The sequence below is a fragment of the Aeribacillus composti genome, assembly GCF_007827555.1.
GTDB classification, from domain to species: Bacteria; Bacillota; Bacilli; order Bacillales; family Aeribacillaceae; genus Aeribacillus; species Aeribacillus composti.
The window spans coordinates 1-51,717 of the sequence record NZ_VISS01000005.1 but is presented as its reverse complement, the minus strand read 5'-3'; the positions used below and the strand labels follow the sequence as shown (position 1 = coordinate 51,717).

42 protein-coding genes, 16 tRNA genes, 1 rRNA gene and 3 pseudogenes are annotated in these 51,717 nt (G+C 39.0%); 20 read left to right on the top strand and 42 right to left on the bottom strand.

Annotated features, from left to right (window positions below; translation table 11 throughout):
• Positions 1–846: 846 nt before the first annotated feature.
• Complete coding sequence (trpB, locus tag FB379_RS04000; protein ID WP_063387240.1) at positions 847–2,010, bottom strand: tryptophan synthase subunit beta; 1,164 nt, start codon at positions 2,008–2,010, stop codon at positions 847–849.
• 84 nt (positions 2,011–2,094) lie between these two features.
• Positions 2,095–2,487, bottom strand: a complete 393-nt coding sequence (locus tag FB379_RS03995) for a VOC family protein (protein ID WP_063387239.1) — start codon at positions 2,485–2,487, stop codon at positions 2,095–2,097.
• A gap of 362 nt (positions 2,488–2,849) precedes the next feature.
• Between FB379_RS03995 and FB379_RS03990 the strand changes: the two genes are divergently transcribed.
• From FB379_RS03990 to ssuE, 3 genes are all read left to right on the top strand, one after another.
• A complete protein-coding gene (locus tag FB379_RS03990) occupies positions 2,850–3,158 on the top strand; it encodes a hypothetical protein (protein WP_063387238.1) in 309 nt (102 codons plus the stop codon).
• 76 nt (positions 3,159–3,234) lie between these two features.
• The gene (locus FB379_RS03985) at positions 3,235–3,996 is read left to right on the top strand and encodes a class I SAM-dependent methyltransferase (protein WP_144597049.1); all 762 of its coding nucleotides are present in this window, start codon (positions 3,235–3,237) and stop codon (positions 3,994–3,996) included.
• 278 nt (positions 3,997–4,274) lie between these two features.
• The gene (ssuE, locus tag FB379_RS03980; protein ID WP_117016930.1) at positions 4,275–4,814 is read left to right on the top strand and encodes an NADPH-dependent FMN reductase; all 540 of its coding nucleotides are present in this window, start codon (positions 4,275–4,277) and stop codon (positions 4,812–4,814) included.
• 163 nt (positions 4,815–4,977) lie between these two features.
• Here ssuE and FB379_RS03975 read toward each other — a convergent pair whose 3' ends face one another.
• The 3 genes from FB379_RS03975 to FB379_RS03965 all read right to left on the bottom strand — a co-directional run bounded on the left by FB379_RS03975 (position 4,978) and on the right by FB379_RS03965 (position 8,179).
• The gene (locus FB379_RS03975) at positions 4,978–5,742 is read right to left on the bottom strand and encodes a DeoR/GlpR family DNA-binding transcription regulator (RefSeq protein ID WP_066250948.1); all 765 of its coding nucleotides are present in this window, start codon (positions 5,740–5,742) and stop codon (positions 4,978–4,980) included.
• 90 nt (positions 5,743–5,832) lie between these two features.
• Complete coding sequence (locus FB379_RS03970; RefSeq protein ID WP_144597047.1) at positions 5,833–7,071, bottom strand: MFS transporter; 1,239 nt, start codon at positions 7,069–7,071, stop codon at positions 5,833–5,835.
• A 19-nt stretch (positions 7,072–7,090) separates the two neighbouring features.
• Positions 7,091–8,179: an alcohol dehydrogenase catalytic domain-containing protein gene (locus tag FB379_RS03965; protein ID WP_117016928.1), complete on the bottom strand. Its 1,089-nt coding sequence runs from the start codon at positions 8,177–8,179 to the stop codon at positions 7,091–7,093.
• 207 nt (positions 8,180–8,386) lie between these two features.
• Here FB379_RS03965 and FB379_RS03960 point away from each other — a divergent pair, with 207 nt between their 5' ends.
• From FB379_RS03960 to FB379_RS03935, 6 genes are all read left to right on the top strand, one after another.
• The gene (locus FB379_RS03960) at positions 8,387–10,036 is read left to right on the top strand and encodes a ribulokinase (protein ID WP_066250957.1); all 1,650 of its coding nucleotides are present in this window, start codon (positions 8,387–8,389) and stop codon (positions 10,034–10,036) included.
• 298 nt (positions 10,037–10,334) lie between these two features.
• Positions 10,335–11,354, top strand: coding sequence for an alcohol dehydrogenase AdhP (gene adhP, locus FB379_RS03955; protein WP_063387231.1), 1,020 nt, complete (start codon positions 10,335–10,337; stop codon positions 11,352–11,354).
• 2 nt (positions 11,355–11,356) lie between these two features.
• Positions 11,357–12,844, top strand: a complete 1,488-nt coding sequence (locus FB379_RS03950) for an aldehyde dehydrogenase family protein (protein ID WP_063387230.1) — start codon at positions 11,357–11,359, stop codon at positions 12,842–12,844.
• A 356-nt stretch (positions 12,845–13,200) separates the two neighbouring features.
• On the top strand, positions 13,201–14,349 hold the full coding sequence (locus FB379_RS03945) for an iron-containing alcohol dehydrogenase (protein ID WP_063387229.1): 1,149 nt from the start codon (positions 13,201–13,203) through the stop codon (positions 14,347–14,349).
• 2 nt (positions 14,350–14,351) lie between these two features.
• Positions 14,352–16,001: a GAF domain-containing sensor histidine kinase gene (locus FB379_RS03940; RefSeq protein ID WP_144597045.1), complete on the top strand. Its 1,650-nt coding sequence runs from the start codon at positions 14,352–14,354 to the stop codon at positions 15,999–16,001.
• An 18-nt stretch (positions 16,002–16,019) separates the two neighbouring features.
• A complete protein-coding gene (locus FB379_RS03935) occupies positions 16,020–17,462 on the top strand; it encodes a sigma-54-dependent transcriptional regulator (RefSeq protein WP_144597043.1) in 1,443 nt (480 codons plus the stop codon).
• A gap of 151 nt (positions 17,463–17,613) precedes the next feature.
• Here the strand turns inward: FB379_RS03935 and FB379_RS03930 are convergent, their stop codons facing one another.
• The 4 genes from FB379_RS03930 to FB379_RS03915 form a co-directional block, all read right to left on the bottom strand.
• Positions 17,614–18,831 carry a dihydrolipoamide acetyltransferase family protein gene (locus FB379_RS03930; protein ID WP_094244576.1) on the bottom strand — a complete coding sequence of 406 codons (1,218 nt, stop codon included), beginning with the start codon at positions 18,829–18,831 and terminating at the stop codon, positions 17,614–17,616.
• Positions 18,832–18,908: 77 nt separating this feature from the next.
• Entirely contained in the window at positions 18,909–19,943 is a 1,035-nt protein-coding gene (locus FB379_RS03925) for an alpha-ketoacid dehydrogenase subunit beta (RefSeq protein WP_063387225.1), read from the bottom strand.
• 26 nt (positions 19,944–19,969) lie between these two features.
• Positions 19,970–20,962, bottom strand: coding sequence for a thiamine pyrophosphate-dependent dehydrogenase E1 component subunit alpha (locus tag FB379_RS03920; protein WP_063387224.1), 993 nt, complete (start codon positions 20,960–20,962; stop codon positions 19,970–19,972).
• Positions 20,963–21,116: 154 nt separating this feature from the next.
• Positions 21,117–22,967, bottom strand: coding sequence for a sigma-54-dependent Fis family transcriptional regulator (locus tag FB379_RS03915; RefSeq protein WP_066250963.1), 1,851 nt, complete (start codon positions 22,965–22,967; stop codon positions 21,117–21,119).
• A gap of 535 nt (positions 22,968–23,502) precedes the next feature.
• Between FB379_RS03915 and efeO the strand changes: the two genes are divergently transcribed.
• The 3 genes from efeO (at position 23,503) to FB379_RS03900 (ending at position 27,510) form a co-directional block, all read left to right on the top strand.
• Positions 23,503–24,354 carry an iron uptake system protein EfeO gene (gene efeO / locus FB379_RS03910; RefSeq protein ID WP_063387222.1) on the top strand — a complete coding sequence of 284 codons (852 nt, stop codon included), beginning with the start codon at positions 23,503–23,505 and terminating at the stop codon, positions 24,352–24,354.
• Between the two features lie 3 nt (positions 24,355–24,357).
• On the top strand, positions 24,358–25,656 hold the full coding sequence (gene efeB, locus FB379_RS03905; RefSeq protein WP_144597041.1) for an iron uptake transporter deferrochelatase/peroxidase subunit: 1,299 nt from the start codon (positions 24,358–24,360) through the stop codon (positions 25,654–25,656).
• A gap of 96 nt (positions 25,657–25,752) precedes the next feature.
• Positions 25,753–27,510, top strand: coding sequence for an FTR1 family protein (locus tag FB379_RS03900; RefSeq protein ID WP_144597039.1), 1,758 nt, complete (start codon positions 25,753–25,755; stop codon positions 27,508–27,510).
• A gap of 119 nt (positions 27,511–27,629) precedes the next feature.
• Here FB379_RS03900 and FB379_RS03895 read toward each other — a convergent pair whose 3' ends face one another.
• The 6 genes and pseudogenes from FB379_RS03895 to FB379_RS03870 form a co-directional block, all read right to left on the bottom strand.
• Positions 27,630–28,478 carry a sugar phosphate isomerase/epimerase family protein gene (locus tag FB379_RS03895; protein WP_063387219.1) on the bottom strand — a complete coding sequence of 283 codons (849 nt, stop codon included), beginning with the start codon at positions 28,476–28,478 and terminating at the stop codon, positions 27,630–27,632.
• 38 nt (positions 28,479–28,516) lie between these two features.
• Positions 28,517–29,161, bottom strand: a complete 645-nt coding sequence (locus FB379_RS03890; RefSeq protein WP_144597037.1) for an SDR family oxidoreductase — start codon at positions 29,159–29,161, stop codon at positions 28,517–28,519.
• A 43-nt stretch (positions 29,162–29,204) separates the two neighbouring features.
• Positions 29,205–30,149 (bottom strand): annotated as a pseudogene (locus FB379_RS03885) (LLM class oxidoreductase).
• A 132-nt stretch (positions 30,150–30,281) separates the two neighbouring features.
• Positions 30,282–31,394 (bottom strand): tRNA 2-thiouridine(34) synthase MnmA, encoded by a 1,113-nt coding sequence (gene mnmA / locus FB379_RS03880; protein ID WP_277874791.1) that lies wholly within the window; start codon positions 31,392–31,394, stop codon positions 30,282–30,284.
• Positions 31,395–31,477: 83 nt separating this feature from the next.
• A complete protein-coding gene (locus FB379_RS03875) occupies positions 31,478–31,912 on the bottom strand; it encodes an RrF2 family transcriptional regulator (protein WP_063387215.1) in 435 nt (144 codons plus the stop codon).
• A gap of 893 nt (positions 31,913–32,805) precedes the next feature.
• Entirely contained in the window at positions 32,806–33,390 is a 585-nt protein-coding gene (locus FB379_RS03870; protein ID WP_063387214.1) for a DJ-1/PfpI family protein, read from the bottom strand.
• A gap of 411 nt (positions 33,391–33,801) precedes the next feature.
• Between FB379_RS03870 and FB379_RS18435 the strand changes: the two genes are divergently transcribed.
• The gene (locus FB379_RS18435) at positions 33,802–33,939 is read left to right on the top strand and encodes a hypothetical protein (RefSeq protein WP_158640159.1); all 138 of its coding nucleotides are present in this window, start codon (positions 33,802–33,804) and stop codon (positions 33,937–33,939) included.
• A gap of 493 nt (positions 33,940–34,432) precedes the next feature.
• On the opposite strand, the gene FB379_RS03865 is transcribed toward FB379_RS18435, so the two are convergent.
• From FB379_RS03865 to FB379_RS03820, 10 genes are all read right to left on the bottom strand, one after another.
• Positions 34,433–34,972, bottom strand: coding sequence for a dienelactone hydrolase family protein (locus FB379_RS03865; RefSeq protein WP_311066446.1), 540 nt, complete (start codon positions 34,970–34,972; stop codon positions 34,433–34,435).
• Positions 34,973–35,212: 240 nt separating this feature from the next.
• Positions 35,213–35,563 (bottom strand): avidin-fold protein, encoded by a 351-nt coding sequence (locus FB379_RS03860; protein ID WP_198318546.1) that lies wholly within the window; start codon positions 35,561–35,563, stop codon positions 35,213–35,215.
• Positions 35,564–35,902: 339 nt separating this feature from the next.
• Positions 35,903–36,343 (bottom strand): hypothetical protein, encoded by a 441-nt coding sequence (locus FB379_RS03855; protein ID WP_094244569.1) that lies wholly within the window; start codon positions 36,341–36,343, stop codon positions 35,903–35,905.
• A 278-nt stretch (positions 36,344–36,621) separates the two neighbouring features.
• The gene (glpK, locus tag FB379_RS03850; RefSeq protein WP_130157090.1) at positions 36,622–38,112 is read right to left on the bottom strand and encodes a glycerol kinase GlpK; all 1,491 of its coding nucleotides are present in this window, start codon (positions 38,110–38,112) and stop codon (positions 36,622–36,624) included.
• Between the two features lie 34 nt (positions 38,113–38,146).
• Entirely contained in the window at positions 38,147–38,974 is an 828-nt protein-coding gene (locus FB379_RS03845; protein ID WP_066250984.1) for an MIP/aquaporin family protein, read from the bottom strand.
• Positions 38,975–39,271: 297 nt separating this feature from the next.
• Positions 39,272–39,535, bottom strand: a complete 264-nt coding sequence (locus FB379_RS03840; RefSeq protein WP_066250986.1) for an HPr family phosphocarrier protein — start codon at positions 39,533–39,535, stop codon at positions 39,272–39,274.
• Positions 39,536–39,559: 24 nt separating this feature from the next.
• Positions 39,560–39,952: a dihydroxyacetone kinase phosphoryl donor subunit DhaM gene (gene dhaM, locus FB379_RS03835; protein WP_063387208.1), complete on the bottom strand. Its 393-nt coding sequence runs from the start codon at positions 39,950–39,952 to the stop codon at positions 39,560–39,562.
• Positions 39,949–40,578: a dihydroxyacetone kinase subunit DhaL gene (gene dhaL / locus FB379_RS03830; RefSeq protein ID WP_144597033.1), complete on the bottom strand. Its 630-nt coding sequence runs from the start codon at positions 40,576–40,578 to the stop codon at positions 39,949–39,951. The genes dhaM and dhaL overlap by 4 nt, the downstream gene beginning before the upstream one ends.
• Positions 40,579–40,632: 54 nt before the next feature.
• Positions 40,633–41,628: a dihydroxyacetone kinase subunit DhaK gene (gene dhaK / locus FB379_RS03825; protein WP_144597030.1), complete on the bottom strand. Its 996-nt coding sequence runs from the start codon at positions 41,626–41,628 to the stop codon at positions 40,633–40,635.
• 115 nt (positions 41,629–41,743) lie between these two features.
• A complete protein-coding gene (locus FB379_RS03820; RefSeq protein ID WP_066250993.1) occupies positions 41,744–43,789 on the bottom strand; it encodes a sigma 54-interacting transcriptional regulator in 2,046 nt (681 codons plus the stop codon).
• Positions 43,790–44,157: 368 nt separating this feature from the next.
• On the opposite strand from FB379_RS03820, the gene FB379_RS03815 reads away from it, so the two are divergent.
• The 7 genes and pseudogenes from FB379_RS03815 to FB379_RS03785 all read left to right on the top strand — a co-directional run.
• Positions 44,158–44,718, top strand: a complete 561-nt coding sequence (locus FB379_RS03815; RefSeq protein ID WP_063387204.1) for a glycerol-3-phosphate responsive antiterminator — start codon at positions 44,158–44,160, stop codon at positions 44,716–44,718.
• A gap of 398 nt (positions 44,719–45,116) precedes the next feature.
• Positions 45,117–46,787 carry a glycerol-3-phosphate dehydrogenase/oxidase gene (locus FB379_RS03810; protein ID WP_094244562.1) on the top strand — a complete coding sequence of 557 codons (1,671 nt, stop codon included), beginning with the start codon at positions 45,117–45,119 and terminating at the stop codon, positions 46,785–46,787.
• A gap of 382 nt (positions 46,788–47,169) precedes the next feature.
• Complete coding sequence (locus FB379_RS03805) at positions 47,170–47,586, top strand: hypothetical protein (protein WP_094244561.1); 417 nt, start codon at positions 47,170–47,172, stop codon at positions 47,584–47,586.
• A gap of 23 nt (positions 47,587–47,609) precedes the next feature.
• Complete coding sequence (locus FB379_RS03800) at positions 47,610–48,008, top strand: hypothetical protein (RefSeq protein ID WP_094244560.1); 399 nt, start codon at positions 47,610–47,612, stop codon at positions 48,006–48,008.
• A 79-nt stretch (positions 48,009–48,087) separates the two neighbouring features.
• Positions 48,088–49,192, top strand: a pseudogene (locus FB379_RS03795) (pre-toxin TG domain-containing protein).
• Between the two features lie 5 nt (positions 49,193–49,197).
• Complete coding sequence (locus tag FB379_RS03790) at positions 49,198–49,548, top strand: hypothetical protein (RefSeq protein WP_029761977.1); 351 nt, start codon at positions 49,198–49,200, stop codon at positions 49,546–49,548.
• A gap of 101 nt (positions 49,549–49,649) precedes the next feature.
• Positions 49,650–49,859: pseudogene (locus FB379_RS03785) on the top strand (tyrosine-type recombinase/integrase); the annotation flags it as partial.
• A 124-nt stretch (positions 49,860–49,983) separates the two neighbouring features.
• Here the strand turns inward: FB379_RS03785 and FB379_RS03780 are convergent.
• The 17 genes from FB379_RS03780 to rrf all read right to left on the bottom strand — a co-directional run bounded on the left by FB379_RS03780 (position 49,984) and on the right by rrf (position 51,706).
• A tRNA-Leu gene (locus FB379_RS03780) sits at positions 49,984–50,067 on the bottom strand.
• A 26-nt stretch (positions 50,068–50,093) separates the two neighbouring features.
• Positions 50,094–50,182, bottom strand: a tRNA-Leu gene (locus FB379_RS03775).
• A 9-nt stretch (positions 50,183–50,191) separates the two neighbouring features.
• Positions 50,192–50,265, bottom strand: a tRNA-Cys gene (locus tag FB379_RS03770).
• 5 nt (positions 50,266–50,270) lie between these two features.
• Positions 50,271–50,345: transfer RNA gene (locus FB379_RS03765), tRNA-Gly, on the bottom strand.
• A 16-nt stretch (positions 50,346–50,361) separates the two neighbouring features.
• Positions 50,362–50,436: transfer RNA gene (locus FB379_RS03760), tRNA-Gln, on the bottom strand.
• A 12-nt stretch (positions 50,437–50,448) separates the two neighbouring features.
• A tRNA-His gene (locus FB379_RS03755) sits at positions 50,449–50,524 on the bottom strand.
• 11 nt (positions 50,525–50,535) lie between these two features.
• Positions 50,536–50,609: transfer RNA gene (locus tag FB379_RS03750), tRNA-Trp, on the bottom strand.
• A 4-nt stretch (positions 50,610–50,613) separates the two neighbouring features.
• A tRNA-Tyr gene (locus FB379_RS03745) sits at positions 50,614–50,698 on the bottom strand.
• A 12-nt stretch (positions 50,699–50,710) separates the two neighbouring features.
• Positions 50,711–50,783, bottom strand: a tRNA-Thr gene (locus FB379_RS03740).
• Positions 50,784–50,799: 16 nt separating this feature from the next.
• Positions 50,800–50,875, bottom strand: a tRNA-Phe gene (locus tag FB379_RS03735).
• A 5-nt stretch (positions 50,876–50,880) separates the two neighbouring features.
• Positions 50,881–50,956 (bottom strand) — tRNA-Asp (locus FB379_RS03730).
• Between the two features lie 2 nt (positions 50,957–50,958).
• Positions 50,959–51,035: transfer RNA gene (locus tag FB379_RS03725), tRNA-Met, on the bottom strand.
• Between the two features lie 108 nt (positions 51,036–51,143).
• Positions 51,144–51,219 (bottom strand) — tRNA-Val (locus FB379_RS03720).
• A gap of 1 nt (position 51,220) precedes the next feature.
• Positions 51,221–51,295: transfer RNA gene (locus FB379_RS03715), tRNA-Glu, on the bottom strand.
• A 13-nt stretch (positions 51,296–51,308) separates the two neighbouring features.
• Positions 51,309–51,400 (bottom strand) — tRNA-Ser (locus FB379_RS03710).
• Positions 51,401–51,403: 3 nt separating this feature from the next.
• A tRNA-Asn gene (locus FB379_RS03705) sits at positions 51,404–51,478 on the bottom strand.
• 112 nt (positions 51,479–51,590) lie between these two features.
• Positions 51,591–51,706 (bottom strand): 5S ribosomal RNA (rrf, locus tag FB379_RS03700).
• Positions 51,707–51,717: the final 11 nt, after the last annotated feature.

Below are 51,717 nucleotides of genomic sequence, written 5' to 3'. Positions count from 1 at the left end.
ATGCTTATTCATTGAAGCATCGCTCGTGGCTGAGGTTTTACCACTAAACTACACCCGCATACATTATTTCTTTTCTATCAAGACGAAAAACACGCACTTGCCATGCCTCTTCCTCTTCCAGCTTATTCGAGGAAGGAGATGCGTCGAGGCAACTCGATGCTTATTCATCGAAGCATCGCTCGTGGTAGCCGTAATGCAATGACGGGTTTTATTATAGCAAAGCGAAAATGACGGTGCAACGGAAAAATGTAAAAAAAACGACATTTTTTTATGTTTTTGTCGAAATTGTGAACAAAATAGATACCAAGCTGTCCATTTAACACCCTATACCACTGAAAAAAGCATTAAATCAACAGTTTTTCTTATTTTGTTCATATATTTACAAAGCTGGTGGTAAATGTCCGGCGTTTAAATGTAAACTCCGAAATCATGGCAAGCTTAGATAACAGTTAGATTGAACCCCTCAGTCATTCCTTCGCAAACTAAATTTATCAACCAACATAAAATACTAAGAGCTGAGAAGATTCCTATAAAATCAGAGTAAAGTTAAGACCAAATGATAACTATACCTCAAAAACTACACCATTTTGATTCATTGAAAAAATGTGATGAGCGCACTTATCCCATATCTTTTAACTTTCTATAGCACTTTCGTGACTACAGCTCCCATACCTTGCCCATTTCAGAGCTGTCAAGAATTTTTTCAAAGATAAATATACACTTATCCGGTGGATCAAAAATCTGCCTTTTTTATATTACTATAAACAACTTGCTCTTCTAAAAATTCAGCTGATGAATCGTTAAAAGAAAGTAAAAAATCGACGTTCAAAAACGCCGATTTTCACCTTATTTTTTCAACATTTCAAACACTTGCTCGACATCCTTATCTCCTCTGCCAGAGAGATTAACGATCACAATATCCTCCTTGCTTAGCTGCGGGGCAAGTTTCATCGCATATGCTACAGCATGTGAACTTTCAAGGGCAGGGATGATTCCTTCCAACTTAGATAATTGCTGAAAAGCTTCCAAAGCCTCTTTTCCAGACACCGTAACATATTCTGCCCGTCCGGTTTCCTTCAAATAGCTGTGCTCTGGACCAATTCCAGGATAATCAAGCCCTGCTGCAATAGAGTAAGTCGGCATTGGATCATTATTTTCGTCAAGCAAAGTTAAGCATTTAAATCCGTGAATAACAGCTGGAACACCTTTCGTAAGCGTTGGTGCCTCTTCCGGCTCCACTCCTATTAATCTTACGTTTGGTTCGTCCAGATAATGCGCAAAAGCTCCGATTGCATTGCTTCCTCCTCCTGCACAAGCAATCACTGCTGTTGGAAGCTTCCCTTCTTTTTCAAGAATCTGCTTTTTCGACTCTTCACTAATAACCGATTGAAAATGCTTGACAATTGTTGGATACGGATGCGGGCCGACAGCAGATCCAAGCAAGTAAAACGTGTTTTGGTAATTTTCCACATAATCAGCTAAAGCTGCATCCACCGCATCCTTCAAACGTCCTTGTCCTTTTTCAACCGGTACTACCTTTGCACCAAGCAGCTCCATCCGAAACACATTTAATGCCTGCCGCTCTGTATCGAGCTTGCCCATATAGATGGTGCATTCCATTCCAAACATCGCACACGCGGTTGCTGTTGCAACACCGTGCTGTCCAGCACCTGTTTCTGCAATGATTCTAGTAGCCCCCATCCGTTTGGCAAGCAAGATCTGTCCAATTGCATTATTGATTTTATGTGCTCCGGTATGATTTAAATCTTCACGTTTTAAATAAACTTTCGCGCCCCCGAGCGCTTCTGTGAAATTTTTCGCATATGTCAGCGGATTTTCTCTACCAACATATTCTCTTAAATAATATGCCAATTCTTCATTAAACGTTGAATCGTTTTTAAATTTTTCGAAATTCTCTTCCAGTATGTCCAATGCTCTTTGCAAATCCTTTGGAACAAAGCTTCCTCCAAATTGGCCAAAATAACCCTTCTCAACTGTTTGCTGACTCATCTTACTCATCTCCTCTAAGCTTTTATTCAATTATAGCAAAACATGTTCAAATCAAACACTTATTTTTAGAATTTCTGCCGCTTATTATTTTGCATAGTTTAGCTCCCAAACTACACCGAATTTATCGATTACCACACCATATTTTGAATTCCAAAAAGTATCTTGCAATTCCATTTTGACCTGTCCGTCTTTCGCTAATGTTGTAAAAATTGAATTTATTTCATCTTCTGACTCCAAATCCAATGTCAGCCATATATTGTTCCCCTTCGTCACCGGTGAGAAAACATCGGCAAAATAAAGTACACAGGATTCGTTAATATGCAGCTCGGCATGAATATATTTTCCTTCGTGGCCTTTAAACATTTCTTTTCCATCGGATGTCTCTACATTTTTAAGTTCTCCTCCAAATACTTGCTGATAATATTGCAACGCTTCCTTACAGTTATGCAAATAAATATGAGGGATTATTTTTTTCATCTTTTTTACCCGCCTTTGCCAGATTGTAGGGATAAACATTCTTCTCGTCCATTTTACCATAAGGGAATGACACCTTGTTTTTAAGAAGAGGAGTGCCTCCTGTTTCTGTGTAATGATTCAACATCGCATTTTCCTAGGGCCAAGCTACAATCTTTTTTGAAATAGAGCATTACTAGAAACAATTGAAATATTCTAAAATATAAAATGGAGTTAAAAAGCGCAGCGTGATGCAGGTTACCTGCTCCGAAATTGCTCTTCAAATTGGTAAACAAGAAACATCTTGTTATATTGTGTAATCTTTCTTAACGAGATACTTAGTAAAAAATTCAAATTATGTAAAAATCAATTTGGAGGACACACTCATGAAGAAGAATGACTACTTTCATTCGAAAAATTACACCGGGAATCATTTACATGTAGACAACTTTAAAGATGAATTTTCCCCTTTCATCGAAGGAATTGCCTGGGAAAGAACTGATGGCACAATGGATTTATTTTTTGATGATTTAAAAGAGGAAGAATTTCAACAATTATTTGTAAATAAAGAGCATTATTATGATAAATTTAAAGGTGGATTTATAGAAAATGTTCAAACAAATGAGGAAGCGTATGAAAAATTTCGTCAATGGGTGGATGAAGTACTGGAACCGTTTAGAAATGGCCAAAAATAAGCGAATGTTCCATTGAAATGCATTTTGCAAAATTCCCCCATATTTTTACTACAAATGAAAGAAGGGATCCTATCACATGAAAAAAGACAGTTGGAATGCAGCTTTGTATGATGCAAAACATTCATTTGTTTCCAAATTTGGAGAGCATTTGCTTGATCTGTTGGAGCCAAAAAAAGGTGAACGTATTCTTGACCTCGGCTGCGGTACGGGAGATTTAGCCTGGAAGCTTTACGAATTAGGAGTTGACGTCGTCGGAATTGATAAATCAGAAAATATGATTAATCAGGCTAAAGCAAAATACCCCGGTTTAACCTTTGAGGTGAAGGATGTTCTAAATCTTGGATACCGCAACGAGTTTGATGCCGTTTTCTCCAATGCAGTTCTTCACTGGATCAAGCCGCCAAAACAGGCGTTAATCAATATATACCAGGCCTTAAAGGAGAACGGCCGTTTTGTAGCGGAATTCGGCGGCAAAGGCAATGTCAAAACGATTACCGATGCCATCCGAAATGAATTCAATAAATTGGGCATGGAGGAATTAGCAGACCAATTTCCTTGGTATTTCCCGAGCATTGGTGAATATTCATCGTTGATGGAAGAAGTGGGGTTCCGTGTCGTGTTCGCCCAGCATTTTGACCGCCCAACGCCATTACATGGGGAAAATGGGGTAAAAAATTGGATAGAGATGTTCGCTGGCAGCCTGTTTAACAGTTTGACAAACGAAACAAAAAATCTTATCTTCACAAACGTGGAAAACAACTTGAAAAACGTCATATATAAAAATGGCATCTGGTTTGCCGATTATAAGCGAATTCGTGTCATCGGGATTAAAGAATAGCACGTAAAGAGGCGTCTCATATCTTCGCGAATTGTTGAATCTAAAAGAAAGTGAACAATATGTAACTTTCTCAAAAAAATTTTGGAAAAAGCTAAATCTCCAAGAGCTTAAAGTTGCTTCTTATTTTCTCTTGATTTATGCTCAAATTAAAGGCTATTAGAATAACAGCTAAGAGCCTCCATATATTGACAGAATATAAAAATGATGATAGCATAAAGCGAACTATTTCAATAAGATTTATATGTTTTTTAGAATCGTAGAAAGGAGCATAGTAGTAAATGAGCAAAGTTGTAATTATCAATGGAAGTCCGTTTCCATCATCAAGATTAAATGGATTAATCCAATATGCTGAACAGCAATTGCAGCAAAAAGGAATTGAGATTGATTACATTCAAGTAGCACAGCTGCCTGCGGAAGATTTAATCAAAGCTAAATTCGACAGCGAGGCGATTCTGAACGCCAACCAAAAAGTAGAACAAGCTGACGGAATTATCATCGCAAGCCCAGTGTATAAAGCAGCTTATACAGGCGTATTGAAAACATACCTTGACCTACTTCCGCAAAAAGGGCTTTTGGGTAAAACAATACTTCCGTTGTTTATTGGTGGCACATTGGCTCACCTTCTATCTATAGATTATGCGCTAAAACCAGTGTTATCCACAATGGGAGGCAGATATATTCTAGGAGGCGTTTATGCCGTTGATGCCTGGGTAACCAGAGAAGAAAATGAACAATACAGCTTGTCAGAAGAGCTAGTGCAAAGATTGGACGCAGCAGTAGAGGAATTTGCGAATGCTTTAAATGGACAAAAAGCATGATCAGCTCCTAATCGAAACTCAGAGGTTTTTTTGTTCGTTCTTGATTTCGCAAAATTGCCGCTAGTAAATTAAAAGCAGACTGCCCGTACGGTGCAATCTGCTTTTTTCATTATTATTGTTAATGAAAAATGAAAGCATTTTGAGTAAAATATTGAATTTTCCTTTATACAAGATGAAGATTAACGCCACTATTTTCCCATTTTTTGATTTCAATCTCACTTAATTCAGAGCCTATAATTACCGCATCAATTTGATTTGGACTGGCAACAGTATGCAAAGCAATCCTTCCTACTTTCGTATGATCCGTTACAACATAGACGCTCTTCGCAGCTTTTATCATAGAACGCTTCGTTGCAGCAATCTGTTCATCAAAATGAGTAAGGCCAAATTTGTGATGAAGGGCTGGCGTTCCGATGAATGCTTTGTCCACATGGAGATTGCCTAACACTTCATCAGCAATGAGTCCATTTAACATATAGCTTTCCGGATATAGCGTACCACCTGTTACAATAACTTTAATCCCATTTGAAAAACGCAACTTTGCCGCAACATTTATATCGTTTGTAATCACTGTTATGTTTTTTCTATCTAATATCGCTTCAGCAATATGAACGGTCGTTGTTCCTGAGTCTAGTATAATATTTTCGCCATCTTGTATAAACTGTGCAGCACGCATGCCAATTCTTCGTTTTTCCTCGAACTGAACGGTTTCCCGATCCTGAAAAGACGGCTCCGATTTTACTTTATCTTCCTCAATGACAACGCCGCCATGGGTCCTTCTCAATTTTCCCTCTGATTCTAATAGCGACAAATCTCTTCGAATCGTTGCCTCATGGACATGAAAATATACAGCCAATTCAGCCACAGTAGCAAATTTCTTTTCCTTTACGTATTCTACTATTTTTTTTTGCCTTTCAAGAGCTAACATAGTCGAACTTCCTAACAATTTAAATTTTTCTATTCTTATATTATTCTCTTTTCTTTAGGAATTCAATCGACTATGTTTTTTCAGATCTTGTTATTTCGTTTCTTCAGGCAATGTAATAAATTTGGTTAATATAGCGCTTACAAAATAAAGTATTGCCAGCACCCAAATAACTCCTGCATTTCCTATTGAACCAATTAACAGGCCAACGATAGCAGGACCAACAAAAACAGGCAAACCAGCGCCTAAATTTAGAACAGACATTGCAGCTCCTTTGTCCTCTTTCACCAACGAAGGTACTAAAGCAGACAACGGAACATATCCCGCTAACAATCCGCCCCATAAAATGGCTACTAAGCCAACGATCCAAATATTACCATTAAACCACTCTGGAAAATAATATATAGCTAAAGTAGTAACTCCGCAGCCAATACCGCCAAAATACATGATGGTATTGCGCCAGCCAATTTTATCCCCTATATATCCAAAAAATAGATTAAATAAAATATTGCTTGTAAAAATTGTCCCCCAAATAGCCAACCATGTAGATGTTGGAATTCCGTGTCCAGCAAGATAAGTAGGCAAAAAAACAGGAAATGCAAACTGCGCAGTAGTATTAATGACACGAACAATGCCGCCTAATAATACTTTCGGCTCTTCCTTGACAATTGTGACACCTTTTATTAGCTCATATAATTTTTCTTTTGCAGAACTTCCTTGATTTGGTTCTAATTTGTCTTTATTAACTATTAATGCGATTATCGCCCCTAATACGACCCAAAAGATTGATGACCACAACGTAGTATAGTGCCCAAATAATTTGATTGCAACTACGGAATAATAAGCCCCTAAAACATTTAAACCTCCTGTAAATACAAACCAAAACCAGCCGACAGCTGTTCCGAGACGCTCCTGATCGGCACGGTAAGCAATCCATACTAGGAAAGAGTATGCAAACAGCGGGTATCCCAAGCCCCTTAATGCATAAAACGGAACCATCCACCAAATATTCAAATTCGGCAGCCCACAACTCAAAAATCCAATTGTTCCCAGTATATAAAATAACACCCCTAGCCACATCGTTCTTTTTGTACCAAGCGCTTCAACTAATACTCCGGACAGCCACGAAGAAACAGCGACTGTCACCCCATAAGCCGAAAACAATAGGCTAGTTTGCTGAACTGTAAATCCTTGATCAATTAACCAAGGACTTAGCCAGCCAATTTCCAGTCCATCTCCCATCATGAAAATTAAAATCCCTAAATAACCCCATGCAATCGAAGAAGGTATACCTAATTTTTCAGTCCATTTCACTCCAGTTACTTGTGTCATTATTTTACACCCCTTTTATTTAGTTCCATGAAAAAGATAAATATGTTTTTTTCCACCCTTTATGTTCAGCAGCTTCATCCATTGCCTTTTTTAAATCTTCTGCGTTTCGGATTGCTATGCTTTTTTCCGGTATCAACTTAGAGAGAGTTTTCTGATAATCTTCATTTAGAAATGCTTGCATCAAAGTTTTAAAATCTTCACTTGAACTTCTGGAACTTCCGTAAAGCTGCAACCCTTTTTCTAATACATCTCTTGTATTAATTGGTACACGCTGCTCTGTCACCCCCATTAAAATCAATTTGCCTTCAGGCTCCAATAAATCAATCGCTTGGTTGATAGCGCTTTCGCTAAACTTGCCACCTGTGCATTCAATTGCAACTGTCACCCCTTTAGCTTCTAAAAAAGGAAAATCGTTAACTAAGTGTACAGTGGCAAAATCAAACTGATTCAGTTTTTCTTCCACTGCTCCAAACACTAATAGCTGGCTTTTAGGAATATGAAAATAATGATATAGCATTGCGGCTGTTAAATATCCTACTGGTCCATCTCCGAACACAGCAATTTTCCCTTTATGAAAATCTTCTTCTTTCAAATGATTCAGTGCATGCAGTGAAACTGAGCATAACTCTGCTAATACAGCAATCTCATCTTTCAGCTTTTCTGGAATTGGTACAACATTTTCGCTTGGCAATACTAAAAACTCCTGACCAATGCCGTCATATCCGCTTCCTAAAAACACTCCAGTTTTACAATAGTTATCTGCGACATTTCTCCTGCAGGATTCACAACAATCTTCTTTTTTCTTTTGCTCTAATCTGTAACCAGGGATGCTTGGCACAATTGCAACCTTTTGTCCAACTTGTATAAACTCATCTTTTGAAATGACTACTTCTCCAATCCCTTCATGAAATAATGCCATCGGAAGCTTTTGGTTAAGAGCTTCTTTTCTTCTTTTGCCGGTATAGTATCTTAAGTCTGCATGACAAATACTGGCTAAAATAGGCTGGACGACAACTTCACCTTCCTTTACTTTATGTTCAATAATTGTTTCTTTAAATTTTCCAGGCTCTATTAACCTATAAGCCTTTGAATGAATCACATCTGTCATCCTTAATCCTCCATGTTCATTTATGTTCTTTCTTGCTTGTTTTTGATTGTTTATAATGAATATAATCCGATATTGTTTAAATTGTCAATATAAATGAACAAAAATATGTTTATTTTTGCTCGATTATATTAATTTTTTGCTTGTAAATTTTATTTTATTAGTTTAATATAATCAGTACAATGAAAGCATTTTCATGGAGTGGTTGGTATGGAAAAATATACTATTGGAATTGATTTCGGTACTGAATCTGGGAGAGTTTTAATAGTAAACATTGACGATGGGTCTATTAAAGGACAATGTGTCATTCCATATGCGCATGGAGTGATTACAGAGATGCTTCCGACGAACGATGGGACGAGATTACCCAGGGATTATGCTCTTCAGCATCCGGGCGACTATTTAGAAGTCATTATGAAAGGAATTCCTCATGCTATAAAAGATGCAAATATCAGCTCTTCACAAATTATTGGTATTGGCATTGATTTCACCTCATCTACTATGGTCGCAGTAGATGAAAAAGGAAAACCATTATGTTTTCACAAGGAATTTCAAAACAATCCCCATGCGTGGGTAAAATTATGGAAGCATCATGGACCGAAAAAAGAAACAGAAGAAATGTTCAAATTAGCTTCTTCACATAAAGAAAGCTGGCTAAAAAATTACGGCTACAACATTTCAACAGAATGGTTTATCCCAAAATGCTATGAAGTTTTTTGCAAAGATCGTGAAGTGTATGAAAAAGCTAGCTTATTTTTGGAAGCAGGAGATTGGATTGTTTCACAGTTAACAGGGAAAGTTGTCAGAAGCAATTGCTCGTTAGGCTTCAAAGCTTTTTGGAATGAAAACAGCGGTTTTCCCGTGCAATTTTTCGAAAAGCTCCATCCTGAATTTAAAAACATTGTTTCTTCAAAGTTAAAAGGTAAAATTGGATATATTGGTGAAAAAGCTGGGGTCCTCACTGATGAAATGTCAAGTCTTTTAGGATTGCCGAAAAATCTGCCTGTCGCCGTTGCCATTATCGATGCTCATTCCGCAGTATTAGGAGTCGGTTCATCCAAACCGCATCAATTGACAATGGTAATGGGGACGTCCACTTGCCATATTATGCTGAGCAAAAAAGAAATTCATATACCGGGTATTTCGGGAGTAGTAAAAAATTCTATTATCCCAAGATTATATGCATACGAAGCCGGACAATCCGCTGTAGGCGATTTATTTGGCTGGTTTGCAAAACAAGTTCCGGAATCATTGATGAAAGAAGCGAAAGAACAAGGAATTTCAGTATTTGATTTACTGGAAAAAAAGGCATCTCACCTAGAGCCTGGTCAATCTGGTCTCATTGCATTAGATTGGCATAATGGAAACCGATCTATACTTTCAGATGCAGATCTTTCAGGAATGATTGTAGGACTGACCCTCGCTTCCAAACCTGAGGATATCTATAGAGCATATATGGAAGCTACAGCATTTGGCGCAAAAATCATTATTTCAAATTATGAACAAGCAGGATTAAAAATTAATGAAATATTTGCTTGCGGTGGTTTGCCCCAAAAAAATGATTTACTCATGCAAATATATGCAGACGTTTTAAATAAAGAGATTATTGTTTCAGCCAGCGATTATACCCCTGCAGTTGGCGCTGCCATTCTTGGCTCTGTTGCAGCTGGCAAGGAAAATGGAGGATATGATAGCGTAGAAGAGGCTGTTGAAAAGATGAAACAGCCAATTTTGAAAACTTACAAACCAATTCTCAGCCATGTAGAAAAATATAAAAAATTATTTCAAATATATCAGCAATTACACAATTATTTCGGAATTACGAAAAAAAGTTGGATGAAGGATTTAAAATCTCTTTAATCCGAACATGTCGCCCCAAAAAATATCTGCATGGAAGCATATCGTCAGTGCCGAAAGCAATATGATCATTCATGCTTGAGCAAAAACTGAACACTATATTTTTAGCAGGTTTCTCATTGGAACAACCTGCTTTTTCTTTTCACGCAACAATTCTGCCAATATTTTGTTCAAGTCTGCCAAAAATTCGGCAAAAATCTATTTTGTATTTTTCTAATATTCCGCAAATTAAGCGCTTTCAATTTTGGTACGGTTCTTGCATGATATAAAGTCGAAAAAAAAATGAAAGGGGTTGTTTTGAGTGAAAGCAGCAGTAGTTAACGAATTTAAAAAAGCACTTGAAATTAAAGAGGTGGAAAGACCAAAACTAGAGGAAGGTGAAGTTTTAGTTAAGATCGAAGCATGCGGTGTGTGCCATACGGATTTACATGCAGCCCATGGTGACTGGCCGGTTAAACCCAAATTGCCGTTAATTCCGGGGCATGAAGGAGTCGGAATTGTTGTAGAAGTCGCAAAGGGAGTTAAATCAATAAAAGTGGGAGATCGCGTCGGCATCCCATGGTTATATTCTGCATGTGGTGAATGTGAATATTGTTTAACTGGTCAAGAAACACTTTGCCCGCATCAATTGAATGGCGGATATTCCGTTGATGGCGGATATGCGGAATACTGTAAAGCTCCCGCAGATTATGTGGCGAAAATTCCTGATAACTTAGATCCAGTTGAAGTAGCGCCAATTTTATGTGCAGGCGTAACGACATATAAAGCGTTGAAAGTATCAGGTGCTCGGCCAGGTGAATGGGTGGCCATTTACGGTATTGGAGGACTTGGTCATATTGCATTACAATACGCCAAAGCGATGGGACTTAATGTGGTAGCTGTTGATATCAGTGATGAAAAATCAAAATTAGCCAAAGATTTAGGTGCAGATATTGCAATCAACGGTTTAAAAGAAGATCCTGTCAAAGCGATACATGATCAAGTAGGCGGTGTTCATGCTGCTATTAGTGTAGCGGTGAATAAAAAAGCATTTGAACAGGCCTATCAGTCAGTGAAACGGGGAGGCACATTAGTTGTTGTTGGTCTGCCAAATGCTGATCTGCCTATTCCGATCTTCGATACAGTATTAAACGGCGTTTCCGTTAAAGGTTCCATCGTCGGTACAAGAAAGGACATGCAGGAAGCATTAGATTTTGCTGCTCGCGGAAAAGTCCGTCCAATTGTTGAAACCGCTGAATTAGAAGAAATAAATGAAGTATTTGAAAGAATGGAAAAAGGAAAAATCAACGGTCGTATTGTACTAAAATTGAAGGAGGATTGATGATGAGCTCAATTGCAGCCCCTAAATTAAAAGAAAAAGTTGAAAAGTTTTTATCCGGTAAGAAAAAAATGTATATAAACGGCAGCTTTGTTGAAAGCGCTTCAGGAAAAACATTTGACACTCCTAACCCTGCAACGGGAGAAAGATTGGCAACAGTTTATGAAGGAGATGCTGAAGATATCGACCGCGCTGTGAAGGCAGCCAGAGAAGCGTTTGACCGTGGACCGTGGTCAAGAATGAGCGCAGCAGAAAGAAGCAGGCTCATGTATAAACTGGCGGATTTAATGGAGGAAAATAAAGAAGAACTGGCTCAGCTAGAAACATTGGATAATGGGAAACCGATTCGTGAAACAATCAATGCCGACGTACCGTTGGCAATTGAACACATGCGTTATTATGCTGGATGGTCTACGAAAATTGTCGGACAAACAATTCCAGTCAATGGACCGTATTTTAACTATACACGTCATGAACCAGTTGGCGTCGTAGGGCAAATTATTCCTTGGAACTTTCCATTGCTCATGGCAATGTGGAAGCTTGGCGCCGCGCTTGCAACCGGTTGTACAGTTGTATTAAAGCCAGCTGAACAAACACCTCTTTCAGCTTTATATTTAGCTGAACTTATTGAAGAAGCCGGTTTTCCTGCCGGTGTTGTCAATATTGTTCCCGGATTTGGTGAAACAGCAGGTGATGCATTAGTCAAACATCCACAAGTTGATAAAATTGCCTTCACAGGTTCAACTGAAGTCGGAAAATTAATTATGGCAAACGCTTCGAAATCTCTTAAACGCGTTACGTTAGAACTAGGCGGTAAATCACCGAACATCATTTTGCCTGATGCTGATTTTTCAAAAGCAATTCCGGGTGCTTTAAATGGCGTCATGTTCAACCAAGGACAAGTTTGTTGTGCAGGCAGCCGCGTCTTCATTCAGAAGAAACAGTATGACAATGTTGTGGCTGATATGGTATCCCATGCAAAATCTATTAAACAAGGATTTGGACTAAAAGCAGATACAGAAATGGGACCGCTTGTTTCTTCCGAGCAGCAAAACCGAGTCCTTGGATATATTGAAAAAGGGCTGGAAGAAGGTGCTGAACTTTTAACAGGAGGACAAAAACCTTCCGAACAAGGGTATTTTGTAGAGCCGACTATTTTTGCCAACGTTGAAGATTCTATGACCATTTCAAAAGAAGAAATATTCGGACCGGTAATCGCCGCTTTGCCATATGAAGATATAGATGAGTTGATTGAACGTGCAAACGATACAAATTATGGATTAGCAGCAGGGGTTTGGACGCGCGATGTTACAAAAGCTCATTACATTGCTAACAAGCTCCGTGCTGGAACAGTTTGGGTAAACTGTTACAACGTCTTTGACGCTGCAAGTCCGTTCGGCGGATATAAAGAATCCGGCATAGGAAGAGAAATGGGATCCTATGCATTAGACAACTATACAGAAGTGAAAAGCGTCTGGATTGCCCAGAATTAATACAAAATAGGGGAGTGCTCGATAGGCCCCTAAATAATTCAAGTAGGGGCTGTCCAGAAATCAAAATCCATTAAAACGAAACATCATAAACATTGATATATCAACTTTTTATAAAACATTAAAGGGGCGTCTATAAGCCGGAAAATCGACTTATTAGACAGCCCCTACTTGATTTCGTATTTTTGTCTGAAAGTAGCTGGCGGATGCCGGCTACTTTCAATATGTTGTGGTAAGCAATGAATTGTTGCTTGCCACTTACATATTTTGTTTACCTTTTACATATTAAAAGGATTTTTTTATTTTTATATGGAATTATGTATTTATGGAAAAACTGTCAATGTTAAAGGGGGGACATAATGAACATTCATAAATTTGTCATGCCGGAGATAATATTTGGAAACGGTTCCATTTCTGAAGTCGGCAACTGCTGTTTACGTTTGGGCGCATCCAATGTGCTCATCGTCAGTGATCGCGGTATTTCGGAGGCCGGCTGGCTGGATGTAGTCATTGATAGCTGCGTGAAAGCCGGTTTAAAATACGAGACATTCATTGATATTACGGTTAATCCAAAGGATACAGAAGTGGATAAAGGGCGAAATATATATCTTAAATATGGATGCGATTCGGTGATCGGGATTGGCGGAGGCAGCGCTATTGATGCAGCCAAAGCTATTGCTCTGTTAGCAACAAATGGCGGAGTCATTCATGATTATGAAGGCGTCGACAAAATTAAGCATCCCCTCCCGCCTCAAATCATGATTCCTACTACAGCCGGCTCGGGATCAGAGGTTTCACAATTTTCTATTATTTTAAATACAGAAAAACAGAAAAAGATGACCATTATTTCAAAATCGTTAATACCTGATATTGCTATTATTGACCCTGAAACACTCGTGACAAAAAGTTCCCATTTAACTGCTTCAACAGGAATCGACGTTTTAACACATGGGATTGAATCGTATATTAGTTTGGCCGCAACACCGCTAACTGATGTTCATGCCAAAAATTCTATATCGCTTGTCGCTAAATATTTACGGCCTTCTGTCGCCTCTAAATTAAATAAAGAGGCGAAAACCAATATGGCAATGGCAAGTTTACAAGCTGGAATTGCCTTTTCCAATGCCATTTTAGGAGCTGTTCATGCCATGTCTCATGCAGTTGGTGGCAGATATCCTATTTTGCACGGCGATGTGAATTCTATTTTATTGCCTCATGTCATGGAATTTAATTATTTAGCAAATCCTCAAAAATTTGCAGATATTGCGTATCTCCTTGGATTAAATGATTGCGACATATCGAAAATGGAAGCAGCCAAAAAGGCGATTGACCTTGTGAAGGAATTAATTCAAGATGTTGGAGCTCCGCAAAGGCTTTCTGAAATTCATGTAAAAAAAGAAGAAATTCCTCAAATGAGCTTAACTGCTTTAAATGATGCATGTATGATCACAAATCCAAGGGATGTCACTGTCGAAATTATTGAAGAACTTTTCAGAAAGGCTTGGTAGAAATGTTGCTAAAAGATCGGGAAGAAATGATCAGCAAGCTGACTGGTGTCCAATCTTCTAAAAAAAGCTACTATAATGAATTGAAAATCATGGTTGAAGAGCTCAAAAAGAAAAACATGCAGCTAGAGGTGATAAATGAGGTAAATAGAAGCTTCAATATCGATATGTCAATAGATGAAATGCTGAAAAATATATTTGAAAAGCTAAAAGTTTTTTTTCCGCTTGAACGAATCAGTTTATCTTTATATGAACATGATAAGCTGACGCTAACAAATGTATATCCTCCCAATTCTTTATATTTTCCTATTGGATTTGTTTTTCCAAAAAAAGATTCTTTATATTGGCAGGCAATTGAGTCGTCACAAAAAATTTTTTACCAAATGAATAATGATCTTCATTATTTCATTGAAAAAAAGGCGTATCAATCATTAGGTATTCAAAGCGCCTTAGTCATTCCCCTCGTAAGCAAAGAAGCGGCTATCGGTCTTTTAAGCATTGGAAGCAAAAAAATCAATCATTTCGATGAATCGGACCTTGCGTTTTTTCAGCAGCTATCCGATCAAATTGCCGTTTGCATCGAAAATGTCCGTCTTTATCATAAAGTCTTAACAGCCAAAAAAGAATGGGAAGAAACGTTTCGTGCGGTATCAGATATGATGTTTATTACAGATTTAGAAGGAAATATATTAAAATCGAATGATTCTGCAAAAGAATATTTTAAAACCGATCTTATCGGACAGAATATACACAAGTTATTAGAAATCGATAAAAAGGAAGCTACTCAGGAAAAATATCTCTCAGTCAAAGAAAATATTATTGATGAGTTTCATTTAAAAAATCACGTCTTTGAATTCCGCTCATTTCCGATCTTTAATAGGAGCCATGAGGTTTATTCATATATCATCTACATTATCGATATTACAGAAAAACGAAAGATGGAGGCTCAACTAATTCAGTCTGGAAAATTAGCGGCTATTGGAGAAATGGCAGCCGGAATCGCGCATGAACTGAACAGCCCTTTAACAGCTATCCTTGGCAATTCTCAGCTTTTATTAAGATCATTCAAACAGGACGACCGCTCCTACAAACTTTTATCAGACATATATTTATGTGGAAAAAGGTGTAAATCCATTATCCAAAATTTACTTACTTTTTCTCGTCAAGATGAATATGTGTTTGAAGAATGCTCTATCAATGAAGCGGTGGAACAAGTATTAGGAATTTTTAGCGACCAGTTTAAGCAACAAAATATCATCATTCAAAAAGAACTGGCTGAGCATATAGATCATGTGAAAGGAAATATTCAACAAATCGGACAGATCATTTTAAACTTGTTAATTAATGCAAAGGATGCCTTGGAAGAAAAAAATATACCGAAGAAGATCATCAAGATTGAAACAAAAGAAATAATTGAAGACAACAAAAAATGGATCACACTGTCCATAACAGATAATGGAATCGGAATTCAAAACCAGCATTTGCAGGAAATATTTAATCCTTTTTTTACCACGAAAAGTCCAGGAAAAGGCACTGGACTAGGGTTGTCCGTTAGTTTAGGGATCGCTGAAACACACGGCGGTACAATTGTCGTGAACAGTAAATACGGAGAAGGCAGTGAATTTATTTTAAAGCTCCCAGTTAGACACGAATAGAAAGGGAGATGATTTGCAATGAAAAAGGTACTAGTAATAGACGACGAACGTGAAGTAGGAAACTTTTTTCGACATCTTTTAGAAGAAAAAGGATATGATGTAAAGGTAGGTTTGAATGCTGAAGATTTTTCCAACTTAATTTCGCTCCATTCCTTTGATTTAGCACTAATTGATGTAAAGCTGCCTGGTACAGATGGTCTTCATTTGCTTAAGCAATTAAAAGCAACTCATCCTTCCTGTAAAGCTGTCATTATGACAGGATACAGCACAGTGAAAACGGCTGTAGAGGCCATTAAGAATGGTGCAAATGATTATATTGAAAAACCGTTCGATGATATAAGCCAATTAGAGAAAACATTAGAAGATTTATTAAATAGCGAGAAATTTTCTTCACCAGCAAACACCGACAAACTGGCCGATACGATTGGATTTATTATCGGCAACAATAAAAAGATGAATGAATTAGTCAAGCTGGCGGAAAAAATTGCTAAGAAAAACATAAATGTATTAATTGAAGGAGAAACAGGAACAGGCAAAGAGGTGCTTGCCCATTTTATTCACAACATGAGCTTAAGATACGATCAACCATTTGTCCGAATAAATTGCGGAGCTGTTTCCGAAACGTTATTGGAGAGTGAATTATTCGGGCATGAAAAAGGTGCTTTTACTGGAGCCATTAAACAGAAAAAAGGAATATTTGAAATAGCCAATAACGGTACACTGTTTTTAGATGAAATTGGTGAAGCAAGCCAGGCCATTCAAGTACAGCTGCTAAGAGTACTAGAGACGGGGGAATATTTCAGAGTAGGCGGTGAATCGATCCGTAAAACGAATACACGGATCATTGCGGCCACGAATAAAAATTTGGCCGAGGCTGTCCAAGAAAAAACGTTTCGAGAAGATTTATTGTATCGTTTAGATGTAGTGAAATTAAGAATTCCCCCACTGCGAAACAGAATAGAAGATCTCCCGCTGTTTTTGGATTATTTTCTAAAAAAGATAAACGCTTCACATCTTACATTCTCAGATGAAAGCATTGAACTAATGAAAAACTATAACTGGCCGGGAAATGTCAGAGAGCTATTTAACATTGTCAAAAGAGCCGCAACATTGGCAGATGGAGAGACAGACATAATTACGCCAAAATATTTACCCGACAAATTAAAAACCAGCTTCAGCTTCCAACTAACAAAATTTCCAAAAGCTAGCACAGTTCATGATGATTTAGAAGCTTATTTATCGAATTGGACGAAACATATTTTATCGTTATGGAAGCAGCAAGATGACATCGACCTTGAACAAGTATTGGATTCCATTAAAGAATTAGAAAAACAAATTGGCCGATCATTTGTCCTCAAATCACTTAAAAAACATACAGGAGATCGAAAAAAAACAGCAGAAGCACTAAACATTACAACTCGGCAGCTACGATATTTGCTTAATGAAAAAGGGAAAATTTAAATTAAGCACTTCTTAAATAAATAAAAATTATTGTGAATGAGAATTAAATGCTGCCCGTAAGCTAAAACAAGCGGATCATGAAAGATCCGCTTGTTTTATTAACACATTACTTTTATAGTGAAAAAATCAAGCAAGCTTGAAAGCAGAAAACTCACAGCCATAAAAGCTGATACGGTTTTTCTAAATATTTTTTCACCAGCCCGAGAAATTGGCTTGCCGGAGCTCCATCAATTACTTGATGGTCAAACGTTAAGCTGAGCGGCAAAATTTTTCTCTTTTGAATGGTATCTCCTGAAAACACTGCCGTATCCGCAGCTGTTCCTACTCCGAGAATGCCCACTTCCGGAGGATTCAAAATCGGGGTGAAAAATTCAACGCCGTAAGCCCCTAAACTGGTGATCGTAAAGGTCGAGCCGCTCATTTCTTCGCTGCTTAAATTTCCTTCTCTTGCCTTCTTACTTAGTTCCTTGATATTTTTCGAAATTTCGTTTAAGGAAAGCTTGTCGGCATGGCGCAAAACCGGCACAACGAGCCCGTTCTCCAATGCAACTGCAATGCCTAAATGCACTGAATCATACGTTTGAATCTGCCCATTTTCATACAAACTGTTCATTTGCTTTTGATTTCGCAGCGACAGAATGACCGCCTTAGCTACAAAGTCAGTAATAGTCAATTTTAAATTCTGCTCATCCTGCAGTTCGCTTTTAATCTTTTCTTGCAGCTCAAATAAAGAGGTCACATCGGCTTTCATATGAATCGTCAGCTGTGCTGTCTGATGCAGACTTGTAAACATCCTTGATGCAATCACTTTACGCATGCCAGTGACAGTTTTTACTGCAATATCTTCTTGCTCTTCCGCCGGCTTATTTGTCGGGATTACTACTTCTTGTTCAGGTTCTAAATGGGGGGATGCTTTTTTCGATTGAATCGCTTTTTCAACGTCCGCTCTTGTAATTCTTCCTTTTGGCCCTGAACCCGAAATACTGCTCAAATCAATCCCGGCTTCACGTGCTAGTTTTCGGGCGGCAGGTGAAACGCGAATTGTTGTTTGAGAAGATAAGCTTTCTTCTTTCAAAATGGTTGTCGCCACTTCTTGGGCAGCATCGTTCGTTATGTTGTTGATTACCTCCCCTTCTTGACCGATATAGCCAATGGCTTTTCCTACTTCCACTGTTTCATCCTGCTCGGCAGCAATCTCTAATAACACGCCATCTTGCGGTGCTTCGATATCCTTTTCAATCTTATCAGAGCTGATCACCACAACTGGTTCTCCTTTTTTTACTGGATCGCCCTTTTTCTTTAACCACTCTACTACCGTTCCTTCTTCCATGCTCATTCCCAGCTTTGGCATGATAATTTCAACTGTCATGTTTCATCTCTCCTTTGATGAATACTAGAAATGCTATGCGTGTTGATGTCTCCATTCATCAACACGCACAGCTTTTTTTATGCGGTCACGATCGCTTCGTCTCCAATTATTTCAGCCGCTGCCTTAAGCACTTTTTCCGGTGTCGGCAAGTAAAGATCCTCCAGCGCAGGCGAAAAAGGAACCGGACAATGCGGAGCCGTAATCAGCTTAATTGGTCCATCCAGATAATCAAATCCTTTATCTGCTACAAGAGCGGAAATGTCAGCAGCTGCACTGCAGCGAGGATTTGCCTCATCAATGACAATTAACCGGCCTGTCTTCGATACAGAAGATAAAATCGTTTCTTCATCAAGCGGGGACAGTGTTCTCGGATCAATTACCTCCGTTTCGACTCCTCTCGTTTTTAATATGTCGGCAGCCTTCAAGGCCGTGTGCACTTGCTTCCCTATCGCTACGATGGTCAAATCGCTGCCTTCCCGTTTGATATCCGCTTTTCCAAACGGGATCGTATAAAATCCTTCCTCTACTTCTCCTTTTAGGTTATAAAGTGTTTTATCTTCAAAAAAGATAACGGGATCATCGTCAAAGATGGAGGTAAGCAACAGTCCCTTCGCATCCGCCGGTGTAGAAGGAACAACGACTTTTAAACCGGGTATATGGGTAAAAAGGGCATACAGGCTTTGGGAATGCTGCGCCGCCGCTCGAAAGCCGGCACCGTGCATTGTTCGTATCGTTACAGGCACCTTCGCCTTGCCTCCGAACATATAACGAAGTTTTGCCGCTTGGTTCATAACTTCATCTAAGCAGCTGCCGATAAAATCGTTAAACATTAATTCGGCAATCGGTCTTAGTCCTGTTGCTGCGGCGGTAACTGCTGCACCAATATAGCCGGCCTCCGCAATAGGCGTATCCAACACTCTTTCTCTTCCAAACTCTTGAACAAGACCTTTCGTAACCCCCATTACTCCTCCCCAAGCTTCATCGTCCTGCAAATGATCCACATTCGCTCCTCCTGCAACGTCTTCTCCAAGTAAAATAACATTTTGATCTTTGCGCATTGCCAGCTTCATAGCTTCATTGACCGCACCAGAAAAAGAAATTTTTCTTGCCATTTTTCGTTCCTCCTAACTCCTTTGATTTAATAAGATACATAAACGTCCTTTAAAAGATCCTCAGCAGACGGAAACGGGCTTTTTTCAGCAAAATGTACCGCCTCCTCAACCGCTTTTGTTACCTGTTGTTCGATATTTAATAATTCTTGTTCGGATATTAATTGATTGGAAAGAATGTAATGGCGGAATTTTGCAATTGCATCATTCTCCTGTAAATGCTTTTGTTTTTCTTCCGCAGATTTGTAAGTCTGGGCGTCACCTTCAAAATGTCCGTAATTCCGATATGTCTTACATTCAATTAATGTCGGGCCCTCTCCATTTCGAGCTCGTGCAACTGCTCTTTCTGCCGCCTCATATACAGCTACCACATCTTTGCCGTCGACCACTTCTCCCGGGATATTATAGGCTTGAGCCCGATCCGCAATGTTTTTACAGCTGGATGCATATTCAAATGGGGTCGCTTCTGCATATCCGTTGTTTTCCGCCACAAAAACAACAGGCAATTTCCATATAGCTGCAAGATTAATACCTTCATGAAATGTTCCATGATTGTTCGCGCCGTCTCCGAAAAAACAAACTGCAACCGCTCCCGACTTCTTCAATTTTGCTGTCAGGCCTGCCCCAACAGCTAGCGGGAACCCCCCGCCGACAATTCCGTTGGCCCCAAGCATTCCTTTTTCAACATCGGCAATATGCATCGATCCTCCTTTTCCGTTGCACAATCCTGTTGCCTTTCCGTAAATTTCAGACATCATTCCGTTCAAATCACAGCCTTTGGCAATGCAATGTCCATGTCCGCGATGCGTACTTGTGATATAATCTTTGTCATCTAAATGCGCGCAAATTCCTACAGCGACCGCTTCCTCGCCAGCATATAAATGGACAAAGCCAGGCAGCACTCCTTTGCTGAAAATTTCATGAACCTTGTCCTCAAACTGGCGAATTTCATGCATTTTCTGAAATATCCATTTTGCTTTTTCTTGTGTAATGGGAGTAGATGTTGATTTGGCAATCGTCATAAAGATAACCTCCTATTTGATTGGCTTCACTTTTTTCATTTGCAACTATCATGCCAATAAAAAAATGCTTACAAATCAACATTCTTTGTAAGCGCTTTATAAAAAATATTTTTTTCATCTCATTTTGTCCTAATTTTTATCGTTTTGTCGCAAATTAGCTCAATTTATATTTTTTTAATTTGCGATACAGTGTACTTCGAGAGATATTTAACGCAGCAGCCGCCTCACCAATATTTCCATTTGTTTTCTTCAACATATTTAGAATGCGTTCTCTTTCTAGCTGATCCCGATACGACAAATTACCTTTATGGAATGTTTCGGAATTTTCCTGTTCTTGCTCCCAAGCAATCAGCATGGATTTCAAGTGGGAAATGGATGGAATACGGTCTCCATATTCCACTCGTATACGCTCGAGCACGTTAAACAGCTCCCTTATATTTCCGGGCCAGTGATAAGCTGAAAACAACTGTATGACATCATCTGGAAAAGAAATGAGCCAATCATTTTTTTGACAATAATACTCAATAAAGAATGGGATATCTTCTTTACGCTCTCTTAATGGCGGAACGTTAAGCGTGCATACATAAATGCGGTAAAATAAATCTTCACGCAGCTTTCCTTCCTTTACTAATTTGTATAAATTGCGATGTGTTGCAGTTATGACTCTTATATCAACAGGAACGGGCTTTTCCCCGCCAATCGGTACAACTTCTTTTTCCTGAAGCACTCTTAAAAGCGCTACTTGCATTTCCGACGGTATTTCACCGATTTCATCAAGAAAAATGGTTCCGCCGTCAGCCTGAACAAATTTCCCTTTATGCCCCGTCCGTTTGGCTCCTGTAAATGCCCCGTCAACGTAACCAAATAACTCGCTGCCGATCAATTCCTTTGGAATAGCTCCGCAATTTACTGCAACAAACGGCTTATTTTTTCTCACACTATTTTGATGAATCGAACGAGCAATGAGTTCTTTTCCTGTTCCTGTTTCTCCCATGATACAAACAGTCGACTCCGTTTTTGCAACTTTTTCACAGATCTTTAAAAGATTTTGAAATGATAAGCTTTTTCCAACTACTCCTTCAAAGTGATAAATTGTTGTAGGAAATGGAAAAGCTTCATGATAATTCGTCTTCTGCAGGGTAACTTCATAGCCAATCAAATCATGGTAAATGGAAGAAAAAATAGGAGTCTTCGTTTTGATTCGCCAATTTTTATCACAAATTTCTTCAAGCGGTTGATCCATCATGCTCGCGAAGAAAGAACGTAAACAATGGTTGATCCATACAATCTTCCCTTGATCATCACATATCATTGAAGGGAAATGAGGATTTTTCACTTTCGATGAATATTTAAGCAACTCCAACATATCGTCCTTTTTTCTCATGTGAAATTGTTGTTCAATCGTATACGCTGCAGCGACAACAGTGGCTAAGGCATGGTTGGAAAATTGAGAGCAGTCGATGGGGTAAGATAAGTCGATAATTCCGACAAGTTCTTTTTTTTCGTCATAGATCGGCGTGGCTGAACATACCCACTGCTGAGAAGCAAGAGAGTAATGCTCTAACCCAGTAACCGTAATAGGTTCACGAATCCTCAATGTTGTTCCAATTGCGTTCGTCCCCACCTCATCTTCAGTCCACTTCACCCCCTCAATAAAATTGATTGTTTCTGCCTTGTTCATGGCCTGTTTATGGCCGTTCATATACAAAACGTATCCGTTACTATCAGCGAGAAGAAGAATTGATTTCGTTTCTTGAAACACTTTTTCCAAATGTTCTAATATCGGAGCAGCAATTTGAAGCAATCTTTGATTCTTTTTCCTTCTTTCCGTCAACAGCTGCGAATCGAGCACAATCCTTCCTTTTCCATCGTAAGGATCGACATTTTGTCGGCGGCAAATATACCATGACTCTTCAATTCTTTTATTCATCCTCCCATGATCCAATACTCCCTCCCGAACAAAACGGCGCCAAATTTCGTGTTTCAAAGGATCAACGATACTCATTTTTCTCCTCCTTCCCACATTTTCCACCAATATGAACATTCGACTTTTTATGCAAAATTCCTTTTGAAATACGCTAATCGTTGAATTAAAGCTTTTACTGCTGAACAGTTTTTTATTTTAGATAGCGACTTGTCTGGAAAAGTTTTTTAGATAAACGCTTCATAGGTCATCGTGAAAATGAAAACGATCCAAGCGACAGCCATGGAACTTTTCATTGTCAAAATCAGATTATTATGATGCGGTGAAAACAATGAAACGTTGTGTTGACCAAACATTGATTAAATGGTTTTTCGTCATAATCAAATATATGAAACTGAAAGACTGAAATTCTGGAAGTATCTTAACATTTGCATTTCGAGGATGTTAGTCATTCAATATTTTCATGCAGTAAAACGTATAGGCTTATCTAGCGAGCAATATTGACATACAATTTTCACCTTTAAGTTCTAGTAACAGGAAGAAAACTATTGAAGTTGATTTTCATTCCCAATATAATTGAGAATGAAAATCATTAATTTGAGGGGTTGTTGATCGCATGAAACGCTATAAATTGCCTGTCATATTATTTTTATCAAGCAGTTTGTTGTTTAGCTGTTCCCAATCAAATGAAAGTTCAACAACGGAACCGGCAAAAAAAGAGACAGCGAAAGAAAGCTCCCAAGTTGATTTAAATCAAATATCTACAGATTATCGCACGTTTGCGATCGCTGAAATAGATGAATTTGTTAAAAAGACAGAAGAGTTTGCCAATGCAGTGATCGCTGGGGATGTGGAAAAAGCAAAAGAACTTTATGCGCCGGCTCGCATGCACTATGAGCGTTCTGAACCAATTGCTGAAGCGTTTGCAGAACTCGATCCGAAAATTGACGCTCGTGAAGGTGATGTCCCTGATGCAGAGTGGGGAGGTTATCACCGGATTGAAAAGGGACTCTGGGTTGAAAATACGACGAAAGGCTATGAAAAATATGCTGAGCAGCTTATAAAAGATGTGAAGCTTTTGCGCGCAAAAGTTGAAACTGTTGATGTGACACCCGATCTTTTGATCACCGGCGCAGTCGACCTTTTAAATGAAGTTTCAACATCAAAAGTTACAGGTGAAGAGGATCGTTATTCCCATACAGATTTATACGATTTTGTTGCCAATGTTGAGGGTGCTGAAAAGATTTATGAATTAATGAGCCCTGCCCTTAAGGAAAAGGATGAGGCGCTCGCTAAGGAAATCGAACAGCGGTTTCAAGCAGTTTATGCACTTCTTGACAAATATAAAAAAGGCGACGGGTATATTTCATATACTGAACTAACCAAGGATCAAGTAAAAGAATTGAGCCAATCGATCAATGAACTGGCAGAGCCTCTTTCTAAACTAGGGGTTGTACTGGAGGGATAACCAATGTCTGAACCTGATAAAAAAGAAACGACATCTGTCTTTAACAAGAACGTATCAAGACGAGATGTGTTGAAGGCTGCGGGCATCGGAGGAGTCGGCGTGCTAATCGGTGCATCCGGCATTGGTGGAGCGCTAGCATTGGCTGACGTGTTGCCGACCTCTCAAAAAAAAGAAAATACAAATGCGGTTGTTCCGTTTTACGGAAAACATCAGGCAGGCATTGCAACTGAAGTGCAAAACCACATTTATTTTGCTGCTTTTGACGTGACGGCTGAAGACAGAAACGAGCTTATTCAGCTTTTTAAAGAATGGACGAAGGCTGCCGCAGCTATGACAGAAGGCAAATCGGTTGGAGATCCAGCTAATAATAAATACCTTCCTCCAGATGATACGGGGGAAGCTGCAGGACTTAATGCGTCAAATTTAACCATTACTTTCGGCGTCGGCCCGACGCTTTTTACAAAAAACAACAAGGATAGATTTGGTTTGCAAAAAAAGCAGCCGGATGAACTAAAAGAACTGCCGAAGTTTCCGCTTGATTCATTGGAAGAGCAGTGGACAGGCGGAGATCTTTGTATTCAAGCATGCTCGGATGATTTGCAGGTTGCCTTCCATGCGGTTAGAAATTTAGCGAGAATTGCCCGCGGCAAAGCGGTTCTTCGTTGGGCACAGGCCGGCTTCCAGCGTACAAAGCAAGCGAGTCCGAAAAAGGAAACGCCGCGAAATTTATTTGGCTTTAAGGATGGAACAGTGAATCCAAATGTGAAAAATTCTGCTGAAATGAATCAATACGTTTGGGTGCAGCCCGGTGACGGACCTGATTGGCTCGTGAACGGAACGTATTTAGTAGTAAGGCGGATTCAAATGTTTATCGAAGTTTGGGATCGGACTACTTTAAAGGAACAAGAAAATACGTTTGGCAGATACCGGGATTCAGGTGCATATCTTGGGCAAAAAAATGAGTTCGATCCGCCGGATTTTGAAAAGAAGGATGAAAACGGAGAATACTACATTCCAATGACCGCCCATGTTCGAGTCGCTCACGGTGACGGAAAACAGAAAATTTTGCGCCGTTCTTATTCATATGCGGATGGAATAGATGCAAAAACTGGAACATTTGATGCCGGATTATTGTTTATCAGCTTTCAGCGCAGCATAAGCAAGCAATTTATCCCAATTCAAAAGCGGCTTTCGCAAATGGATGAATTAAACGAATATATCGTCCATCGAGGAAGTGCCGTATTTGCCTGTCTTCCTGGAGTAAAAAAAGGCGGATATATTGGAGAAACGTTATTTTCATAATTTATTTTTTGGTGCACACCTTTTTCTTTGTGTGCACTATATTGGAGAAACGTTATTTTCATAATCCCTTTCTCTCTTTCATAGGAGTTGAAGCTGATGTATAAAAAATTAGGGCTTATTGCCTTCGCAATTCTTTTCACAATGGGTATTTTCTCAAATAAAGCCGTAGCCGCAGAGAACCTTGATGATTTATATGTTTTGATAGGCGATGCCATCATGAAAACAAAGGAAGCGAACTGGGATGTCGTACAGGACAATTTGGAACAATTCTCACAGCAATGGAACGAAGTAAAAGCTGTTGATAGCAAAAAAACAGCTGAAGTCGATAAACAGTTAAAAAATGCGAAAAACGCCCTGGCTCAATCTGAAAAAGATGCAACGAAAATAAGTGAAAATTTGTCCGCTTTATCAAAAGCGCTTACTTCGTACGAAGAAGAACAAAATCCGACAGATCCGCAAAAAGAAAAAGAAAAGCTAAAACAGATGTATCAATTTATTGATGAAATCGAAAAAATGATTCAAAACAATAATTTTGATCAGGCGGCCATGAAATATCAGCAATTACTTTCCACTTGGACGGCAAACGAGAACATTGTTCGTACCGAAAGCGTTGTTTCGTATGGCGAAATTGAAACACAGCTTGCTTTGTTAAGAATTTCACTGACGCAAACTCCGCCTGATCGAGAGAAGGCTTTAAAGAGCCTCAAGGATCTGACAGCTTCTGTTGAAAATTTTTTAAGCGGGAAAAATGCGGGAAAATCCGCTGGAAATGAATACACATTAAGTGATGTAACAGATTTATTGGAAAAAAGCGTACAGTCGCTAAAAGATCATAACCCATCCGAGGCATCAGAACATTTAAACAAAATATTGCTTATATGGCCGGTAGTTGAAGGGGAGGTTCGGACAAAAGACTACTCCCTATACAATCGCATGGAAACTGAAATTCCCTCCGCAATCAGTTTATTGCAGTCTGACAATAAAAACGTAGAAAAAGCTCAAACGATGATTAGTGAATTATATGATTCCCTTCAGCTCATCGCAGCCAAAACAAGCTATACGTATATAGATGCTATGCTTATTTTACTGCGTGAGGGATTTGAAGCTCTTTTAATCATCGCCGGTTTGCTTTCATTTTTGAAGAAAACGAATCATGCCGACAAACAAGGTTGGATTTGGATCGGCGTTTTGTGCGGCATCATTTCTAGTGCTATTCTAGCTGTTGTCATGAACATGTTTTTCTCCAAAATAACTGTTGCCGGAAGCCGCGAATCGATCGAAGGAATCGTCGGCATCACTGCTGTTGTAATGATGATGACGGTTGGCGCTTGGCTTCACAAAAAGTCAAATATCGCCCACTGGAATCAATATATTAAAGAGCATCTCGGACACGCATTGGCAAAAGGAAGCTTGTTCTCCATGGCCTTGCTAAGTTTTCTCTCAATTTTTCGCGAAGGTGCCGAAACGATTATTTTCTATGCCGGAATGGCTCCGTCGATGGAAATCAGCCAGTTAATTTTAGGAATCGCTATCGCCATGGCGATCTTAGTGATCCTCGGGTTTATTATCATCCGCTTTAGTTCAGCGATTCCCGTCCGGCCGTTCTTTATGGGCGCAACGCTGCTAATTTATGTATTATCATTCAAAATGCTCGGAATCAGTATTCATGCCATGCAGATAGCAAACACGCTGCCAACACATTCATTGCCGAATGTTCCTTATATTGAACCAATCGGTTTCTATCCGACGATTGAAACAGTAGTGCCACAGCTGCTTCTTATTCTTATCATCATCGGCGTAACGATGTATGTGAAAAAAACGGCTGTAAATGAAAAGGCAGTTGTTGAAAAATAAAGGATCTTAAAAGCTTCAATAAAAAAATGTACTTCGGTGAATACCGCAGTACATTGGCTGAATGCACGAGGTGCTAGTTGAGCTTTATTATTGTACGACTAGCACCTCAATATTTTTCATTATGGAGTTAATTTTAAATCCGCCCAGTGCGGGTGTGCCTCAACTCTACGCTCCATATCACGGAACGCATTGAGTGAACGTCTCAGCTTACTATAAGCGTCGCCGCCTTCACTCCAACCTAAGTAGCCGATCATTCCGTTATAACCGATCTTTTTTAACTGTCCAAGCAACGCAAAATTATCTAACTCCCCAACATCCAAAGGCTCGATTGTTGCCACTCCGCCAAAACCGTGCGGATTGCGGCTGCTGCCGGACATGTTTACTTGTTTTAAGTAAGGAGCTACCGCTTGAATCGTTCCTTTTAGATTTGTTCCATCTGCCGCATACCAATGGTAGCCGCAAAAGACAATTCCAAGATTAGGATGATTCAGGCGTTTGCATAGTCTCACTGCATCTTCATGGCGTTCAATCCAGAAGGATAGATGCGTGTAAAGCAAAATGTTAATATTTCTTCGTTCGGCAATCTTCAATGCTTTTTCCAGCCATTTTACTGCGATGTCGTCCCCTTTTGGATCTGAAGGGCGGATATGCTCTCCGACAGATTGAATCGCCAGCTCAACCGTGCTGCACCCTTCCATAATCTCCAGCATCTTTAAAATGCCTGCATTTCTTGGATGGTCCTCGCCTAGTGAAAGATCTAACACAACGTACACGCCTGCGACGTCCAGCCCATATTTCTCCTTAACGTTTTTGAGCTTTTCTACATCTCTCCATCGCTCTCCGTGCCAGACGGATAAATGGGTTGCGTCATAGCCAATTTCCTTTAACATTTCACATCGAGCTTCAAAACTATAAATACCCATTGAATTATAGAAAGCAAAATCCATTGCGTAAAAAGGGTAAGCCATTTTCTAATTTCTCCCTTCCTTTTCCATTGAACGGTACATTACAGTGATTTCAACGCTTCGCTAATTTCTTTATCTCCTGACATTAAATCGAATGCTTTTCTATACGTATTTGGTTCATCAAGAGCTTGAACAATCGTTCTTGCTACATCCTCCCGAGGAATGTAACCAACAGGTAAGTTTTCGGCTGCGGTAACCAGTCCTGTACCTTTTTCATTCTTTAGATAACCAGGACGAATAATCGTATAATTTAGGCCGCTATTCATCAACACACGGTCGACATAATGTTTGGCGACATAATATGGCTTAAGGTTTTCCGGCCAGTTCTGACGATTATGGGCTTGGAATGAGCTCACGATAACAAAACGTTCAATTCCGATTTTTTCAGCAGCCTCCATGGCTTTTACAGCGCCGTCTAAATCTATCAGCAATGTTTTATCAGCCCCTGTGTGTCCCCCTGAACCAGCTGAAAATACGATCGCATCGCAGCCTTTGGCCGCTTCGGCAATTTCATCGACAGTGCCTTCCAAATCAGCGAGCACCGCTTCAATTCCTTTTTTCTGAAAATCCTCCAATTGCTCTTGCTTTCGAACCATTGCACGAACAGAATGCTGTTCATGCGCATGAAGCATATTTACTACTTGTTGTCCTACTTGCCCGTTGGCTCCAATGACCAAAACTTTCATCATATCCATCCTTTCTCATATTGATGGTTTTTAAATTTTCTTATCATGTTAAAGCAGGGAAATGCGGAAGCACATACTCGCCTAATTCTTCAATCACTTCTTCGACTGGACGCTGTCCATATTTTAAGTTGATGATGACATGGTTCACACCTGCATCCTGTAAAGCTCCAAGAAATTCGATTACGAAATTTCGTCCCGTACGGAATCCAAGATGTATCGGAATTGGTACATGATTTGGATCTTCCGTTAAGTCAATGTAAAGAGATTGGGAAAATGGCTTAAATTCTTCTGTTAGCGAACGCCAATTATCGATTAATGCTTTTTGAAACTTAATTCCACGCGGATAGTATATCCATCCATCACTATGTTCAGCAATCCATTCAGGAGATTGTCCACTGTGACCTGTTACCATTAATGGTATATCTGACAATTTTGGTTTTGGCAGCATATCTCCACTTGTCATATGCACTCGTGTCGTGTTAATCGTCGGAAAATGGTCACGCCAAACCTTTCTTATAGCAGCTACTGATTCTCGGAATAATTCGCTCCGTTCTTCTGGATTCACAGAAAATGCTGGAAACTCGATTGGACGGTCACCAGTTGCGACGCCGAGAATGAGTCTTTCACCAGATAATCTGTCTACAGAAGCTGCCGCTTTTGCTACATGAAGTGGGTGACGCAGCGTTAAAATAATGCTTCCAGATGCTAAAGCAATCTTATCTGTGTGAGCCGCAACATACCCTAAATACGTAAACGGATCATACATTTATCCAACATCTCCGAAATTTGGATCGCGCAGCGGCACATCTCTCACAAACAATGAAGCAAAATTCAGCTCTTCTGCTCGTTTTGCCAGCTTCATTTGCTTTTCGATATTCATCTCAGGGACGTCTCCCATATACGATTCAATCGGAAAGAACAGCCCTAAAGTCAGTTTGTTCTCTTGATACATGCGTGAATACCCTTTATGATTTTTAAATTTTTCCATTGTTTTTACCACTCCTTAAGAAAAGGTGGGCCGTATATAAAGGAAAGGCCCTGTTTAAAATAATTTGTTTTACAGACATGAACAATATTTATAATTTGTACAAAAACATATATTATATCTGTAACGAACTTTTTATGATGCAACCGCGGCAATAGCAGCATCGTCTTTTATCACTTTGTCAATAATGGCGCTGCCAAGACAAATCTCACCTTCATAAAATACCGCTACTTGCCCCGGTGTCACAGCCTTAACTGGTTTTTCAAATTCTACAAACACCGTTCCATCCGGACGAATATGGACACGCACCTTTTGATCCTCTTGACGGTAGCGGAATTTAGCTGTACATGCAAACGTACCAAGACGAACATCCCCATTTATCAAGTTCAGGTTTGATGCAATCAGTCCAGTAGAGAACAATGCCGGATGGTCTTTGCCTTGAGCAACAAGTAAAACATTGTTGTCTAAATCTTTATCGACGACATACCAAGGTTCTCCTGTTCCTTTGCCGCCGATGCCAAGCCCTTTTCGTTGGCCGATTGTGTAATACATTAAACCATCATGAGTACCGAGCACTTCTCCATCAAGCGAACGAATTTCTCCAGGCTGTGCCGGCAAAAAATTCTTTAAAAAGTTTTTGAAATTTCGTTCTCCAATAAAACAGATTCCGGTACTATCTTTTTTATTGGCGGTAATAAGGTTCAATTCTTGGGCGATTTTTCGCACCTCACCCTTCGTTAACTCACCCAGCGGGAACAGAACTTTAGACAAATGGTCCGACGTTAGCTGGCTAAGAAAATATGTTTGATCTTTATTCGCATCTTTTCCACGCAGCAAGGTGATTTGGCCATTTTCTCTGTTGATTCTTGCGTAATGACCCGTTGCGATATAATCCGCATCAAGTGAAAGAGCATAGTCAACAAACGCTTTAAATTTAATTTCAGTATTGCATATTACATCTGGATTCGGTGTTCGGCCTCGCTTCAGCTCATCCATGAAATACGTAAATACACGATCCCAATATTCTTTTTCAAAGTTGACGCCATAGTAAGGAATCCCGAGTTGGTTGGCAACTCGTTTAACATCTTCATAATCCTCAGCTGCCGTACATACACCATCATCATTCGTATCATCCCAGTTTTTCATAAATACCCCGATGACGTCGTACCCTTCTTTTTTAAGAAGGTAAGCAGCTACAGAGGAATCCACTCCTCCAGACATTCCGACGACTACTCGTTTTTTCTTCAACATCATTCACCTCCTTAAACTGAAACGTTTTTGATTACAGTTTTATTTAAAAAAAATTTTTGCCTGAAACAAACTATTTTGTTTCAGGCATGAAACGAACTTTTTGAGCTATTATTATGAATTTCATTAATGATATCTTGGACTGTCACACCTTTTAAATAGTTTAAAAAATGTTCTTCTGCATTATGAAAAATACGAATGAGTACATCTGACAGATGTTTGCCTATTATACAGTTGTCATTGGAATCGGGACATTTCGGCACAAGCGTTTCCTCACTAGTGATTCTAAAAATTTTGTCTAACGTAATTTGTTCAGGCTGAGCGTTTAACGAAAATCCGCCCTTTGCCCCTTCTTTAGAAGCAATTATATTTTCTTTTCTTAATATGCTTAAGATTTTTCTTAATCTTACTGGGTGGACAGAAACACTTTGAGAAATGTCTTCACTGGTTACTCGCTGATTTTGCTTTTCAGCCAGATACGCAACGCAGTGAACGGCAATCGAAAAATCGCTATTCATATTGAACCTTCCTCCTAAGTGTAATAATAATGATTACAGTTTATATTGTCAACTTAAAATTACTTCTTTTCATCAGCCGTAAATAAAAAATTCGGATCATTGGCCTAAACTTAGTGTCGAGTAGTAATGATAATAAGCGATATAAAGCTCATTAGAAAAAAACAAAAATTAGCATTTTAATCATGATTCCATTCAACTATATGAGCTGCGATTGCTGAAGCTTTGCCAGAGCATCGATTCATTTCCAGACGATCAAAGTTAGTCATGTACAGTGTTTACATGTAGCGCAACGATTAAAAAATTCTTTGTAAAAAATCTTCACATTGGCAGAAACCTTTTGCTATTTCATTATAGACATGATCGATAGATTTACTATACAATTATCTGCTCATTGTGTCTATATAGACTGACATCAGAGAGCAACCTGCTAGTTAAGAAAGAATACTATCAAAACAAATACTCCTCTTTGAAAAGGTGAATCTCAAAGAGGAGCAGAGAGCTTTCATTTTATTTTTTCCACGCTTATCCAGTTGGCGGTATTTAGAGTTCCATAAGTACGGAAAGTTTTATCTTGCATAAGTCCGAGTAATCTGCTTCCAATCTGGTGCAAAAATTACGGAATTTCCATGCGGTTTTCGCCTAGTTTATGCTTTTGCTTGTGCAAACCCCGTCTAAATTTATTGAGGCGCTTTCGTTTGAAATAATTTTATACTAATCCTATAAAATCATCCCTGTTAAACAGGCATCGTTCCGAAACTCTTCGCCTAATTAGTGATTAAGCAAAACCGGTGATAATCCGTAATTTGCAGCATTTATGTATTCAACGAGAAAGCAGTATCATAACAATTCTGAAAATAAATAACAACAAAAAAGAAAGCTTCTTATAGAAGAGCTTAGTCTAAATTATATTGCCTAACTTTGTAATATGGGTAGTCCATTTGTTTTTGAATGCGAAGAACAGCTTCTCTGCCTGCAAGCAGCTCACAAATAAATAAACCGAGATCCACAGATGTTGCGACCCCGCCGCCAGTAATAACATAACCGTCCTTCACAATTCGATCTTCTATAACTTCTGAACAATAAGATCGAAGTAAATCATACTCGTTTGGATGGGTCGTCGCTTTCTTTCCATCAAGAAAACCAGCAGCGCCAAAAAGTATGGAACCTGTACAAACGGACACTTTATACGTCGCATTGCTGCCCGTTTTTAACCATTCGATAAATTCAGAATCATGCAATAATTCTCGAGTACCGAACCCCCCGGGGACAAATAACAAATCATACTGAGATAAATCAGGAGCCACTTCTTGAATCTTAACTGTAATTCCCCGATCATCACTTATTTCATCTTTCATTCCACACAAGGTCCAGCTTAATTCTTCATTAAAACCCATTGTTTTCAAGCGTGTTACCGCATCATAAAAACCTACAAAATCAAGAGCTGTCATTCGATCAAAAAGAATAAATGCAATTTTCATAGAATACCTCCAAAAATTGAAAAAAATGCCTAACTTATTGCTATCATACGGCATTGCTTTTCATACTTACAAGCTTTTATTTTGTCTTTCACCTGAAATCTCTCTGAATAACTTTTTCTCTTATCCATTCATCGTTCGCCAAATTTATTGTCTGCTAAAGAATATGATTGATTTTCGTGAAGTAAAGGTATTTCAAATTTGGAGGGATCATGTATTTAGGAAAGCTGTTTTTATTTGTGAATGAATGATAGGAAAGGGTGTTTACAAGGAATTTGCAATTAAGTTGAAAAACGCCCGCATGGTATGCAAACAGGAATTGATATCGGCTGTCTTAAGACTTCCCCCTTTTATAAGATACGATTATAAAATCGGGTGTCCAAATTCATTACGGGGCTAATAGGTAGAAAAGTGATGCAACAGAGGCAAGAGGCAAAAATAAATGGCACTGCATATGTTTATTCGTTGATCTTTATAATTGAGAAACTATTGCTCACAGAGCGGGTGCAGCTGCTTCCGCTTTCAAGTGAACTAATGCTCGATCAGTTTTGATTCCTTGTACTTAAAAACCGCAAAAAGCGAGCACTGAAGCTTCAAGATATGGCGTTTCAATTCCTTATAGTTAAGATAAAAACAAGTAAGTGTGAATGTGAGGGCGATTGCTGAACTTTAGTTTCAATTCCTTATAGTTAAGATAAAAACGATTTTGAAACATCGAAAAATGAAAGAAAAAATACAAGTTTCAATTCCTTATAGTTAAGATAAAAACCCCAAAAAACGTTGATGTTAGTATGTTTTCTAAATAATGGCGGATGTTGGTTTTAATTATAACGAACATAGAAAAATTTAGCAATGACCCATTATTCTGCTGTTTCCTTCAAAAAACAGCTGTCGTCGATCTCCAGGGATTTTTACACGATTGGAGGTCGACGACTTTTTTCACACTTGGGCGATGTGATTACTGCGTTTGTTTCAAAATTCATACCAGAAAAAATATCGTCATTGTTTTGAAACTAAACCTTGCCTTCTCCAGCTAGCCTGCCAATTAGTCAATCATGAAGGGAGCTTCACCACAGATAAAGAAGTTAGTCCGCTTTTCCATCGGAGTTAATACGTCTAAATGTTTCCAAAAGAAAAAACAACATCTGGTAAAAGCTTTTTTTGCTGATGCTTCGTTATATTTTAAAGAGAATGGATCGCTGAATCCATGTTGTCCATTCAACTTATGAACCTCAACATTATGCTTGTTTTCTAAAGCTAAAATTAACTCATCAACATTAAACAATTTTTCTTCTTCTGGAAAGAACAGCAATTCCGGGCATTGAGGCGATATTTCCAATATAATTTCTAATACGGAACCATAATACCCAATAATTCCATCAACAAGTCGTTCTTCACTACATAGCCATGCAACGGTTGCTCCTGCACTGAATCCGGCGACAAATATGTTTTTATATCCATCCTTAATCTCCGATAATAAACTTTTAATTATGACCAAAGCGTTTGTAAAACCTATGTTCTCCATAAAATTAAAGTAAGCATCTTCCTCTTGAGAATAATCAAAAGGAGTTTCCTGTTCTAACATATTCGAACAGAAGACATCAAAGTCGAATTTCAGATAATGATTGACAAACATGTTTCATATGTTGATTGATTCCATAAATTTCGTGAACAAGATAATTGCAGCATCCGAATCTTTTTGTATGCTAATCATTATTGCTCCTCCACTAAAGCTGTTGCACCTACTTTAAATTCTTTTTTTTCTTTTTCATCACTATACTACCAGCAGCGCAGCAATCTTTATTTTTCAACTCAAGTTTATATATCAATGATTTTCAACAACTTCTTCAATAATTGAATTTCCTTCCGTTTCCTTATCATCGAGCCATTTCCAATTCTCATACAGTCTAATTCGCCCATCTGGTAAGATTTTTGGAGTAGAAGTACATTTTCCGCCCCTAATCTCGTTTTTGATATTCACATGGTTATACCTAAACTCTAAGCATCCATCTTCTTTTACTATCCCAATTAAAAATCCTTTTATAATTTCTCCACCGCTATACGTTGCTGAGATTATATTTCCTTCTTGTTTATATTCAAAAAGCGTTTCTGAAGAAACTTCTCCATTATCTGTATTTTCAATTGAAACAAACTTGCGGCCATTATAATTTATCACAAACAACGCTCCTCTAATTTTTAATTTTCACTATTTTACCACATATTTTATCCTTTTTTAGCCATCAAATTTATTTTCTCATGTTCAACTATTTCACAAGGGATACTTTGAGAAATACTTAATCAGATTTTCTAGTGCGGAATCGTGTCAAAATGGGGTTCCTACATTCAGCTAGAATCCTTAATACATCCAATGCCGAACTTAAATTTTAGTACAAGAAGGCGGGGTTATCGCTCTGCCTTTAGCTTCTCCGGATTCCTTACTTTCGTTCCCCCGAGTTCAGCAGAAGTTAAAAGTAGATCTCCATTTTTGATACCGCTTTTACTTTTAATGAAAAAATTATTCTTGAGTTAAATAATTGAAATGTTTATCAGTGATATATGTTAGATCAATTCCAAAATTCATCTTATTTAAAATAGGTTTAATATATTCTATTAAATGTGCACCAGCCTCAAAATGATCAGGAAATTTACTAATATAAAATGAATTGTTATTGTCACAATTTGGCTTATGCTCCACTAATCCTTCAATTACTTCAATAATTCGACCGACAATATTTTCTTCTAATTTTTCCTCTGAAATTATTACAGTGTGGATATAATTCTCCGCGCCTTCAAATGAATTTTCATCCTCTATTTCCTTTAAAATTGGAAAATCATCCAAAACACTTGGTCTTCTGTAATCTAAAATCAACAGCATACAGATAGTTTCATTATCTTGATTATCTATACGAAACAATTCTAGATCTCGCAATTTTAGCATTCTTACCAATTTGAACATTAAATATCATCTTTCTAACTTTGGATTCCTTTTTCATTGAAGTATACTAAAGAATTTAGAATAACTATACTATACTTCATATAAAATTATATCCGTAAGTTAGAGTAAGCTGAATACACTTTGAGATGAATAACTTATACCGAGAAAAAATTTTTTATGGTTTTTCCGCAACTTTGATCGTCTCAGAAATAAGGAATAATGCTCACTGATTTACCTTCCATACATATAAAAGAGGTGCACTTCATATCAAGTGCACCTCAACAATTGACTGAGAACCTTTATTTAAAAGCCATCGCAGCTTTTACAGCTTTTTGCCAGCCTTCATATAATTTGTTACGTTTTTCTTCATTCATAGATGGCTCGAATGTACGGTCAATGTTCCATTGTGTCGCGATCTCTGATTGATCTTTCCAATATCCAACCGCCAAGCCGGCTAAATAAGCCGCTCCAAGAGCAGTAGTTTCATTGACAACAGGACGTTCAACAGGAACACCTAACAAATCGCTTTGAAATTGCATTAGAAAATTATTTTTTACTGCCCCGCCATCTACACGCAAGGTTTTCAAGGAAATGCCCGAATCCGCTTCCATAGCAGTCAGCACATCTTTTGTTTGATAGGCAAGGGACTCTAAAGTTGCACGAACAAAGTGTTCTTTCTGCGTTCCCCGTGTCAGACCAAATATAGCTCCTCTAACATCGCTGTCCCAATACGGTGTTCCTAATCCGACAAACGCCGGTACTACATATACACCGTCTGTGGATTCTACACGTTCTGCATATTGTTCGCTATCAGCAGCATTTTTTAACATACGAAGTCCATCTCTTAACCATTGAATGGCAGATCCTGCAACAAAAATACTTCCTTCTAAAGCATATTCCACTTTTCCGTTTAATCCCCAAGCAATCGTTGTTAGTAGTCCGTGGTTAGAAGCAACAGCTTTTTCGCCCGTGTTCATAAGCATAAAGCAGCCCGTACCGTACGTATTTTTCGCCATGCCTTCTTCAAAACAAGCCTGACCGAATAGTGCTGCTTGCTGATCACCAGCCGCTCCAGAAATCGGAACTTCTTGCCCAAAGAAATGATACGGAACTGTATGTGCATAAATTTCTGAAGATGGACGTACTTCCGGAAGCATGGATTTAGGCACGGTTAAAATTTCTAACAGTTCATCATCCCATTTCAGCTCATGAATATTGAACATTAATGTTCTTGAAGCATTTGAATAATCCGTCACATGCGCCTTTCCACCCGAGAGCTTCCAAATTAACCAAGTATCAATTGTTCCGAATAAAAGCTCTCCTCTTTCCGCTTTTTCTCTAGCCCCTTCAACATGATCTAATATCCATTTGACTTTTGTTCCTGAAAAGTATGCATCAATTAACAGACCTGTCTTTTCACGAAATGTATCATTTAATCCCTTCGCCTTTAACTCCTCACAAATATCTGCCGTTTGCCGTGATTGCCAAACAATGGCATTATATACCGGCTGACCTGTGTTTTTATCCCAAACAACCGTTGTTTCGCGTTGGTTCGTAATTCCGATGCCTGCAATTTGCTCAGGTTTTATTCCTGACTCAGACAAGGAAGTGGCGATGACGGATAAGATGGAACCCCAAATTTCATTGGCATTATGCTCAACCCAGCCTGGTTTAGGAAAATATTGCGCAAATTCTTTTTGTGAAATATGAACGATTTCCCCTTTTTTATTAAAAATGATAGCACGTGAACTTGTCGTTCCTTGGTCTAAAGCTAAAACATATGTTTCCATTTTCTTCACCTCATTTTTTATTAAAATTATAAACTTAAAGTGTTGCTTTCGTTTTCTTATAGACATTCAAGCTTTGTTCTTTATTGCTTACTAGCGCTGCCACAACGATAGCTGCTACAACAATTGTGAAAATCCAAAAAGCAGAGGTACTGACTCCTTCAAAAGCCCATTTATAAAATAACGCTCCATACGTTCCCCCAATAATCGGCCCTACAACAGGAATCCAAGCATAACCCCAGTTAGAGATTCCTTTACCTGGAATCGGCAGAATAAAATGAGCAATTCTCGGACCTAAATCACGGGCAGGATTGATGGCGTAACCCGTAGTTCCGCCTAAGGAGAGACCTATTGCAACGATGAGAAATCCAACAATGAACGGGTTCATTCCTTCTGCAAATTTATTCGCTCCAAGTGCCAACAATCCAAGCAACAAAATGAATGTACCAATAACTTCACTTAAAAGATTCGCTGCAGGATTTTTGATTGCAGGATCTGTTGAGAATACGGCTAATTTTGCACCTTGGTCATCGGTCGCTTGCCAGTGGGGCAAATAGTGCAAATAAACGATCACAGCACCGATAAATGCACCAATCATTTGGGCAATAATATAGGTCGGTACATCACTCCATGGGAAAGAACCGATTGCAGCTAATCCGATGGTTACAGCCGGATTAAGATGGGCTCCGCTAAATTGACCTACAGCATATACCGCCATCGCTACGGCAAGACCCCATCCCATCGTAATAACAATCCAGCCTGAATTTTCAGCTTTTGATTTTTTAAGTACAACACCGCCGACAACTCCACCCCCAAAAACAATCAAAATCATGGTGCCAATTAACTCACCTAAAAATGCAGACATCAAAGTTTCCTCCTTTTTCATATATTTGTTATCTCTTGCGAAAAGACTACAATTTTGGTCAATAAAAAAGATCCGCAGCAAATTCCCCCCTTAGTATGCAGGCTGCATACAGGGAATTACTGTGGATCTCCATTTCTCCATCACAAATATTAACTTGATTTCAGATTATTACAAAAAGAAAGCGTTGTCAATCACTTTTTTTGAATTATGATATTATTTGTTTTGAAGTAAGTTCTAGGAAATGGGACCCATGAACCTAATATGAATTTTTGCAACAATTCAAAAGCAAAGGCTTGATTACGATTCTTTACCTGATTGGAGAAAAAAATCAATAAACGCTAATGCGTCTTTCTCATCTTCTCCATCAGTCATCACTTTGATCGTCTGTCCCTCCATTATGGCAACGCTCATAAGCTGAAGAATACTTTTCGCGTTAATCCTTCTGTCGCCGATCATTAACTCAACCTTGCTTTTATACTGGTTTACTTTTTTCACAAAATCTGCTGCTGGTCTGGCATGCAGACCATTTTCAATGGTCACAGTAATCTCTTTTTCGATCATTGAGTTCACTCCTAATTTTTCTCGCTAGTCATTGATTTTGACAAGTTCCTTTGCACTCTCGCCAGCTCGAACGACCTCTTCAATCGAGCTTCCCAAACCAGCCTCAACGACCGCTGCATAAGCTCCTTCTACGAGAGGAGCATCGGCTATTATAATGTTTTCATTGTTCTCTAGCATCTCAATAGCCATTTCAGCATTAATGAGTGCACTCCCTAAATCAAACAAAACGACAACGCCTTTCTCAGAATAGACTGATTCAATTGCTTCCTTAATGTCTAATGCATTTGTTCCGATATCGCCTTCAACCCCTCCAGCGATGGCTACAGATACTTCAGGTTGAACTTGATTCAGAAGCTTTTTTAGGCCGCTTACAATTTCATAGCTGTGTGAAATTAAGACAAGACTTACATATTTCATTGGGCCACCTCTCCTTCTTCGAACAATTCAGCTAAGGAAGCAAACAATAAATACGATGAAGCTGCCCCAGGATCAATATGACCAATAGAACGCTTTCCTAAATAAGCCGCACGGCCTTTCTTTGCCTCAAGCTCTTTTGTGCCGTCCATTTTCTCTTTAGATAAATCAGTAAGCTCTTTAGAATGAATCGTTTCACGATTTTTCATATACTCAATGACAGGCTCCCAAACATCGATCATCGTTTTATCTCCTACTTGTGCCTTTCCCCTAACTTTTAACCCATCCAATGATGCTGCTAATGCCTCAACTAAAGCCTTTATATCAACTTCTTTTTTACCCTTTAAAGCAAGAGAAGCTTTCATGAAAGCTGTTCCATATAACGGACCTGAAGCTCCGCCTACTTTAGCAATTAAAGTCATGCCAACATCTTTAAACAAAGAACCAAGATCATCATATTTGCCTTCTGTAATTTTCTTGACGGTTTCCTGAAATCCCCGTGCCATATTTAATCCATGGTCTCCATCGCCAATTGCTTGATCCAGCTCCGTTAAATACTCCTTATTTTCCTGAATTTTATCGTTAAAAGTTATGATCCATTTTTTAGCCTGTTCAACGTCAAATGTCATTGATCATCTCTCCTCATATTCCTTCTATAGACAGACTGCAAGAAAGCGAGATTGCTATTTTTTGAATGCGATTGTATCCGCTTGTGCGTCTAACAACTCAATGAGTTGATCGTCTAATTTTAATAACGAAATAGAGCAGCCAGCCATTTCAAGCGATGTCATAAATTCACCAACAAACGTTTCATGTATATAAATGTTCTTATCCTTTAGGACCTCAGAGACTTTTTTGTTCATAATATATAATTCCATTAATGGTGTTGCACCTAGACCGTTGATCATGACCGCAACCTTGTCGTTTTCCTCAAGTTTTAAGTCATCTAAAATTTTTTCAAGAAGTATTTGTGCGATTTCATCCGCTGGCTGGATTTGTGTTTTTTCAATGCCAGGTTCTCCGTGGATCCCCATTCCAATTTCGATTTCATTTTCTCCGAGCTCGAAGCCAGGTTTTCCTGCTGCTGGAACAGTGCATGGAGTTAAGGCCATTCCCATTGACCGAACATTTTCCACAACTTTCTTAGCTACTGCTTCTACTTCTTTTAGCGTTGCACCCTTTTCCGCTAATGCACCGGCAATTTTATGAACGAAAACCGTACCTGCTATTCCCCGCCGGCCAGTCGTATATGTACTATCCTCCACAGCTACATCATCATTCACAACCACTTTTGCTACGTTGATTCCTTCTGCTTCAGCCATTTCGGCAGCCATTTCAAAATTCATAATGTCGCCAGTGTAATTTTTAATAATCAATAACACCCCATTTCCGCTATCAACCGCTTGAATCGCCTCAAAAATTTGATCTGGGGTTGGGGAAGTGAACACTTCTCCGCATACCGCTCCGTCTAGCATTCCTTTACCTACATAACCAGCATGTGAAGGCTCATGACCGCTTCCTCCGCCGCTAACCAAGCCAACTTTTCCTTGAATAGGCGCTTCTTTTCTTACGATTACGTTTGTATTTGGCAATCTCTTCATTCGATTAGAATGAGCCGCCACCATCCCTGCTAACATGTCTTCAACTACTTGATTAGGATCATTGATTAATTTTTTCATAGACATACCTCCTCTTAACTTTGCACTTTTTATTAATGCAAAAATGATGCCAACAACGAAAGCGCTTTACGGATGCGTTTTCATATTTTTGTGCCGAGTTCATCGGGAAAAAATATCAATCCATTTGATACTTTTTCCCAACTAAATGCTCCAATCCATATTCTCTTATTTTTTTAGCTGCCGTTTTATGAGTGATCCCAAGCGCTTTCGCTAATTGGTTATAGCTTGGGTAATATTGACAAGCAAACGAAAAAATTTGTTTTTCATATTCTTTGAAGGTCAGCACTTCGTTGCCAAAATTGATACTCTGTTTCTGCATTATTTTTTTATTTTCTTGACATTGAGGGTTCGAGATGTAGTAAGGTAAATCCTTGCATCGCAAAATTTCTTCATCTGCGAGATTAAATAACCGTTCAATTACATTTTGTAATTCTCTAATATTTCCTGGCCAATGGTAACTGCACAATGCTTCCATAAATCCTTTTTCATACCCTTTGATATTTTTTCCCAATCTAGCATTCAATTGTTTTCGAAACGCCTCCACCAAAAGGGGAATATCTTCTTTTCTTGCCCTTAAAGGCGGCAGATGAATTGGGACAACATTCAACCGATAATAAAGATCCTCGCGAAAACTGCCCTCATCTACCATTTTTTTGAGATCACGGTGAGTCGCGGCAATTACCCTAACATCAAGCTGAATGGGCGCATATCCGCCAATTCTTTCCACTTCCCTTTCCTGCAGCACACGTAAAATTTTTGCTTGCAAATCCAAACTTAAATCACCGATTTCATCTAAAAAAATCGTACCTTTATTAGCGAGTTCAAATTTTCCTCGATGTGTTTTATACGCTCCTGTAAAGGCTCCCTTTTCATAACCAAATAATTCGCTTTCCATTAATTGAGGAGGGATGGCTGCACAATTCACTCGAATAAATAGGTTATTCTTTCTGTCGCTTGCTTCATGAATAGCCTTAGCAACAAGTTCTTTCCCTGTTCCGCTTTCTCCTGTAATAATCACTGTCGAATTTGTTTTTGCAACCTTTGCGGCGATTGTTAAGGAATCTTTTAATGTCTCGCTGTTTCCTATAATCTTATGAAATGCCTCATCAAATCCTTGATGTTTGGACAGCTCCATTTCCAAATATTTTGTTCTTTGCTCCATTAGATCAATTTTTTCGAGGAGCTTTTTAATATCATCGAAAGGAGTCATGGTGGCGACTGTTCCGCGAAATTCATCGTCAACGAAAATAGGATTTATTTTTGTAATATAACTAGATTGTTGGTTTACTTGAATTAGTTTCATAATCTGATTTTGAGTGCTTTTAATATTTTCCCACTCGTGTTGGCCGATTATTGATTGAATGTTTGGGACACTGTTTAATTTTTTTAACAAAACATCCATTTCATCATTTTTGTATATAAAATTTCCATTTTTATCTGTTAATCCGATTAAATCTGAGACAGATTTTAAAACAAGATTTAATCGCTGCTGCAGCTCTTTTACTTCATTCAATTCTTTACTGATTTTCTCAATGGTAGATATATCTTGAAAAATAGCAACAGCCCCAATCGTTTTTCCATTAAAAATAATTGGCGAACGGGTTGTTAACAATGTATGATGGTTGATTTCTTGCTTTTTGGATAATTCCATTTTTCCTGTCTTCAGTACTTCATGCAATCTTGAATGGGGAATCACTTCGTCAGCGCGTTGATTGATAAGCTCATGAGGATCTTTTTCCAAAAGTTTTGCTGCAGCTGCATTGACATAAGTGATGATATTGTCGCTATTCACAACGACGATTCCATTCGGTAAAGCAGATATGGCCTCATGAAGGGTAATGGAATTTTCCATGAGAAGTCGATCTGTTTCTGCTTGCTGGGAATCTTCAAGATCCGTTTGTTCAAAAAAATCTTTTATCTGCTGGACGATTTGATCGTCTATTTTTTCTTCAAAATGCAGGATAAATTCCTCTCCTTGTCCAATCTTTAAGGACACTAAAGATAATAGATTATTCACTTGAACTTTTTTATCCTGATAGAGAACGTACGTCTTTTTTAATATCTCTTTATTTTGTATGAGATTTTGAAGCAGCGAAATAAAAGCTGCTGCCATCCGGACATGAAGACCGTTCTTTTTGTAAACTGTTAATTTAATGAACATGAAATCCCCTCCTTTTTCCATTTTAATATACTTGTTAACAGGATTACTGGAAAATTTTTTGAAATAGATAGTAGTTATGAATCTCACGATTAAAAAATTTTTTTCACCCTGTAAACGATCATGCGTGGATGTTCTCATTGCTTTGACAGCGCTTTTGTTTATGGTACAATATTAATAAGTTAATAAATTGTAGCGGAGAGAAGGAGATCCACATCAATTCCCTTTAGTCGTTTGGATGAAGGGGTGTTTTGTTGTGGATTTCTTTTTTTCTAGAGACTTGAAGCAAAGACCTCTTCTCTGTTTCAATTAAGTTTGAAAGCTGAATTCACACTGATTTTTTGCCAATAATAAAAAAGGTGGAACGAACAATGGAATATAAAGATCAAAAAATTATTCCAGCGATTCGCAATATGAAGGATTTTGAAATTTTTCTTCAGAGTTCCTATGCATATGGTGTGTTATTAGATGTCCATATTGCCCAGTTGAAAAATATCGTCAATATTTCTAAGCAGCATTGTAAAAACTTGTTATTGCATGTTGATTTAATACATGGTCTTAAAAATGATGAATACGCAACCGAATATTTATGCCAGTCCTTCAAGCCCTATGGACTGCTTTCGACAAAAGCAAGTGTCGTTTTGAAAGCGAAACAAAAAGGCGTATTGGCTATTCAACGAGTTTTTCTCATTGACTCAAACGCTTTAGAAAAAAGCTATTCCTTATTAGAAAAAACAAAACCCGATGTGATTGAGGTTTTACCTGGCGCCATGCCGAACATTATTGCTGAAATTCATCAACGAATTCAAATCCCGATCTTTGCTGGTGGATTTATCCGCAGTATTGACGATGTCAACAATGCTTTACAAGCTGGTGCTGCAGCCGTGACAACATCCAATAAGCAATTATGGAAAGAATTTGAACAGTCATAATTTATTTTGAATGGCTACCCAATTTTTCGATGCTTTAGGTTTTGGCGGCAGTTTTAGACATTCAGTTTCAGAAACGCTGTAGAAGACATGAAAGACGCAAGCCATCTTCATCAATTGAATGAAGAAAAAATGGCTTGTGCGATGGTGTCAATAGCGTTTTCAAACACTGATTCTTCATCAACTGAATAAAGAAAAGTTCATTATGGGGAAAAGCTTTGAATTTTAAATTCGCATACAAAAGAATTTTCAGAAGATGAAGAATATGCTATAATACATTCAAAGTTAATATTCGGTTGGAGACAAGGAGAGACCACATAGCATTACGTCTGTAGAAGAAGCGTAGTGTGTATGTGGTCTCTTTTTTTAGGACTTTTGACGGATCACAGGAGGAATAACAAATGAACAAAAATGTATTTGCTTATCAAAGACAAGAAATATTAAAAGACGTCGATGGAAAACAGTTTGATGTAATCATTATTGGCGGTGGTATTACAGGTGCAGGAATTGCACTTGATGCAACAACACGTGGAATGAAAACAGTTTTATTTGAGATGCAGGATTTTGCCGCAGGAACCTCAAGCCGTTCCACGAAGCTTGTGCACGGAGGCCTCCGTTATTTAAAACAGCTGGAAGTGAAGTTAGTCGCTGAAGTTGGGAAAGAACGCGCGATCGTCTATGAAAATGGCCCGCATGTAACTACACCTGAATGGATGCTTCTTCCGATTTATAAAGGAGGAACATTCGGTAAATGGAGCACATCCATTGGACTGAAAATTTACGATTACCTTGCTGACGTGAAGAAAAGCGAACGAAGAACGATGTTGAATGCAAAGCAAACTATTGATAAAGAACCTTTATTAAAGCAAGATGGATTATTAGGCGGAGGATATTATGTCGAATATCGAACTGACGATGCCCGCTTGACAATTGAAGTTATGAAAAAGGCAGTCGAATGCGGTGCAAAAGCGATTAACTATGCAAAGGTAGACGAATTTATTTATGAACAAGGCAAAGCCGTAGGTGTAAAAGTTGTTGATCAATTAACAGGAGAATCATATCAAGTGTTCGCAAAGAAAATTATAAATGCAACAGGCCCTTGGGTCGATACGTTACGGGAAAAAGATCACTCTTTAAAAGGAAAACATTTGATTTTGTCAAAAGGAATTCACCTTGTTTTTGACCAAAGCCGATTCCCATTAAAACAAGCGATCTATTTTGATACACCTGATGGACGAATGGTGTTTGCCATTCCGCGTGATGGAAAAACTTACGTTGGCACAACAGATACTTTCTATGATGGGGATATTGCACATCCTAAAATGACTGTTGAAGATCGAGATTATCTTATTAAGGCCATTAATTATATGTTCCCAACGGTCCATATCACCGTGGAAGATATTGAATCAAGCTGGGCCGGGCTCAGACCATTAATCCATGAAGAAGGAAAAAGTCCTTCTGAAATATCACGCAAAGATGAAATTTGGACGTCTGATTCAGGTATTATTACCATTGCCGGCGGAAAATTAACAGGATACCGTAAAATGGCAGAAACGATCGTTGATCTTGTTGCCAAATTATTAAAAGAGGAAGAAAACGAAGCATTTTCCCCTTGCAGAACGAAAAACCTGCCGATTTCGGGAGGAGATTTCGGAGGTTCAACAAATTTTGAATCGTTCGTAACTAAAAAAGTTGAACAGGGAGAAAAATTGGGATTTAGCAGAAAACAATCGGAAAGATTGGTCCGATTATATGGAACGAATGTAGACCGGGTGTTTGAACTGGCAGTTGAATTAAAGAAAGTAAGAGATGAGTTTCAATTACCGATTGATGTTTTAGCCCAGCTTCAATATGCCTTAGAAGAAGAGATGGTCGTAAAACCGGAGGACTTCTTTATCCGGAGAACGGGATCGTTATTTTTTGAAATTCATTCAGTTCACCAATGGAAGGAATCCGTTATTCAATATATGGCGAAAAACTTGGAGTGGACAGAAGAGGAGCAAAACCGTTATCGCAAAGAATTAGAAACATATCTGCACGACGCCGTCACGCCTGTTGATGAAAAACAATAATAGACAAAATATATAATGACAGCAAAGGCTTTTATTATCCGGTTATTTGAACGAAAAGGAAAAAGTAGCCGAATTTTGACAGCATCCCCCTATAAGGAGACAGTAAATATGCATCAATTTACTGTTTACTTATGAGGGGATTTTTTTCGATAATGGTGGTGTTGAACTTTGCACCGGTTATTTCTTAAATTCGTAAATACAAAAAATCATATTAAAGAAAGCTTATTATGTAAAAAGTTTTTAAGAAGTGGATGACGCAAAGTAATGCAAGGTCTAACTTAGAACAGCTGTATCAAGCATTTCACATCCAGTGCACCCCAACAATTGACATAGCCTGACCAATCTGAAAAATTCAATCCCTGACCGGCAAATGGGATTTGCCATGGAAGGGATTGGGAACGTTAAAGTTCCGGACGAGAACACCAATGGATTGGAGAATAAAGTTCGAGCTTATCTGAGTGAGAAGACGGGGTTAAATCTAGGCGAAGGTAAAGCAGGCAACGATGGCATTGAACTTAGCACTAAGGGTACTGGCAAAACAGTTGATGATTTAATTAAAGTTGCTAAGCCTGGAAGAGCAACAAAAGGAAGAACTATTCAGTATGAGTTATCTGGTGGATTTAGTGAAGCAATGAATGACTTTCACTCGTTGGGACCTAAAATTACTAAGGATACGCCTGACCTCAAAGTCGGTATTTTAAAGGATGGAAGAACAGTTATTGTTAGAAAGAGAAGTAGTGATGGCCGTCCTACACTTGAAATTCAAGATGGCAAGAAGAGAATAAAGTTTCGTTACTAGAAAACAAATATGGAGGAAGTTTTATGGAACAATGGAAAAGATGGATACCGCTAGATGATATACCTTCAACAATTTATAATGATATGCTTTTGGATGGTAAAGATGGTGTTATTTTAGAATTTAGTGATGAAAATGGTGAAAAAAAAGTTGTAGTGAATTTTAAAGAAGGAGTATTATCGTATAGAAATACTGATGAAGGTTCGTTATTAGAAACGCTAAATTATTTAGATCAATATTACGGTACAGATTTTTATAGTGATTGGTCTTTATTTAAAGTTAAAAACTCAGAATATTTGAAATGGTTTCATAAAGAAAGTTGCGGTATATACGAGTCAAGAGAGGTAGAACATTATGTATTTTTAACTTCTAATGATGTAATTGAAATATTATCAATATATCCTCCTAGTATTACGGTAAAGTAATTTTGTTATAGTGTGTGAAGCAAGATTCCCTAATATATCGATAAATAAACAATCCGCTTGAACAAAAAGTTCAAGCGGATTGTTTATTCCTCAAGGAGCACTTCGAATAAACTATATAGAGCAATGCTCTATACAACGCGCGCGGACCTTGCTTTCCCAGGAGATTCCCTCTTTTTGCCATGGAGATTCCCGGCATCGGTTCCGCCGCCATCCGCGAGCTTACAGACGAACTGATTCATTGGCTCGACCGCTATGGAGAAAAGCTGAATGAAGCGGAGGAACTGCTGTATCAGACGGCCGCGTCCATCAGACAGGCAGACCAAACGCTCGCCGACAACATAAAAGAATTCAGTCTGGAGCTTCTTGGCTGGTATGACTTGTAGCGGTTGTTTGGAGAATACGACCCGATTACTGGAGAACGGATATCCGGATGGGACCGCCTGGTTACGGGAGGAATGTTATTGTTGTCCGTCATTCCTCCAGCCAAAGGGGCAGGAATCGCTGGAAAAGCGGGGATCAAAGGAGCGAAAGCGGCCGGGATAGCAGCGGATGTTTCGAAATTGGTCCCGCAAATGAAATATGTTCTCCGCTATGATAAAATGATGTCTGTCTTTCAAGCGGCGTACCTCCAAGTCGTGAAAGCGCCGATTACCAAAACGCTGCGATATTTTAAGAAGCAATGGGATGACCGTCTTACCAGCGTTTCGTCTGTCCAATGGCAGCCAGCCTTGGCGGGAATTGGTCCAGCGTCCCGCGCATGGATGAGCAAGGCTAAGGAAGAAGTAAAAGAAACTGCGATTAACATGATTGGCAAAACTGGGGATGAGGTGGACGGTAAGGGTACGGGTAAATTTAGTAAGTATGATGTAGGATTATATAAAGAAATAAAAGGTGTACCGAGGTTAGATGCACATCATGTTGGACAAAAAGCAATTATGAAAAAATTCATTCGAAATTATGATCCAAATAATGCACCAGCAATATTAATACCAAAAGCTGGACATACAAGAAAAGGTCCTAGGGGAATAGTTTTGAGAAGTTCAAAAGGAATTGAGAGTGTAAGACAATTATTAGCAAGAGATATAATGGAGTTAAGAAGAGTATATCCAGACATTCCTAATTCTCAACTTCGAAAATTAATTGAATTAAATAAACAATTGTATCCAGAGATGAGAAGGAGATGAGATATATGAATAAAGAAGAGTTTGTTAAACTTTTACATCAGTCAATTATAAAAGAAAATCGTAATTTTTATCGAGATATATTCAATAATACTGATATTAATGAAGTTACAGACCCTTATTGGAAAGAAGCGTTGATGTTTTATTCAGAACTATCAGATAAAAATAAAGAAATATTATTTAAAATAATCGAACAAGTAGAAGTGGATGCTGTATCTAATATTTTAGGGGTGTTAGATGGGGTAGTATCAATAGGAGAAGAGGATATTGAGTTTAAAGTGACAATTAACAATAATAATGAACCAATTAATGGAGATTTACAAGACCTATTTTTGGAGTATGATGAAGAGAATAGGTAACAAGTAATGTTAGACTAAAAGTAGACACAGATTATTATAGTAATAATAGACTAAAAAATGAGGTGTCTACATGACAAAAAAACAAAGGCGGTACGATCGGGATTAAGCCAATTACTTGTTATGGCCTTCGCCACACTCACGCATCAATGCTCCTATATAAAGGGGTGAATATTAAATACGTTTCTCGACATCTTGGTCATAAGGACATTGTGACAACATTGCAGACGTATTCACACATTTTGGACGAGATGGAGCAAAAAGAATCCCGGCAGGTAGACGTTGCAATGGAGGAGCTCTACCATACAAAATAGCCGTGCAAAATTTTTTCGAATTCTATCGGATTCTTCCGGTTTTCCAAAAAATGAAAAACGACTGCGTTTGCAGTCGTTTTAAAGCTTCCACGATTTTTGATCGTGAGATATCGGATACTAATGATGCCGATGGTGGGAGTCGAACCCACACTCCCGCAAGGGAACACGATTTTGAGTCGTGCGCGTCTGCCAGTTCCGCCACATCGGCGTAATGAAATTGATACAATTCCTCACTGGTGCCGAGGACCGGACTTGAACCGGTACGGTAGTCACCTACCGCAGGATTTTAAGTCCTGTGCGTCTGCCAATTCCGCCACCCCGGCTTGTAATAATGGAGGCGGCACCCGGATTCGAACCGGGGATAAAGGTTTTGCAGACCTCTGCCTTACCACTTGGCTATGCCGCCATTATTGGAGCGGAAGACGGGATTCGAACCCGCGACCCCCACCTTGGCAAGGTGGTGTTCTACCACTGAACTACTTCCGCACTTAAATTTAAAAGGTGGCTGGGCTAGCTGGATTCGAACCAGCGCATCACGGAGTCAAAGTCCGTTGCCTTACCGCTTGGCTATAGCCCAATGATATTAATATGGGGCGACTGATGGGAATCGAACCCACGAATGCCAGAGCCACAATCTGGTGCGTTAACCACTTCGCCACAGTCGCCATCTTATAAATGGCAGGGGCAGTAGGAATCGAACCCACACCGGAGGTTTTGGAGACCTCTGTTCTACCGTTAAACTATGCCCCTATCATGGTGGAGGGGGACGGATTCGAACCGCCGAACCCTAAGGGAGCGGATTTACAGTCCGCCGCGTTTAGCCACTTCGCTACCCCTCCGATTGTAAAAAATGCCGGCGAGAGGAATCGAACCCCCAACCTACTGATTACAAGTCAGTTGCTCTACCAATTGAGCTACACCGGCATATGTATACATATAATGGTGGCTCGGGACGGAATCGAACCGCCGACACAAGGATTTTCAGTCCTTTGCTCTACCGACTGAGCTACCGAGCCTTTTATGGCGGTCCCGACGGGAATCGAACCCGCGATCTCCTGCGTGACAGGCAGGCATGTTAACCGCTACACTACGGGACCATTGGTTGCGGGGGCAGGATTTGAACCTGCGACCTTCGGGTTATGAGCCCGACGAGCTACCGGACTGCTCCACCCCGCGCCGATAAAACAATAAACACTCTTCACACAAAAATTATGTATACATATCATAACATGCTGTGGCCCTAGCGCCGAAATTCATTAATATTCATTTTATTTACTATGTACATGGTGGAGGATGACGGGATCGAACCGCCGACCCCTTGCTTGTAAGGCAAGTGCTCTCCCAGCTGAGCTAATCCTCCATGGTGACCCGTACGGGATTCGAACCCGTGTTACCGCCGTGAAAGGGCGGTGTCTTAACCACTTGACCAACGGGCCAAAAATTTCATTCTGGCGGAGAGCAAGGGATTCGAACCCTTGAGACGGCGTTGACCGTCTACACGATTTCCAATCGTGCTCCTTCGACCACTCGGACAGCTCTCCAAATGGCTCCGCAGGCAGGATTCGAACCTGCGACCGTTCGGTTAACAGCCGAATGCTCTACCACTGAGCTACTGCGGAATGTAAAAGAAGACTAGCTGATATTACTATTATGTAGAATGCCTCATTTTCTATAGGCTGAATCAAATTGAAAGAAATAAACTTACAACTTCTTTTCTATTGTAAAGTGATTGCCTGGCAGCGTCCTACTCTCACAAGGGATAGACCCTCACTACCATCGGCGCTGAAGAGCTTAACTTCCGTGTTCGGGATGGGAACGGGTGTGACCTCTTCGCCATTGCCACCAAGCAAATTATTGT

What these genes read in the sequence shown, in the direction of transcription:
- FB379_RS03900 (WP_144597039.1), top strand. Translation starts at nt 25,753, where the DNA reads ATGTATAAAAAATTAGGGCTTATTGCCTTCGCAATTCTTTTCACAATG.
- glpK (WP_130157090.1), bottom strand. Translation starts at nt 38,112, where the DNA reads ATGGAAACATATGTTTTAGCTTTAGACCAAGGAACGACAAGTTCACGT.
- FB379_RS03815 (WP_063387204.1), top strand. Translation starts at nt 44,158, where the DNA reads ATGGAATATAAAGATCAAAAAATTATTCCAGCGATTCGCAATATGAAG.
- FB379_RS03940 (WP_144597045.1), top strand. Translation starts at nt 14,352, where the DNA reads ATGTTGCTAAAAGATCGGGAAGAAATGATCAGCAAGCTGACTGGTGTC.
- dhaL (WP_144597033.1), bottom strand. Translation starts at nt 40,578, where the DNA reads ATGACATTTGACGTTGAACAGGCTAAAAAATGGATCATAACTTTTAAC.
- FB379_RS03995 (WP_063387239.1), bottom strand. Translation starts at nt 2,487, where the DNA reads ATGAAAAAAATAATCCCTCATATTTATTTGCATAACTGTAAGGAAGCG.
- FB379_RS03920 (WP_063387224.1), bottom strand. Translation starts at nt 20,962, where the DNA reads ATGACGATTGCCAAATCAACATCTACTCCCATTACACAAGAAAAAGCA.
- efeO (WP_063387222.1), top strand. Translation starts at nt 23,503, where the DNA reads ATGAAACGCTATAAATTGCCTGTCATATTATTTTTATCAAGCAGTTTG.
- FB379_RS03845 (WP_066250984.1), bottom strand. Translation starts at nt 38,974, where the DNA reads ATGTCTGCATTTTTAGGTGAGTTAATTGGCACCATGATTTTGATTGTT.
- FB379_RS03800 (WP_094244560.1), top strand. Translation starts at nt 47,610, where the DNA reads ATGGAACAATGGAAAAGATGGATACCGCTAGATGATATACCTTCAACA.
- FB379_RS03855 (WP_094244569.1), bottom strand. Translation starts at nt 36,343, where the DNA reads ATGTTCAAATTGGTAAGAATGCTAAAATTGCGAGATCTAGAATTGTTT.
- FB379_RS18435 (WP_158640159.1), top strand. Translation starts at nt 33,802, where the DNA reads ATGCAACAGAGGCAAGAGGCAAAAATAAATGGCACTGCATATGTTTAT.
- FB379_RS03810 (WP_094244562.1), top strand. Translation starts at nt 45,117, where the DNA reads ATGAACAAAAATGTATTTGCTTATCAAAGACAAGAAATATTAAAAGAC.
- FB379_RS03870 (WP_063387214.1), bottom strand. Translation starts at nt 33,390, where the DNA reads ATGAAAATTGCATTTATTCTTTTTGATCGAATGACAGCTCTTGATTTT.
- FB379_RS03930 (WP_094244576.1), bottom strand. Translation starts at nt 18,831, where the DNA reads ATGACAGTTGAAATTATCATGCCAAAGCTGGGAATGAGCATGGAAGAA.
- efeB (WP_144597041.1), top strand. Translation starts at nt 24,358, where the DNA reads ATGTCTGAACCTGATAAAAAAGAAACGACATCTGTCTTTAACAAGAAC.
- FB379_RS03790 (WP_029761977.1), top strand. Translation starts at nt 49,198, where the DNA reads ATGAATAAAGAAGAGTTTGTTAAACTTTTACATCAGTCAATTATAAAA.
- FB379_RS03950 (WP_063387230.1), top strand. Translation starts at nt 11,357, where the DNA reads ATGAGCTCAATTGCAGCCCCTAAATTAAAAGAAAAAGTTGAAAAGTTT.
- FB379_RS03805 (WP_094244561.1), top strand. Translation starts at nt 47,170, where the DNA reads ATGGAAGGGATTGGGAACGTTAAAGTTCCGGACGAGAACACCAATGGA.
- FB379_RS03965 (WP_117016928.1), bottom strand. Translation starts at nt 8,179, where the DNA reads ATGACAGATGTGATTCATTCAAAGGCTTATAGGTTAATAGAGCCTGGA.
- FB379_RS03895 (WP_063387219.1), bottom strand. Translation starts at nt 28,478, where the DNA reads ATGGCTTACCCTTTTTACGCAATGGATTTTGCTTTCTATAATTCAATG.
- dhaK (WP_144597030.1), bottom strand. Translation starts at nt 41,628, where the DNA reads ATGAAAAAATTAATCAATGATCCTAATCAAGTAGTTGAAGACATGTTA.
- FB379_RS03840 (WP_066250986.1), bottom strand. Translation starts at nt 39,535, where the DNA reads ATGATCGAAAAAGAGATTACTGTGACCATTGAAAATGGTCTGCATGCC.
- FB379_RS03820 (WP_066250993.1), bottom strand. Translation starts at nt 43,789, where the DNA reads ATGTTCATTAAATTAACAGTTTACAAAAAGAACGGTCTTCATGTCCGG.
- FB379_RS03970 (WP_144597047.1), bottom strand. Translation starts at nt 7,071, where the DNA reads ATGACACAAGTAACTGGAGTGAAATGGACTGAAAAATTAGGTATACCT.
- FB379_RS03935 (WP_144597043.1), top strand. Translation starts at nt 16,020, where the DNA reads ATGAAAAAGGTACTAGTAATAGACGACGAACGTGAAGTAGGAAACTTT.
- FB379_RS03925 (WP_063387225.1), bottom strand. Translation starts at nt 19,943, where the DNA reads ATGGCAAGAAAAATTTCTTTTTCTGGTGCGGTCAATGAAGCTATGAAG.
- FB379_RS03985 (WP_144597049.1), top strand. Translation starts at nt 3,235, where the DNA reads ATGAAAAAAGACAGTTGGAATGCAGCTTTGTATGATGCAAAACATTCA.
- ssuE (WP_117016930.1), top strand. Translation starts at nt 4,275, where the DNA reads ATGAGCAAAGTTGTAATTATCAATGGAAGTCCGTTTCCATCATCAAGA.
- FB379_RS03960 (WP_066250957.1), top strand. Translation starts at nt 8,387, where the DNA reads ATGGAAAAATATACTATTGGAATTGATTTCGGTACTGAATCTGGGAGA.
- FB379_RS03915 (WP_066250963.1), bottom strand. Translation starts at nt 22,967, where the DNA reads ATGAGTATCGTTGATCCTTTGAAACACGAAATTTGGCGCCGTTTTGTT.
- FB379_RS03975 (WP_066250948.1), bottom strand. Translation starts at nt 5,742, where the DNA reads ATGTTAGCTCTTGAAAGGCAAAAAAAAATAGTAGAATACGTAAAGGAA.
- FB379_RS03890 (WP_144597037.1), bottom strand. Translation starts at nt 29,161, where the DNA reads ATGAAAGTTTTGGTCATTGGAGCCAACGGGCAAGTAGGACAACAAGTA.
- trpB (WP_063387240.1), bottom strand. Translation starts at nt 2,010, where the DNA reads ATGAGTCAGCAAACAGTTGAGAAGGGTTATTTTGGCCAATTTGGAGGA.
- FB379_RS03990 (WP_063387238.1), top strand. Translation starts at nt 2,850, where the DNA reads ATGAAGAAGAATGACTACTTTCATTCGAAAAATTACACCGGGAATCAT.
- FB379_RS03865 (WP_311066446.1), bottom strand. Translation starts at nt 34,972, where the DNA reads ATGTTAGAACAGGAAACTCCTTTTGATTATTCTCAAGAGGAAGATGCT.
- FB379_RS03875 (WP_063387215.1), bottom strand. Translation starts at nt 31,912, where the DNA reads ATGAATAGCGATTTTTCGATTGCCGTTCACTGCGTTGCGTATCTGGCT.
- FB379_RS03945 (WP_063387229.1), top strand. Translation starts at nt 13,201, where the DNA reads ATGAACATTCATAAATTTGTCATGCCGGAGATAATATTTGGAAACGGT.
- dhaM (WP_063387208.1), bottom strand. Translation starts at nt 39,952, where the DNA reads ATGAAATATGTAAGTCTTGTCTTAATTTCACACAGCTATGAAATTGTA.